Source organism: Pseudoalteromonas sp. AS71, assembly GCF_038900275.1.
Lineage (GTDB): Bacteria > Pseudomonadota > Gammaproteobacteria > Enterobacterales > Alteromonadaceae > Pseudoalteromonas.
On the sequence record NZ_JBBMQZ010000004.1, the window covers coordinates 1 to 57,671 of the forward strand.

Below are 57,671 nucleotides of genomic sequence, written 5' to 3' on the forward strand. Positions count from 1 at the left end.
AAACAGCGCCGATGATAGTGTAGCATTTGCTATGTGAAAGTAGGACATTACCAGGCTTCAAATTGTAGAAAGCCCGATTCGAAAGAGTCGGGCTTTTTTACGTCTGCAGAAAAGTAAAATGCGCGCAGTTAACACTCACATCAACATCCATCACGTAGGGCGAGCGAAGCGACTTCCGACGCTAGAATCACACCAAAAGCCCTCAATATCTCTGCACGCCGATAAGTATGTAGCATTTCACAGTGACTTTTTACCGCTGTGGGCACTCCGACATTCTACTGTGTAGGGCACCGACTTCACATTGTAGAAAGCCCGAGTCTAACGATTTTGGTTTTTTTACGTCTGCAGAAAAGTGAAAACGCGCAATTAACACACACTCACAGCAACACCCATCACGTAGGTCGGGCGGGCGTAGTGACTCTTGACGCTAAAATTATGTTTAATCACTCAATATCTCTGCACGCCGATAAGTATGTAGCATTTCACTGTTGTCCTTTACCGTTGTGTATAATAGCTTCTATTGCGTAGCGCACCGACTTCACATTGTAGAAAGTCTGTATCTAACAATTTGGGCTTTTTTGCGTCTATAGAAAGGAAAATATGAGTGAATAATATCGATATAAAATATATAAGCAGATTGGTATTACATAAAAAGTATGAGATCCTCATAAATTAAAGTTATTTTTAAATTAATGGTATGAGTTAATGACTAGCCATTAACAAACTACTGACTTAACTTGTTTATGAAGGCAATGAATACTAATATAATTTCATGACTATATAACTAAAATGTTTTGAGTTAGTTGTTTTAAAATTATCACCAATAATGATTGTGAGCTGTAACTAAATGCACTATGAAACATTTTTAGATGACTCTACTTCGCTAGTTGAATTTACACGTATTTACTTAGCTATTTTTTATACTTTTGTTGCGGGGTTTTATACATTTAGAATTATTTATAAAAATAGAAACACACCATCTGGCGTTGTTTATCCAGGAGATAAGTTTTGTTCTAGTTGGTGGAACCATATGGTTTTTAAGTTTTTCAGAGCTGCTATTTGGTTTGTATGTGTAGTGAGAGTGTTTGTACCTGAGTTAGATAGTTATTTGGGTCTGTTTTCGATATTTAATGGCTGGCCAGGAGTATTGTTTGGCGATATTTTATTAAGTGCGGGTTTTATTTTGACGATGTTTGTACATTTCCATATGTCTGAGCTTTGGCGATCAGGAATTGATCCTAAAGGACCGCATGAGCTTAAAACCTCTGGGTTATATGAATATTCTAGAAATCCGATGTATTTAGGTATCGTAGCAGCACAAGTAGGTTTCTTTTTAGCCTTACCTAGTATATTTAGTTTGATCTGCTTAGTGGTTGGTTTAATTGCTATATATAGACAAACTTTAGTTGAGGAAGCTCATTTGACCCATCGTTTTTCTACACAATATAAAGAGTATAAATTACTTGTCCCTCGCTGGTTATAGCTTGAGGTAAGGCTATAAGTATATTGAATGTAAATTAAGAGTTATGGGGTTTTCTATGTTGAATTGTAAAAGGTTCACACGATAGACAAAAATTAGATCACTTCTTTTTGTTCTATGTATTTTCCCATAAACTCTTTTTTAGAAATAGCCTTTGAAAAGAAGTAGCCCTGAATATAATCACAAGCAAGATGCTTTAATAGGTTGTATTGTTTTTGTGTCTCAACGCCTTCAGCAACAACCATAACATCTAGGTTGTGCGCCATGGTAATAATAGCTTTAACTAGAGCAATACTATTATCATTTGATTCAATATCTTTAATGAATGAACGATCTATTTTTAATATATCTATGTCTAAGCGCTGTAAATATGCAAGCGAAGAGTATCCAACACCAAAGTCGTCAATGGCTATGTCTATATTAATTGTACTTAAGCGTTTTAACTGTTGTTGTATTGACGAGTCTGGGTCCATTAATGTATTTTCTGTAACTTCAATTAAAATAGTATTTGCGGGAAGTTGGTATTTTTTGCTTGCGGTAATCCAATCATCCACCCAGCAACCAGCACGATCAATTTCAAGAGGTGATGTGTTCACACTTATTTGAATCGTTTTCTCACTCAAAATATTAAATTGGACGGTATCTTGAATTGCTTGAGATTTAACCCATTGCCCTATTCCGTTTATTAATCCATTTTTTTCTGCTACAGGTATAAACTCATTTGGTCCTATTAGACCCCGCGTAGGGTGATTCCAACGTATAAGGGCTTCAGCTTTTGGTACTGATTTTCCATCAATTGAAAAAATAGGTTGGTAATATAATTCAAATTGATTTTGAATGATTGCAATACGTATCTCTTCTATTAAACGACGCTTTTCTGTAGCTTTTTCTTCAATGGCATAAGAAAAGAACTCATAGCGATTACGCCCTTTATTCTTAGACAAGTACATTGCTTGATCAGCACGTTTAACGAGCTCTTCTACTGTTAAGCCATCAGCTGGGAAAAACGTTAAACCTATACTTGCTGTAACATACACTGTTTCTTTTTTTATTTTTATACTTTGCATTAAGCTGTTTTTTACAACTTCGGCAATTTTTGATGCCTCATCTGAACTACTTACGCCCTCTAAAATCAACGTAAATTCGTCTCCGCCTAAACGAGCTACTGTATCTTTACTTGTTATACAGCTTTGAAGTCTGGTTCCTACTTGGTGTAATAGTAAATCGCCGTAGTCATGGCCAAGGCTATCGTTTACCTCTTTAAAACCATCTAAATCGATAAATATAAGGGCGAATTTCATTCCTTCAACACTTACTAAGCTTTGTAGTTTCTCGTAAAAATACCGTCTATTTGGTAAATCGGTTAACCCGTCTTGGTAAGCATACTGTTGCAGCTGAGAATTTGCATTTTCAAGTTCGTTAGTGCGAAGCCTTACTTGATTTTCTAACGAATTTTCCCTTTGCTCAATATTGTGCAGCATATCGTTAAAACAAGAAGTAAGTTGACCCACTTCATCTTGAGATAATAGCTTGGCACGTAAGCTGTAATCATGTGATGTTGTTATTTTATTAGCCGTTTGCGCTAAATACAGTATTGGATTTAAAAATCGGCGCCTGAGTAATAAAGACAAAAGTAAACTTACTGCAAACGTAAAAGCCATTAAAATTAAAATAAACTTAATATAAAAAGTAATTCTATCTCTAATATAGCTGTCATTTGCACGTATTTGTAGGTCTCCATAATGGTTAGTGTCGAGCGTTAGAGGGGTATTTACTTCAATACTATGTTCAACTTCCATTGCTTCTGATTTAGCTATTGCTAATTGTTTTCCAGCCTTATTATTTACAGCTACGCTAATAACATCAGATCGAATCAGTATTGGATTAATAAGCTCCTGAATAGCTTCTATATCATCAAACATAAGTGCTGTTGTTATATTTGGGGAGAGCATCTTTGAGAGAGAATCTAAGCTTTCTATTTGGTCTTCTTTGGCACTTGTAATTTCATAAGCACTGAATACAAGAGTAACAGTTGCAGTAGAAACAAGTGCCACGCTCATTAGGATGAATAACAATTTTTTGCTTATTGTATTTAGTGCAAATAATTTCTTCATTGCATTATCTATCTACAACGCGGGCAAGGCGTAGTACTTTTGAACTAATAGTAATGCCTGCATCTTTAAGTTGCTTTGGCGCAATTTCGAAGCGAATTTTTCCACTCGATAGAAAAAATCGGATATGACCACCGTTTTGAATAAATACATCGGTTTCACCTACTACCATTATATTATTTTGCATTAAAGGTTTTGCAATGTTCCAAGCCTCTACAGTATCGGATGTAATGAATAGCATGTTGCATTTTGTACTAGCTAATTCCTCGAATGAAATAAATTTACTACGAAGTGGTAAGTCCTGAATTGTTCTGTTTTTCAAAGCAACGTTTGCTATATCAATGAAGTTTTGGTCTGGGCTACATAAAATAAATGCTTTTTGTTCACTTAACGAAGTATGCCATTGCCCAAATCTAGCGAAGTTATATAAAAAGCCTGCTTTTAACATATATTCTTTTTCCATAGCATAACTGTTCGTACTAAGTGAAAGTACAAAAAGTATTATAAGGCTATGAAATGATCGTTTAAATTTCAGCATTTATTAACTTAAAATGTCGCTTTAATAGTAAAGGTAATACATTCATCAATATAGTTAGGTATTGTGTAAGTTTCGCGAGTATTTCCATATTCTATATGAGAACCTGCAAATAAATTTTTACCTGAAAGCGCCGTTGACCACTTTGGATTGATTTGATAGTTCCAAGTAAGATCTAGAGTTGTGTAGCTATCGGTATTGTAAGCATCTGAATTTTCTACGCGCAATGTCGCAAATATATTATGGTTCTTAAGTGGTGTGTAATTGGCTTTAGCAAATAGCTGCCTATTCGTTGAATCAAACCCAATGGAGGGGGTTGTGCCTACTGGTAAGTCGTAATCAATCCTTGTGTAGCTGTAACCAAGTTCTGTACTTAGTGTATTTAAAGGGTGCCATGAAATAACAGCATCAAGGCCATTAGTCGTTGTTGCCCCTACAGATACTAAATCTAAATCAATTTGTGTTGTTGTGAGTGCTAAGGCCGCTTGCTGAAATTGCCCAGCTTGAAAAAAAGCGAGAGCGGGCAAAAACTGATCTGCGTGCGTATTTAAATTAATGACTGCAACGTGCTTAGCATCAGTATGAAAAGTCGAGAAGTCCACTGACCATTTTTCATCTGTAAATCGGTAACCTAATTCGTAGGATGTATAATTTTCTGATTTAACGTCATCGTTACCATTTAAAAATGTAGCAATACGATACTCGTCAATTGCTGTTACGCCAGTGCTTGAGCCTAACGCTTCGATAACTTTAGTACCGTTTACTGTAAAGTTATCATTAAACTCGATAAGGGTGGGTGTTCGTACACTTCTTGATAGAGCGCTCCATACTAAATGGTTTTCAATTGGTTTATACACGAGTCTTGCAGATGGTTGGTTTTCCCATCCAGTTAAATCATTATGATCGAATTTAGTGCCAATTATAAAGTCTAGTGTATTTGGAATGAAGTTATATTGAGCCTGAATAAGCCCGCCATATTGCTGTAAGCTATCAAGGTCTTTATCGCTGTCTAAAAACACGCTTTTTTCAAAAGAAATACTATTGTATCGATAACTCAACCCCCAATCTAATTGTAGGGACTGATAAATAAAGTTCATTTGATAATCTATATCAATAGATTCAAAATCTTCCTTTATATATTTTTGAGAACCGTTTTGTTTAAGCCAAGAGACTTGTAACATTTGATTGGCATCAGGCGAGATTCGATTTTCTAAGCGAGCCATAACGCGAGAGTCTGTTCGTTTTAAATCATCCGAAAATGCAATGTTTGCGTTGGTTTCATCTATAACGCCTCGATAGTTTTGGCCAAGTTTTGAGTGAGTTATATCGCCTTGAAGTAGTGCTGACCACTCATCACTAGGGGTAAAGTCAGCCCTAAAACCTAAAGAGTGTTGTTTGGAAGTATCGTTTGGAGTGAGTGAAATTCCTTTTTTTGACTCATTGGCATCTTTTAAGTGGCCGTAAACTCGGTAACTTCCTTTGTTACTTATATCACCACCATAGCGAAGGTTTGCATCAGCATTTATTTGGTTACCTGTGGTTATATTTGCGTATCCACCGCGAGTATCAATACTATTTTTAGTGATAATATTAATAACGCCATTATTTGCATTACTACCCCAAAGTAGTCCGCCTTGCCCGCGTATTACTTCAATGCGTTCAATATCGTATAAAGGAACATTTAGCGTTTCCCAATAGACTGCGGCAAATTTAGGTGTATATAAACTTTGCCCGTCAATCATTACTAACAGTTTGCTTGAAAAACGAGAAGCAATACCTCTTGAAGAAATAGCCCATTGATTGTTATCAAGCTGACGTACAATTAAACCAGGTACCATTTTAAGGGCTTCGGGAACTGAGGTTGCTCCAGACTTTGTTATTTGCTCTTTGCTAAGCACATAAATTGATGAGGCTGTATCGAAAGCTGACTGTGCTCTTTTCATCGCGGAAGTTACTTGCACATCCATACCCATTAAGGCATCAAGATCGAGGTCTTCATCTTCAAACGGCTCAGCCGTTACAAGAGGGCACACAAAAAGTAATGGCCAAAATAAACGTTGTGATATTTTCACCCGAAAGTCTCCTGCGCAATCAAAAAATCAAAAACAATGACTGTTTTTGTAATACATGTGATATCACACAATATTAACATACATTAACAGCGTAAAAGTATAAATGCGATTAAATCAAAATAACTAATGTTGTAGTAGTTAAAAATTTAACTACGGCCAATAAAACAATAAAAAATACAGTAGATACATTTTATACAAGTACATTTATTAAAGAGTAAAAAAATAGAAGTTACTGAGAGCTATATGGTTATTTACAATTTAAAATTTAGGCTATTTTTGAAGGACTTCAAAGTATTTTGCGGTTATTGATTATTTAACTTTGCATATCATGCTTTTGCAGGGCGATATTAATTATACGTGCACGATTAATCTAACTTTGTATTAATTATTAGTGTAGTTTCAATTACCTTTGCTTTTATTAAAGGTATATAGAATACTTAAATTCGCTTGGTTTTGCTTTAAAGGCACCAGAGTATGATGAAAAATGAATTGATTAATGTAGAAGAAGTACTCGATTTAATGCTTGATGCCGTGTGTGTGGTAGATAAACAAGGCACATTTGTTTTTGTAAGTGCTGCATTTGAGCAAATTTTTGGTTATACAGCCGATGAAGTTGTTGGCAAAAAAATGATTAACTATGTTTATGCCGGCGATCATCATAAAACCCATAATGCCGTAACTTCGCTATTGTCTGGCGAAACGGTAAACCCTCGCTTCGAAAACCGCTGGATGAGAAAAGATGGTCAAGTAGTCCATATATTATGGTCTGTTCGCTGGTCAGAGCAACATCAAGTAAGAATTGCTGTAGCGCACGACATAACCGAGCGTAAAGTAATGGAAGAACAACTACATTACATGGCACGGCACGATGTATTAACAGGTCTGCCTAATCGATCTTTATTGATGGACCAGTTAGAAAAGGTAATTATTAGTGCAACTACAAACAACACATTTTTTTCTTTACTGTTTATAGACATAAATGGCTTTAAAGCAGTAAACGACACCCACGGACACGAAACTGGCGATAAGCTTTTATGCGCCATTGCAAAAAGGCTCTCAGCATCGGTTAGACACTACGATACAGTAGGGCGTTTAGGCGGAGATGAATTTTTGATTATTTTAGATAATTTAAGTTCTGGCCACGAAACTGTCAGAATCAAAAATAAAGTCCTCACTGAGTTTAAGGACGTCTTTAAGTTAGGTGACGTACTACTAAATATTTCCCCCAGTATTGGCATTGCAAACTACCCAGAGCACGGCCAGACAGATCACGAACTTATAAAATATGCCGACCAAGCGATGTATAAAAATAAACAACGAGGGTTAGATAACGTAACCTACTTACCTCAATAACTAAGCTGAACTACCACCTTATATTAAACAATAGTCAAAACGCCCTTAACTATAATACCTTACTTGCCGCCATATTTTTAATATCGGTTTGCCAGTGCTGCGCTAAAAAGTCGATGAAAGCACGCACTGCCGTTTGCTGATAATTACGTGATAAATAAACTGTCCACAAATTATGTCCAGATGATAATGCAGGCGATTACCGTGTTGGCAGCAATACATATTTTACTAATGACGCAGGCGAGAGCAAAGTTTCGGTCACTGATTACGCAACAGCAATGGTTGATGAAGCGCAAAAAGCAGTGTACGTAAATCAGCATATTAGTATTGCCTACTAACATGATTACTACTCAAAAACGTTTGATTATTTAGATATAACAATACTGGCTCATAAGGCTAAAATAATTTAATCTGAGCGTATTAATTCTTATTAAATTACTGGCCTTATGAGTCTTCTTTTTTCTCTTGCGTTAGCAAGCCTTCCCGCTTTACCTGAGCCAGTTGCGAATAATGCTGTTGCTAAAGTTATAGTACAAAACCAAACCTATTTTTTAAGCTTTATGGGATTAGGCAGCGATAAGCTTCACTCGTCAGTGCATAACAAAGTGTGGGCGCTTAAAGTTGGCGATTCACAGTGGCAACCCAAAACTGGTGTGCCTTCAAGCTTGCCATTAAAAGGGCGCTTAGCTAGCACCGCAGTCGGTTTAGGCGAGTACGTCTATGTATTTGGCGGCTATACGGTAGCAGAGGATCATACTGAAGTTTCTAGCCCAGACGTTTATAAGTACGACGTAATAAAAGATACTTACACTCATCTTGCGAGCATGCCAGTACCCGTAGACGATAGCGTAGCGCTGAGCTACAAAGCGCGTTACATTTATCTAATTAGCGGTTGGCATAACGATGGCAACGTAAACTTAGTGCAAGTATACGACACGCAAAATAATACATGGCAACAAGCCTCGCCATTTTTAGGTGAACCCGTGTTTGGTCAGGCAGCTGCAATTAGTGGGAATACCATTGTTATTTGTGATGGCGTTAAAACACAAGCTAACCCTGATTCGCGTCGCTCGTTTGCAGGTGTAGCACAGTGCTTAAAAGGCACAATAGATTCAACTAATCCACAAAAAATAGATTGGCGTACGTTGCCTCATCCAACTGGCACCGCTCACTATCGAATGGCAGCTAGCAGCTATAATGGCAATATTTATATGATGGCAGGCTCTAATAACCCATATAACTACAGCGCAATAGGTTACGACGGTAAACCTGCACCAGCAAGTGATCATGTTTGGCGTTTTAGTGTGGATAAAAACGAATGGCAGGTTTTATCACCGGCTAAAGTAAAAAGTATGGATCACCGTGGCCTACTAGAGCACAAAGGTGTTTTATACCGAGTTGGCGGCATTGATAATAACCAGCAAGTAAGTGCTAACGTACTCAGTTATAAGGCTGAAAAATGAACACCCTTTACATTACCGGCGCAGGAGTAAGTGCAGCCAGTGGCATTCCCACTTTTAGAGGTGAGGACGGTTATTGGACCATAGGCAGTAAAAATTATACGCCTTTGGAAATGGCAACACGCGCAATGTATCAAAATGCCCCTAAAGAGTTTTTAGCATGGTATTACCATCGCTTTGCAACGTATCGCAACCACGGCCCAAATGACGTGCATCATTGGCTGAGTAACAAAAATCTAATTACTCAAAACATAGATGGGCTTGATGGCAAAGCAGGTAATAAAAACTACATTGCTATTCATGGCAGGCTTGATCAAATGACCTTATTTCACCATCAAGGCGATGACGTAACCCCTTTTACCGCTCCGTGGGAAAAGGTCGATGAAAGCTGCTTGCACAACTCTTTATTTGATGTGTTTAATATTCAAAACCAAGCACCTGAGCTTAATTACTCTTTTAAACCCTTTGTTTTATTGTTTGATGAGTACTACACCGAGCTTTATAGAATTAGCGAAGCGCAAAAGCGTATGAGCAACGCCGATAAAATCGTATTTATAGGTACCTCGTTTAGCGTTAACATTACGCAAATGGCGATTGAAATAGCCCGCGATTACAATATTCCCATTGAAGTTGTAGACCCCGAGCCAGCTCATATTTTACACCCCAATGTGAGCTATAAAAAAATGACGGCACTGGAATACATTCAAAACAATTAAAGTAAGCATTTTATGAGCATTTAACGTGCAATATTTAATGTTATTTACAATTCTGCAAAGTTTTTATCTCTCCAGTTATACATGTTGTTCTATAATGAAAGTAATCTCCTTTAAAAACATAATAATATATAAGAGACATAAATGAGTGATTTAACCGCAATAGCCAATTTATCAATATTATTAGTAGAACCTTCGGACGTTCAACAAAAAATAATTATAAAATCGTTATTAGATAGTGGCGTTAAACAAGTAGAAACGGCAACCACACAAGAGCAAACATTAGCACTTCTTATTAAATATCAACCAGATTTAGTCATAAGCGCAATGTATTTGGCCGATGGAACAGCCGACACCTTATTGCAAAAAATCAGATCAAACCCAAGCACCGAACATCAACCGTTTATGCTCGTATCAAGCGAGCGAAATAAAAAGTATTTAGAGCAACTACGTCAATCGGGTGTATTAGCCATTTTACCAAAGCCTTTTAGTGCAACCGCTATTACACGCGCTCTTAAAGCCACGCTAGATATAATTAGTGAAGAAGAAGTAGACCTTGAACATTTTGATGTAACATTGCTAAGAGTGCTGGTTGTAGATGACAGCCGCTTTGCGCGTAAACACATTATTCGTGTACTTGCGGGTATGGGAATACCTGCCCCAGTAGAAGCCGAAAATGGTAAAGAAGCTATTGAGCACTTAAACAACCAATCATTCGACTTAATAGTAACCGACTACAACATGCCAGAAATGGACGGGCGAGAACTAACCGAAACCGTTAGAAGCTCAAATAGCTACTCGCATATTCCTATTTTAATGGTGAGCTCAGAAGCCAACGAAACACATTTAGCAAATATAGCCCAAGCAGGGGTAGATGCAATTTGTGATAAACCGTTTGAGCCAGCAACCGTAAAAGATTTACTGTTTAAAATAATGTCTTAAATTATTAACCCAAAGGCTAACGTTAAAACACATTAGCCTAAGTGAATATAATAAAAGCAGCGCTTGTTAAAAGTCGCTGCTTTTATTTTATTGGCTAGGTACGTTATAAAGGCTAAACGCCACAAAACATAATATAACTGCAATTGCGGTATCAAATACTCGCCATCTAAATGGTGAACTTAATATGCTTTTAAGTTTAGGTGCAAAAAGTACTAAGCTGCTAAACCAAATTATTGAGCCAACACAAGCGCCAAGTGCAAAATGCATTGGGTCTGGTTGTAAAGCGCCAATATTGCCAAGTAATAACACGGTATCTAAATACACATGTGGATTTAACAAACTAATTGCAAAGGCCGAAAGAGCAGTACTCCACCAGCTTACTTTTTCTACTTGGCTTACCTTTAAACCCGAAGTCCCTTTAACTGCTCGCATTGCAGATCCATACGCTAAGTACAAGAGCATCGCAATACCGCCCCACGTTAACCAAGGTAGTAAGCCCGGTAATAATTGCTGTAATTCATTTGCTGCAAATACACCTATTAAAATAAGAGTCGCGTCGCAAATAATGCATACCGAGGCTAAAACAAACCGATTAGCGCCAGCCATACATTGGCTTAAAATCCAGATGTTTTGCGCGCCAATAGCAATAATTAAACTTAGTCCCAGAATCACACCCGATAAAAACGACATACTTTAAATCCACTCAATTATTCAATGCCTTGCAGGGTAGGGGGTATTCTGTTACAAATCCAATGAATATATTTAGGGTTATATGCGTAAAACTCATGATTGATTATCAACTACTCAATGCACTGTCGGCGGTTATTAGTGAAGGCGGGTTTGAAAAAGCCTCTAAAAAACTATTTATTACGCAATCGGCAGTAAGTCGGCGAATTCATCAACTCGAAGCCAAACTTGGAGAGCCTGTAATTATTAGAACGCAGCCACCGCGTCCGACTGCTCTTGGCAAGCGTTTACTTAATCATTTACAACAAGTGCTGCAGTTAGAAGTTGCTTTAAACGTAGATGCACTTAACGAACACTCCAGCTTAAATACACCTCTTAGTGTAAAGTTGGCTGCCAATGCTGACTCACTAGCTACATGGTTGCCAGAAGCCCTTGCCATACTAGATACAGAATCTGATTGTAAATTTAGATTTGAAGTGATCTCAGAAGATCAATCCATCGCTCATAAAAGAATGAAAGATGGCGAGGTAATGGTGTGTATCAGCTCATCTCCTGAGCCTGTAAATGGCGGGTTAGCAAGCCCATTAGGCGCTATACGCTACAAGGCAATTGCGAGTCCTGACTTTATTAAACAGCATAATCTCACTTCGCTTTCGCAATTGGCGCAGCTGCCCTGTTTAGTTTTTAGTGAATACGACAAGCTACAGCACCAGTTTTTAGCCGATATTAACGGCTCAACGCCAGAGTATATGCATATATATCCTTCATCAGAGGGATTTAAACAAGCCATGATAGCAGGCCTAGGCTATGGTTTATTGCCGACTTTGCAGCTTGGCGATTCCTTGCAAAAAGGGGAGTTAGTTGACTTATTTCCAGAGTATTATATTGATACGCCCTTGTACTGGCATTATTGGCAAAGTGAAAGCCCGCAACTTAAAGCACTGCGTAAGTTTGCAACGCAAGTTGCGGCTAACCGATTAGAACCAATTTAAAGGTGTTTATAACTGCCCTAATCTATAAATAAGTAATGCGGTTTTTTTAATGTTTTTATCAAGGCTGGTTAAATCGGCCGTTTCGTTTTTAGTGTGCGCACCGCTACCCATTAAGCCCAAACCATCAAGTGCCATATCAACATGGTTTGCCGCAAACGAAATATCTGCCGCACCTGCATTGCGAGGGTTGGCGGCTACTACTTTGTTGAAGCCTAAATCGTGGCTTGCGTCGCTATATAATTCTAATAGCTTTTTATTACCATCAGTTAATGCCATTGGCGGGTAACCGTCTTCAAAAATAAGCTCTGCTTTACTGCCATTTAGACTGTTGCTAGCAATAAGTTGCATTGATCTTTTTGCGTTTTCTAATTGTTTTGGTGAAAGTGCGCGTAAATCACCTGCTACATGCACGGTTTGAGCTATTACATTACTTTTACCAAACGCCGTTGCTGACGAATTAGCACTGTCGTAATCGGCATTTGTACCGCCCACAATAAGCCCCGGGTTAAATGTTAAATTAGGTTGCGTGGCAAGTTGCTCTCTAAAATCATTTAAAATGCGTGATGCTTCGTAAATAGCGCCATAACCAACGCTTTCGCTAAATATTTGTGACGAATGCGCTGCATTTGCCGTTACGTTTAGCGTCCAGCCGGTATAACCACGGCGCGCCGCCATAGCTGTTTTTATATTGTTATCGCCATTTTCATAACCAAGCGCTACGTCAGCCCAAATTGCCGCATCAACAATAGCTTGTTTAGATAAGCTAAGCGGGCGACCGCTGCTTTCTTCATCGCCGGTTAGTAACACTTTTATGCTTACATTTTCGAGTAAATTAAGGGCTTGTAAGCTTTTAAGTGCAGTAATTATTACCGTGTTACCGCCTTTCATATCGGCTACACCTGGGCCACTGGCCGTATCGGCATCAAGCTGTTTGTAGGTAGTAAAGTTATCGTTTTTGGCAAATACCGTATCTAGATGGCCGATCATCAGTATTTTTATTGCATCGGGGTTTTTACTTTCATGCGTTGCCAGTACATGCCCTGCGCGGTTAAACGCACTGCCATCAAGCCATTCTACTTTAAAACCTATGGCTTTAAGCTGCTCGCTTGTCAGCGCACCTACTTTTTTTACACCTTCAATATTAAGCGAACCGCTATTAATATTTACGGCTTGCTCTATTTCTTTAAGTGCTTGGGGAATGTTTTTATCGACCTGTTTTACTATTTCACGCTCGTTTTTATCAAGCGCCGCATGGCTTGTAAGCGGTAAGGTACTAGCAAGTGTGAGAATAAGTGCATAGCTAAATTTTAAAAATGACATAACAGCATAATAAGTGAGAAATAAGAGTATTTAATATGAAGTAAAAATACACAGTATTCAATAGAAGGTGATTGTGATTTTTAACTAATTTTATAAGCAATAACGAGTTACAAGTTTAAGGGTTAAAGGGTGAACGTGTTATTAGTTTAAACACAGGTACTTAAAATATAATCTTTTAATTAATAATCAAGCTGCATAACTAAACAGTAATTTGTCTGATATTACTGATCTCCACCATTTTGGGGTTTTGCTGCATTTAGAAAAGGTAAGGCGAATCTAACTAACTGTTTACAGTTGTTTATTTTATAGCTAGGATAAAATCATTGTAATATAAAGACATTTGTCGGTTTGTAAAACGACAAATGTCGTAGACTAAATTGTTAGGGTTTACGGAGAAACTGGTGCAAATCAAATCTATTATTTTTATTCTTTCCTTATTTTCATTTTCATCATTTGCCAATGACATTAATGAATTCTGGGCTGCGGAACCTGAATATCTTAAAGTTGTTAAAATCAATGTGTCACAACTTTATAATGAAAACCCTGATCTACATGTCATTGAGTTTTCGATTAAACGTGACCCTACGAAAATTGAATCAGAAAATGAGTATTTCATTTATCTTAAAGCACTCGATAAAGCAGATATAACTTTAGATCCAGATCCTGCTGTTCAAGCTTGGGCAAAATCAGAAGGTATTGAGGCAAATGAAATCGCAGTCTATAGTGCAATTTTTAAGTTGCCCAAAGGTGAGTTTAAGCCTTATATGCTATCAGTTATTCAATCTCGTACTTTTTTACAAAATAAATGGGCGGAGTTGGTAAAACCCTAACAAGGCAAATAAAACGGGACTGCTAACAGTTTGCTCGGTTTCGCTCCGCTTCACATTTTAGCAAACTATTAATCAGCCCCTTATTGTGGGCGTTAGTGTTCAGGAGAGTTCGGTGTACACGGAAGATGATAAAGTTCTTTTAAAGTATTTAGCAGAACACTTTATTAATAAAGGGAACAGCATGATGACTTCTGATTTAGAAGCCCTCGATTGCTATTCTGAAGTATCAATAAATAAGCTACGTACTCTGAAGCTTGTTAAATATGATACAGACATATCATTACAAATTAATTCGAGTATAGTTTCTGAGAAAGATAAACTTGAAGCTCTCCCAGACCATTTTCAGGATCTTAAAAAGTGGTGGTTTAGTAAAAAATGGGCTGTAATTTTTACAGTGATATTTTTAATTTTACCTGCTCTAAAAACATACATTGATGTAGTTGGGCTTCTCTTAAAATGAACACTAACAAGTCACTGCAAAGGACTAAAAACAGCTGGCTATTGCTCGTGCCTCGCTATTTTAGCCATCAATTTTTAGCCTCTGAGTGAGGCGTTAGCTTTCAAATGAACATCGTCGAAATTAATGCAATGATATTAGCCTTAGAATGTGGGGCTTTAAAAATAAATAACGTCACAGAGTGGGCGGATTCATTGATCTTAAAAGCCGATGAACCTGATATCCGATTATTTGATGTATCGGTTTCAAAAAATACTAATGATGCCGTGTTAGCGCTCCAAGAATTTGGATTATCAACTGACTCGAAATTAGTCGCAAAAAAGGCCTTTTCGATATTCGTAAAAGCATTAGAAAACAACACTACTACCTACGAGAAAGTATCACAGAAAATTTATGAGATGGCTTTTGAACCAAACATCTTCATACCAGATGAACAAGCCGAAAATCAAATGATGAGTTTTTGGGACTCGCTAGATATTGCCAATGATGGTATTTACGGAAATCCTGTGGAGATAAAAATGGAGATGTTGGCTTTTTTGAAGCAGTATGAAAGCTAACAAGCGCATAAACACTCGCTTCGCTCGCGTGGGACAAATATATGTAGGCCCCCTGCGCTTCGCTTGGTATTTTAGCCTACATATAATTGCCCGTTATGCGGGAAGTTATATGTACTGAGCTCCAGATGTGGAATTGTCTAAACTGCAAAACTGATAATGTTGATTCTTCAATGTATTGCATAAAGTGCGATGCTCCATCAACTGTGTATGTGAACAAAGATAATGATTCTCATGAGTTCAAAGAAAACGTATATAGTTTTGCTCTGTTATTGCGAGCCTCTCCAATTATTCTATTAGTTTTTGTTTTAGCTTGGCTAGCAGTGGAAAACTTTTAAATTAGTACGGTGGTAAGCACATATAACAAGTCACTCAAAAGGACAAATAACAGTTGGTTTTTGCTCCTTCGTCGCTTATTTTAACCAACTATTATTTGCCTCTTAGTGAGGCGTTATGTTTCAATCATGGAAGGTGCAAATAAATATGTTTGGTTTTATATTTAAATATATATTCTTTAGTATTATTAACGTCGTTTTATTCCTTCTAGCAAGTTTTGCTTTAATGGCGTTGCTACCTGAAACTATCGTAAATGGAGATACATTCGAGTTGGTCTATGGAATAGTTTTTATTTCTTTTTTAGTTCTAACTGGCTTTGTAGTAAACCATCAAATCACCCCAAAAGTTGGCTTTATCGAAGGCTGGAAACTTGGGTTTCTAAGTATAAAAATGTATATTAAGCCCTGAGTAACTGAAACATAAAAAGAATTTCAAGCAGGACAAAATATAGTTGGCTTTTGTTCACTCCGTTCACCTATTTTAGCCAACTATATTTTGCCTCTTAAATGGGCGTTATACGCACAAAGGACATGTAGTTGAATAACGAAGCTGTTAAACCAAAATACTTAAATTACACTGAGATATTGGGTTTTAAAATTCCTTTAGTGTGGTGTTCGTTAGCTATGTTAATTGGCCTAATATTTCATGAAGTTGTAGAAGCTATTTTAGTACCGCCGCTAACGTTATTGATGGTTTATATTTGTCATAAAATAACCAGTTTTTTCCTGAGCTTTCAGGAACACAGTGGGATTTTGAGTGAGAAAGTTTATGGTGTGATAATTAGATTCATTTGGTTTAGTGCTGTACTTGGATTTTTCATATCTCTTTTTAGTGCCGCTTTTGAATCTGTAAACAACGAAGTAAATTTTGAATTTTTCAATGGTGTTTTTAGTATTGTCTATTTTGGTTTTGCTTTGGCAGCGGCTAATAAGTGGGGTAAAACCTATGTTCCCAAACATTAGCGTAATATGTGCGTATAACAAAAACATCAACTGGGAAACTACTCGCTGTAAAGCGCTCGTATTTTCCAGTTATATTAAGCGTTATGTGGCATGGAGTCAGCATTGAGTCAATTTGAACTAATTATAGGGTTGATAATCTGGGTATGGATATTCGTAAGCTCATTTCTGTTTAATTATTTGGAAAATAGTTGCATTGATAACATGCAAAAACATTCAGACTCAGAAATAGAGAACCCAAGTAAAAATTCTTGGATAAACCCTTTTGGTGGTTTTAAAAATTTATTGTTTTTTATTACCTATAAGCCTAAAACTTCTGACTCTACAGGTTTTGTTGTAGCGGCTAAAAATGGGAAAGTATTACAAGCGGTGTACTTCATTCAACTTATTTGTGTTGTTGGTGTATTTATAGCTTTTAAAGCTTAATAAAATTTACAGTACACTGCCACATAACAAGACGATCCAATAAGGACAAAAAACAGTTAGTTTTGCTCCAGCGTGAATTACAGTGACACCCAATCTAAATCTTGTAATGCTTTAAAAACGCTTAGGGTTAATTAAAGGAGATCATTTTTTAATTGAATTTGGCTGTTGGAGTTATTTTACAGTCTCGTTAGTTGCCAAGGATAATAATGAGAACATTTCAGCTTTTAGGTTTTATACTTGCGATTGTTGGGTTTATTTTAGGCTACGTGATGCTAGCCCCAATTGATGGTGAAGCATCCGACGCTTCAGCAGGAGGTACAGGCATAGGCATTATGTTTATGGTGTTACCTATACTTGGTTGGTCTGCGTTAATATTAGTGCCCTCTTCAGTAGCATTGTTCAACCATGAAGTAAGAGAACGCACTTATTTCAGAGGCAATTTTTGGCTAAACCTTTGGAAAGTAAACCTAATTATTTCTTTTGGATATATTGCCGTTGTCTTATATTTTGCTTACATATGGTTTAAGGGCAGCATTGGCAATTAATAAGACTTTAAATGCGTAATACCTTTAATTCATTCTTACCTACTAACACCTAACCCAAACTAAGTACTAATAACCATCAGGTTTAATACCATTAGCATTAAACCTGACAGCTCAAACTCAACCAATCAACGTTAATTAGTCGGCATTAAATAAATCTCACGTACGCTGTTGCGCTGGTTTGCTTCAATAGCAAACAGTACAGCGTCGGCTACATCTTGTGGGTCGAGTTTATCGGGTTTTGCCTCATCAAAAAACGGGGTATTTACCATGCCTGGGGCTATGGTGGTACAGCGGCCATTCCACTCACTCATTTCCTCAGCTAAGTTTTGTCCAAAGCCATAAGCAAACCATTTAGTTGCACCGTAAATAGAGCCGCCAATTGGCTTACGGCCAGCGGCAGAGCTGGTTAATATAAAGTGACCTTTATTTTGGCGTAAATGCGGCAGGGTTAGTTTTGCAGTCCATAGCAGCGCTTTAATGTTTATGTCGATCATGGTTGACCACTCATCCGGATCGCCTTTTTCGGTGCCAGCGGTTGAAACACCCATGCCTGCGTTAGCAAAGGCTACATCCAATCGGCCAAACTTTTCAATGCCTTTTGTTACTACGTTTTCAAGTGCGGTAAAGTCTGTGGCATCTGCAGCTACGCTCAGTGCGTTATTTGAGCCTAATGACTCAACTAATTTAGTTAATTTGTCTTCGCTTCTGGCGGTTAAAATGACTTTGTGGCCATTGTTAACCAGCGTTTTTGCGGTTGCTTCGCCAATACCGCTTGAAGCACCTGTAATGAGGACTATTTTTTCTTTCGCCATGATTATTTCTCCTATGTTTACATATTCAAAATTATGAGAATAGTTTTACTAATGAGTCGGTCTTAAATGTATTTCTCTGATGCTATTTCGCTGATTTGCCTCAATGGCAAATAACACAGCATCGGCAACATCTTGCGGGTATAACTTGTCAGGTCTTGCTTCATCAGTAAAAGGGGTATTTACAGCGCCAGGGGTGATGGTTGTACAACGCCCATCCCATTCACTAATTTCTTGTGCTAGGTTTTGAGAAAAACCGTAAGTAAACCATTTGCTTGCACCGTATATAGAGCCTTTAACAGCTCTGCGACCAGTTGCTGAGCTAGTAATAATAAAGTGTCCTTTGCTTTGGCGTAAATGCGCAAGCGTTAGTTTTGCAGTCCACAGTAGGGCTTTAATGTTTATGTCGATCATGGTGGACCACTCATCGGGGTCGCCTTCTTCAACCCCTAAAGTGTCTAGCCCTTTACCTGCATTAGCAAAGGCAACATCTAAACGACCAAATTTTTCAATGCCTTTAGCAACTACGTTTTCAAGCGCGGTAAAGTCTGTTGCATCTGCGGCTACGCTAATGGCGTTATCTGAGCCCAACGACTCTACTAATTCAGTTAATTTATCTTCGCGTCTAGCGGTAAGTATTACTTTATGACCATTGTTAACCAGCATTTTTGCGGTTGCTTCGCCAATACCACTTGAAGCGCCGGTTATGAGTACTATTTTCTCTTTTCCCATAGATAACCTCTTTTGTGAACATTGAAAGCTTAAAATAACCATACCAATAAACGATTAACCTATATTGAATAGGCGCTATAAATTAGCCGTAAATAGGCGGGCTTTACGTATCAAGAACCATAGTTTTAACGGTATTTTTAAAGTTGAAATAAGTGATTAAAAAAGATAGGTTTAAATTTTTTATTCTATATACTCGCGCCACTTCTTTTGAAGTCGGTTTTTATTAGATTTAACCATTATTTTGCTGAGTTTCAGCCACATTTATCGGAACAAACATGAAAGATAAACTTTTAGCGTTTTGGCAAAGCCATTCAGAAACAATCATCACTTTAGGGTACAAAGTGATTTTAGCGTTGGTGATTTTAATTGCGAGTGCCTTAATTGCACGCTCAGTTAAAAAAGCGATTAAAAACTCTAAATCGCCATTAAAAAAAGTGGATAGTACGCTGCTTCCTCTTTTATCGAGTATTGCTGGTTATTTAATTTATATAATTGGCGGGCTATTTATTTTAGATATTTTTGGCGTTAATACGGCAAGCTTAATTGCGCTAATGGGCGCTGCAGGTTTAGCGATTGGTTTAGCCCTTAAAAATACGCTGAGTAATATTGCTGCGGGTATTATGCTGCTAATACTCAGACCTTTTAAAATAGGCGACTTTGTTGATGCCAGTGGCACGCTTGGTACTGTGAGTGAAATAAACCTATTTACCACTATTTTTAAAACCACCGACGGCCTTTATATAGCATCGCCTAACGGCAAAGTGTGGGGGGGCAATATTAAAAACTTTACTCGTAATGGCAAAAGACGAATGGATATAGTGGTGGGTATTTCGTATGCCGACTCTATTGATGTTGGCTTAAATGTACTTAAAGAATTAGCCGCATCAGAGAGCCGATTGCTCGCAGAGCCTGCTCCTAAAGTAATGGTGACTTCAATAGGTGAAAGCGCAGTAAACATTCAATTACGTGCGTGGGCTATTAATGGTGATTATTGGCAAACCGTGTGGGATTTAAATAAACGTGTTAAAGAAGCAATTGAAGGCGCTGGGCTGAGTATTCCGTTTCCGCAGCGTACGCTGCATATATCCGAGTCGATGGCGTCGGCAATAACTGTTAACAAAGATGCTTAAATATGTATTAACATAAACATAAACACGAATAAAAATAGCGAGCCTTTGCTCGCTATTTTTGTATTTGCCTTTGTGTTGACTGAGGTATTAACGCTCTAATTGAAAGTCGTACACTGAGCCTAAATTAAGTAGCTGCGTTAGCTCATCAAGTGCTTGGTAGCTTTCAGTGAGCAGGGCTGAGTCTGCAAAGTCACTTGCGCCTAATTTGTCGCGGTAGTTACGTTTTGCCCAGTCACACAGTTGTGTGTATTTAGTATCAGTTAAAATAACCTCAGGGTTTACCGCAGCAAGTTCTTGCTCGTTAAGGGCTACACGTAAACGCAAGCACGCAGGGCCTCCGCCATTTTGCATACTTTGGCGCAGGTCAAAAAACTGCACTTGGTTTACTGGGTTATCAGCCATAATCATTTCTTCAATGTAGGCGTTAACCGCGCTGTTGCGTTTACACTCTTGTGGTGCCACTAACAGCATTGAACCATCTTCAAGGCTCACTAACTGGCTATTAAATAAGTAACTACTTACAGCATCGGTAATACTTACTTTGTCGGTAGGTACTTCAATAATGTAAAATTCTTTATTGCCTACATACGCTTCGCGAATATCTTGCAGTGCCAGAGCTTGGTTTAAAAATGCTTGCTGGTGGCACAGTAATACATTGGCGTTACCTACTGCAATTACATCATTATGAAACACACCTTGGTCTATTACGTCTGGGTTTTGCTGTAGTAAAATTTGGCTTGAATCTTTTAAGTTATGTAAACGACAAATTGCTTCTGAGGCTTCGAGTGTTTGCCTTGCAGGAAACTTAGCGGGTTTTGGTAATTGGCTGTTAAACGCGCTGGCACCAAATACAAACATTTCAAGGCCTTGTTCGCCGTGGCTGTCACAAAAACGAGTATGGTTTGCTGCACCTTCGTCGCCAAAAAAGCCTTGGTCTGGCAAATGGGTATGGTGCGCAAAGTATTTGTCGTTATTAAACATAGCCTTTAATAAGCGCGTAGTGGTTGCAGGCTCTAATGAACGATGAAACTTATTATTTAAATTAGCTGAAGTAAAATGTACTTTGCCGTCGGTTGTATCAGGAGATGGCGATACCGTAGCAGCATTGGCTGTCCACATTGCTGACGCTGAATAACATGCGCGTAATAAAATAGGGTCAGCTTTAAACGCTTTATGAATTACTTGTGCATCGTTACCGTTAAAGCCTAAGCGGCGCAGTACGTTTAAGTCGGGGCGCGCATGAGGGGCAAATACACCTTGAGTTAGGCCTTTGTCATGCATGGCTTTCATTTTTTCAAGGCCTTGAAGTACTGCCTCTTGAGGATTTGAAAAGCTTGCTGCGTTATTTAACGAAGCAACATTACCATACGATAAACCAGCGTAGTTGTGAGTAGGACCCACTAAGCCATCAAAATTAACTTCCAAAGCGTTCATACACGTTCCAACTAAAAATTTTCAATAGGGTGCAACAATACAACGCAATAGGGTTGCTTGCAAAGTTATAAACGCAGTGTTTTTACTAATTTTTGATGTTTTTAAATGGGGAATTTATTACAAGGGAGTTGTTTTGATATTGAACGATTAATTTGAAGTTTAACTAAAATGTACATATAAATTTCATAGTGTGTAAAAGCTTAGCCTAAAGTAGGTTTATACATTTAAGCATTATGCCAAGCCTTTACACAATACGATGTTACTTAACATAGGCGCGTTCTTTATCAGCGGTTGTATGGGTATTTGTTGGATCATTAACTTGCCAAACGCTAATGTCTAAACGCCATAAAAGATAAAGGGTATGGTATAAATTGAACATGGTTTTTCCTTAGTATTTTCACTGAACACATCAGTTTATAGGAAGAAGTATGCCAACATTAACTTGAATATTTTATGAATAAAAATCAGGTATTTAGTATTTAAGTGTAAATACATACTTAAGGATTAGCACCAAAGAGGTGAAGTATTACTAAAAGATGCACCAGTGTGGTGTGTTTTTAGCAAAAAGCCCTGCAACTATTGGGTCACTTAAATGTGCAAGGCTTTTTAAAAATGTAGTCACTTAAAAAGTAAATTAACGGCCTACTTTTCCTTTTACTAAAGGCTCGAACGACATTACTTTAAACTTGCCGTGGCTTTGATTTTTGCCATTATTAAGCACCGGAGAATTATGTAAATCGTCAACGGTAAAGTATATTTTATGATCGGCTCCGTAACTAAAGCCATCAGGCCAGCTCAAACGTTCGTCTTTAAATAATACTTCGTAGTCGCCAGTGGGTTTAACTACGCCAATTGCGCCATTGGTTATGTCGGTTACATATACGTTACCGCCGCCATCAACAATAATACCGTCTGAAATTGGCTTAGTGCCGTAACGCGTAACTTTGTCTTCAAGCGCTTTAGCCAAAAGGCTCTCGTTATTTATATCGCTGGTGGCAATGCGGTAAACCGAAGTGCCCGACATTGAGCCAAAGTAAAGCCAGTCTTCGTTAGGGTCAAGCGTAATAGGATTAACACCTAAACGGGCAGGTTGGCCGCCAAGGCTCATTGTGCGCCCATCAATAACCATATCGATATTTTCGGCTGTGGTGTAATGGCTATTTTGTAACACTCTGCGTGCTACACCTGTTTTAAGGTTTACCGTAATAATAGCGGCTTGGCTGCCTTGTGCTGTGTCGGCAATGTATACAACGCCATGCTTATTATCGATGACTAAATCGTTTAAAAACGAGGTGTCGGTAATGGTCGGTTTAGCCAGATAAATAATTTTGTGCAGTTGCTCTTTGTTTGTATCCCAGCCTACTAAGCGCCCAGCGTGATCGGGCCCTGAAGTATCAAGCATCCATAAAACGCCATCGCTTGATACGTTTATACCAAGTACGTCGTAAAAACCTTTACCGTTTTTGTACGCGTATGCCCATTCTTCATTAGGGTAGGGCTTAGTTGTACCATCGCTTAAAAGTTCCATAATTTTTTGCTTTTGGCCAAAAAAGCCATGCACAGATAAAAACTTTCTGCCCGATGGGGTAATAGCAATGTTGCCCGGTGGGTGCTGCGCATCAAATGTGGCTACTGTTTTTAAATCAGCATTTTGGCCAGCGGTGTTAGCAGTTACAGCGTTGCTGCCTAAAAGTGCCGTGCTACACGCCGCTGCTAATAGTAATTTTTTAATATGAGTCATTTTTAAAACCTTTTAAAACACGTTTATTGTTTAAAAATTAAGAGCCTAATCGGCTAAGTCGTTTACTACTAAATCGAGCAGCTGCATTAACTGCTTCGCTTGTGTTGCATCTACACTATCAAATTTACATAAAATATTTTTAGGAATATCGGCTGCTTTTAACTTGAGCGATTGGCCATGCTGGGTTAGCTGCACTAGGCGTTTGCGTTTGTCGTGCTCATCTTTAATAACAGCCAGTAATGATTTGTCGCTCATTTTTTTGAGTATTTGGGTCATTGCACCGCCATCTATCGCGGTTTTATCTATTAGCTCTGCAATTGTTATTTCGTCTTGCTCCCACAGCGCCATCATTACTACGTATTGCGGGTAAGTTAAATTTAGCTCGTTTAAAGGCTCGCGATACGCACGCGCAATGCTGTTAGATGCCATATATAACCGGTGGCATAACTGATTTTTTAACTTTAATTGCTCAAACGGCATAACGTTATCCTTTATTTCGATACATGGTATTTTAATTTGCATGCAAAGTATTTGCAATCTCTAATTACTTGTTCTATTATTTTGCACACAAACTAAATAAATTACTAAACTTTGGAGTTCATTATGAATGTATTACAAAACGTAGCTTACACTGCAAAAGCAACTGCAACTGGCGGCCGCGAAGGCGTAGCTAAATCTGATGATGGTCGTTTAGATGTAAAACTATCAACACCTAAAGGCTTAGGCGGAGACGACGGTCAAGGCACTAACCCAGAGCAATTGTTTGCCGCAGGTTATGCTGCGTGCTTTATTGGCGCACTTAAATTTGTAGCAGGTAGCGAAAAAATAGATTTACCAAGCGACACGCATATTAACTCACAAGTGTCTATTGGCGCGATTGAAGGCGGTTTTGGTATTGCAGTAAAACTTGCTGTGTCACTAGGTGATATGGATAAAGCTGCAGCGCAGGAGCTTGTAGATAAAGCGCACCAAGTATGTCCATATTCAAACGCAACACGTGGCAATATTGAAGTAGAGCTTTCAGTTATTTAATTAATTGCTAAGTTAACTAATACTGTAATAGCCCAGTGGTTTTCCCACTGGGCTTTTTTGTGCGTGGAGTTTAATAAATGAGTCGTTAAATAAATATACAAAAAATCATATATTCACTATTCCATATATTCTGTTTTTGTTTTATTGTATGTGCAATAAAACTGCGAGGACAATATGGAACAATTCAACCCACTTCAATTTTATAAATGCCTAGCGGACGATACGCGTTTAAAAGCAATGCTGCTCATTAGCCATCAAGAAGAGCTATGTGTATGCGAACTGGTTGCTGCACTTGAGCTAAGCCAACCTAAAGTGTCTCGACATTTAGCGCAGTTAAGACAATGCGGATTGTTGAGCGACCGTAAACAAAATCAATGGGTTTACTACAGTATTAATAAAGCCCTGCCAGAGTGGGCTAAAAATGTATTAATGCAAACGCTTACTGCTAACCCTTCATTTTATGAAAACGATTTAACGCGCTTAAACGCTATGGGTAATCGCCCTGAACGTATTACTAGCTGCTGTAACTAACTTATTAAAGGTATTTAATTATGACTATTAAAGTAGGTATTAACGGTTTTGGCCGTATGGGACGTTTAACTCTGCGTGCAGCAGTTGATTGGCCAGAAATAGAGTTTATTAAAGTAAATGATGTACCGGGCGATGCTAAAACCCACGCACATTTAATTGAGTTTGACTCAGTACATGGGCGCTTAGCACAACAGGTTTCTAGTGATGATAATAGCTTTAGTGTGGGTAAGCATACGATTGCAGTTACCAACAACAAAACCATAAACGAAACTGATTGGTCAGATTGCGATGTAGTAATAGAAGCCAGCGGTAAAATGAAAACCACTGAGCTGTTAAATCAATATTTAGCACAAGGCGTTAAGCGTGTTGTGGTAACCGCACCTGTAAAAGAAGACGGTATTTTAAATGTAGTAATGGGTGTAAACGATGATCTTTATAACCCAAGTGAGCATAAAGTTGTTACTGCGGCTTCTTGCACAACTAACTGTTTAGCGCCAATAGTAAAGGTTTTGCAAGAAAAAGTGGGCATTAAGCACGGCTCAATGACCACTATTCACGACATTACTAATACTCAAACGATTATTGATGCCCCTCATAAAGATTTACGCCGTGCGCGTTCGTGCGGTACAAGTTTAATACCTACTTCAACCGGTAGTGCAACTGCTATTACGCATATTTTTCCTGAGCTTAAAGGTAAATTAAACGGCCATGCCGTGCGCGTACCTCTTACTAACGCATCAATTACTGATTGTGTTTTTGAACTCGAGCGAGGTGTTACACAAGACGAAGTAAACACGTGGTTTAAAGACGCTGCAAATAACGAGCTACAAGGTATTTTAGGCTACGAAGAAAAGCCGCTTGTATCTATAGATTACAAAACAGATCCGCGCAGCTGCACTATTGATGCGCTTTCAACCATGGTAATTAACAACACTCAACTTAAACTATATGCTTGGTACGATAACGAGTGGGGTTATGCAAACCGTACTGCTGAGCTAATGCTTAAAGTTGCACAAAGTGATTTGGTTTAATCTCGTTTAAAAAGGTTTAACGCTATGTTTGCGCAGTTGGCTAACTTACCGAGCTCTATAAAACAATATTTAATAATTACTGGTAACTATTGGGCATTTACTTTAACTGATGGTGCGCTACGCATGTTGGTGGTGCTGTATTTTCATCAGTTAGGTTATGGCGCATTTGCGATAGCCATGTTGTTTTTGTTTTATGAAATATTTGGGGTGATCACCAATTTAGTAGGTGGTTGGCTTGGTGCGCATTTAGGGTTGAACAAAACCATGAATGTAGGGCTTGGGCTACAACTTGTCGCTTTAGCCATGCTTTGCGTGCCAGGGGATTGGCTAACCGTTGCCTATGTTATGGCAGCGCAAGCACTGAGTGGCATAGCAAAAGACTTAAATAAAATGAGTGCAAAGAGCGCCATTAAGTATTTAGTACCACAAAACGATGCAGGGCAAAGCCAATTATATAAATGGATTGCCATACTTACCGGCTCTAAAAATGCTTTAAAAGGGGTGGGCTTTTTTTTAGGCGGCTTATTACTAACTGTATTTGGTTTTGTGGGAGCATTAATAAGTCTAATTATTTTACTTAGTGTTGCGTGGGTTATTAGTTTAATTTTTTTAAAAGGCGATATTGGTAAAGCTAAAAACAAACCTAAGTTTAAAGAATTATTTTCTAAATCGCGGGCAATCAACTTACTTAGTGCAGCGCGTTTATGTTTGTTTGCAGCGCGTGATGTGTGGTTTGTAGTTGCACTACCTGTTTACTTAGCCGCTCAGTTTAACTGGGATCACTGGTGGGTCAGCGGTTTTATGGCTTTGTGGGTTATTGCTTATGGGCTGGTGCAATCGCAAGCACCGCGAATAACTGGGCAAGGTGATTCAACTTCACATTCGGTCAAAAAAGCATATTGGTGGGTTGCTTTATTAAGTGGCGTAACTGGCATTTTGGCGTTGTTGATGCAATTGGATATAGCGGTACATTTTACGCTTGTAATAGGCTTACTTATTTTTGGTGGAGTATTTGCTGTAAATTCATCGCTGCATAGTTACTTAATAGTAAGTTTTGCTAAAAATGACGGGGTGTCCCTCGACGTTGGTTTTTACTATATGGCTAATGCAATAGGGCGCTTGCTTGGTACGGTGCTTTCTGGCTGGGTTTTTCAAGTGTATGGGCTTAGTGCATGTTTATGGGTGAGTGTGTGTTTATTAATTGCAGCCTCAATTACAACGGCACGCTTAGCTAAACTTTAAAAAACTCAACATATTGTATTAAATTCAGTTTCTTTAACGATATTCATAGCTTCGTTGGTTAGATCTACTAAACTATATCAGTAGTTTTAATTTAAGGGTGAGATGAATGCGGGAAATATCGCTAGCAAAAAAATTACTGTGGCTTACTGTCGGAAGTATATTCATCACTGTATTAGTGCTTTCGAGCATTTTATGGTGGCAGCTATCTGCGAGTAATACCGAACTAGCAAGCAAGTCAGAAGATTATATTGTTGCTGAAGTTGAAGAAAAGTTGAATGCGAATGCAGCAATATATGGTGAAAAAATAGCGGGCTTTATTAACGAAGCTTACCGAGTGCCATACTCTTTAGCTGCGTTATTAGGTGATGCTGCTAAAAGCGAAAGTCTTAATCGCGATACAGTAGTGAGTATTAATCGCTCTATTTTAGAACAAAATACATTACTATCATCTATTTACTCTCAGTTTGAACCAAATGCGTTTGATGGACAAGATTCAAGTTTTACAACCGGCTATAAGCACTCGGTTAATGGCGATGGTACGCTAGAAGTTTATATAACACGCGATCAGAATAACGTGATTGAGCAGCAAAAAGTAGCTAATGCCGCTGATAAATATATTACCTCACTTAATGAGTTCGGCATTCGTGAAGCACATTGGTACTTGTGTGCAAAAGACACACTTAAGCCTTGTATTATGGAACCGTATTTATACGAAATCCCATCTGGCGATTCAGTAATGCTTACCTCATTAACAGTGCCTATTTTAAAATCGGGTCAGTTTATTGGTTTAGCGGGTGTTGATTTAACACTGCCGACCTTTCAGGCCATGACTGAGGAACTTTCTAAACAGCTTTATAATGGCCAAGCTAAAGTAACCGTGCTTAGCGATATTGGTTTAGTCGTGGGAAGTAGCCATTATAAATCTAAATTAGGGCGCCCATTTAAAGAGGCTGTTAGTTCTAACTTGTTTAAAGAGCTTGAAAAATTTAAGGGCCAAAAAGGCATATTTAAAACATCGTCTGAGTACTTAGTTAATTACCCTATAAATATAAAGCTAGCTAATAGACAGTGGTCTTTACTTATTGAAGTACCTAGTAACTTAGCTTTAGCGGGCCCTGATGCACTGTCACAAGATATGGCCGATACTGCAAACGATTTAGGCGCGATGATTTTAATTACAGGTGCTGTTATTGGCGTTATTGCATTTTTAATAATGAAATTTGTTATTGGTAGCGTGGTTGCGCCTCTTCAGCAAATTCAACAACGTGTAGATAACTTAGCAAGTTCTGAAGGCGATTTAACGCATACACTTCATGTTGAAACTCATGCAGAGCTCATTGCTTTAGCTGGTGGCTTTAATGCCTTTTTATCTAAGTTACGTATTTTAATTACAGAACTTAAAGATGTGTCTGATCAAACCAAGCAACAAGGTGAAATAGCGCAGCATATAGCTATTGATACTAAGCATAATGTTCAATCTCAATTTCAAGAAATTGAAAGTGTGGTAACGGCTATGAACGAAATGAGCGCAACAGCACTCGAAGTCGCCAGAGCATCAGAGCAATCAGCCCAACAAGCCGATGAAATAAACAGCTTGGTAGTAAGCAGTGAATCGAGTTTATCGTCAGCAATGACACAAGTTAAAACAATGTCTGAAGAAATTAAAGAAGCTAATCAAGCCGTTGAAAAAGTAGCTTCGCGCAGTAAAGACATTACGCAAATATTAGATGTAATTCGTACTATTTCAGAACAAACAAACTTACTTGCTCTTAATGCAGCTATTGAAGCTGCGCGCGCTGGTGAACATGGCCGAGGCTTTGCCGTTGTTGCTGATGAAGTACGTGCACTTGCTTCTAAAACGCGTTCATCAACAGATGACATAAGCCAGTTAATTGATAGCTTATTATCTGAAGTGGGTAATGCGTCTACCGTTATTGAAAAAGGCGTAGTACGTGCGCAAAATGCTGTTGATGAAACATCAGTAGCTTTTGATGCTCTGCACAGTGTTGTCGTTAAAGTTGATGAAATAACCAATCAAATTACACATATTGCAACCGCGGCTGAAGAACAAAGCTTAGTGACCGAAGAAATTAACCGTAATTTAACGCTTATATCTGATGCCGCCTCGCAACTTGCTGACTTATCTACACAAGCGGGGGATAGTAGCGAAGCGCTTAACAAACTTGTTGCGCAGCAAGACTCAGAGCTAAATAAATTAAAAACGTAATACTTATTAAGTATTCGGATAAAATAAAAACGGCAGTAATTTAATTACTGCCGTTTTTTATTCAAATTATTGATTGGAAGGTGTTTATAGGCTTTTTATGATCTTGAACATTTGATTGATCATAGGCTGAGCAAGAGACTCTACACCTGGGCGGTTAAAGTAACCACGTAACCCAGTAAATTGAACTTCAAAAAAACGTGCATATTCTTGCGCTGATATATTATTACTCAACTCATTGTTTTCAATTGCTTGCTCAAAAAGAATCGAAAGATAGTTTTCAAACTTATCAGCTAAATCTAAACTTAGTTGATATAAATTGCTATCTTTATCGGCAAACTCGCAATTAGCTTTTACCAACATGCAAATAGCACTCGGTGTACTTTCTTTCTTTGTGACGACATCCTCAACAAAAGCACGTAAACCACCAAGAATGCTGTCTGATGTAGATAGGCATTCTTTAATCTGGCTTTCCATTTGCACTGTGTAGTCTTTTAACGATTCAATATAGAGGCCTTCTTTTGAACCAAAAGCAGAATAGATACTTCCTGGGCGCATGTTTACAACATCTTGTAAATCACGCGTCGAAGTTGCATGAAAACCCTTTTCCCAGAATAGCTGACTTGCAAGGCGGACAACTGTCTCGCGCTCAAACTTCACCTTATTAACCATGTTGTTTCTCAATTAATTTGAACATTTGCTCAATTTTAACTTGAACAGTCGCTCAAAATCAAATATTATGTGTCTCGAAGTTACTTAAACCTAATTATTTATTGGAGCTAAACATGGCAGAATTTACTTTATACACAGCAGATAACGCACCTGAAGAATCAAAATCTCTAATGGCTGATTCAGTAGCTGCATTTGGTATGGTACCTAACTTACACGCAGTAATGGCTGAAGCACCAACATTACTTAAAGGTTACCAAGTACTGCATGAGCTGTTTCAAAAAACATCGTTCAATGCAGAAGAGCTTACAGTGGTATGGCAATCAATTAATGTTGAGCACGCGTGCCATTACTGTGTACCAGCACACAGCGCCATTGCTGCGTCAATGAAAGTTGACCAAGGTATTGTTGATGCACTTGTAAATAAAACACCACTTGAAAATCCTAAGCTAGAAACTCTTCGTGAAACTACACTAGCAATGACACGTGAACGTGGCGTGATCAGTGATGAGCAAATCGAAAAGTTCTTTGCAGCAGGTTACGGCAAGCAGCAACTACTTGAAATTATTGTTGGCTTATCTCAAAAAGTAATGAGCAACTACACTAATCATCTTGCAGATACACCTGTAGATGCACCATTTAAAAAATTCGTAAAATAATTTACGACTTTTAAAGAATGAAATAACAAAAAGGCAGCCTAGGCTGTCTTTTGTATTTATAAATCGCGGCTATTTAAATTTAACCACTTTTGTACTGCGTGTATAAGTACGGCTTTCAGGTTTAGTCCACTCACCCTTTTTAAGATAAGAGGTCGATACAATAAATTTATCGTCTTTCAAATCACTAGTCGATTTAACCTTTGTGATCCCATCTTTGCTGCCTGTTACATCTTCATAAGCGACAAACTGAGTAGGGCTTAATACCTTCATAATCCCTTTTGTATAAAATCCTGCGGTGGTAAAGTAGTAAAATACGAGTGACTGCTTTTTAGTATCGTAAAAAATCATCGACTCGCCACCATACTCACCTTCATTAATTGAGTGCATAGTGCGTATAGCCTTACCATTTAGCGCGCGTTCCCATTTACCCACATCTTGCACAGGTTTTGCACCTTCAGGTACTTTAAAGTCTGCTTGCCACGTTCCTAAGTAAGGTTTAAACACTTCTAGCTCTTTATCAAGGTTACTGGCAGTTTCATTAGCAAAGCTACTAAATGTGCACAAACATAATACTAAGAATAGAGATTTAAAATATGTCATAATTTGACTCTTGTTGTTAGGTTTTTATAAGCCCAGTATAGGTGATAATTAATTGATAAAGAAAATATTAATAACGTTCTCATTACTTTACTTAGCTGCCATTTGGCTGACTTACCCACTGCAATACTTACCCGTTTATATACCAATATATGTACCTGGTTATATAAGTGTATTAAGTGCTATAACCTTTTTTATGTACGCGTGGGATAAGCGACAAGCTAAGCGCTCTCCACATAAAAAAGTAAACCGCACACTAGAGCGCACACTACAGCTTCTTGCATTAATTGGAGGATGGCCAGGGGCATTAATTGCTCAACAATTACTTCGTCATAAATCGCAAAAGCGACGTTTTATTATTGTGTTGTGGTTATGTGTTTTAGTGAATGTTGCGGCTATGGGGGGGTTATATTTTTTTGTGTAGTTTAAAATTATGCCTTTAATACATGTGAAATGTTCAAAGGCATAATTAAAGTTTAGATATTGGACTAGTTAGCCGCTTCAGTTGCTGCTACTTCATCTAAATTTACTGTTAAAATTGTCTTTTTATCGACTACAACCCACTTGCGGTAAGTTAAGTAACCTGGCTTGCTTACTTCAACGTCATACTTACCTTCTTTAAGTTCAATAGCATCTTGGTACACAGGCGCAATGTTCATAATGCGTACGCGTGCATCACTAGGGTTAGTGATTACAGTTAATGAAATAGGTGCTACAGCTTCAACAATTTCTTCTTGTACTTGAACTGCTTCTTCTTTTGCAAGTTGCTGCGTTTCATCTACAGACGATGTAGTTGAACAACCACTTAGTATTAGTAATGCCGCTAGTGCGCTTATCTTTTTCATAGGTACTCCATAAACTCATTTAAATAGTGATAATTACGAAAAATCTTGGAGGAGTTTATGCAAAATGATCGCTCAACCCGTCGTCCTTGACCTTCGTTTGTTAAAACAAAACGTTTGTTAGTTTAATATATTTTTAGTTATTTGGTGATGCTCACGAAATAAAATAGTTGTTTAAAGCATTACATTATCAAGAGATTGAGTAATAGCTTCACTTCTTTCAACTAGTTGCTCTGCTGTACGGTACATCTTTCTTTTCATTAACGTATTTGCCATAGTGATATAACGTCTAGATAATTCTTGTTTTAAAGAAACGAGTAATGAAAAGTCTTTAGGTAATGTTGCAGACTCGGTATTGATTAATTCTTCAAAATCTAATAAATCTTTGTACTCTTCAATCTTCTCTAGTTTTTGTGTGTATCTATCAAATCTAGGACCGTAAAATACGATGGCATCTTCAGTAGGAAAATCAGCTGGCTCACCTAGGTTTACTTTCTTTTGGTAAAGCGTTAAAGCATCTATCGCCGACTCTCTTTTTAGCAGATTGGCAAAGCCAAGTTCGTTTTTTTGATTATTGGTGAAAATAGCTTTACCAACATTAAGTAAAGATTTTTGCGTGATAACATCATCTTCTTCAATCGCTTTATCTAAGGCAAGTTTATAGTTATCAAAATGTACTTCAGACGGGCGATAAACGTAGGTGCTATCGACTACACTTAAATCATTGATTAATTGTGGAATACTATTATTGTCCAGTTCACTATAGCGAGATTGCTCAAGTAACAAATCAATACGAGAAGTAATATCTGAAATTATTGATTGGCGCTCTCTTAAAATGCTTTCCAGTTGTACCGATAGCTTTTCTGAATCTGGGTAATACTCCAAGGCCTTACTATAAACATTAATTGTTTCATCAAAGTCTTTAAACTTGTTAGCGCTTGTATTGATTTGATTCGCTCTGTAATCAAAACGTTGTAGAATATTAGCTTGATTAGATCTTAATAAGCCTTGTTTTAATACCTCGTATTGAGGTGGGATTTCTGCAAGCTTGTTTAGAATCTCCGGTCCATCCCAAGACATCCATGTTTCTACTTGTTGGTTTATTGCTTTTGCATTATCTAATTTAGCTTCAAGCTGCTTTATATTATTTGTATTTGATAGATAGTACTGACCAGCCAAAAGGGCTAACACAACAGTACTGGCTGCAAGTGCTATTGCCGGTTTAAAGTTACTCTGAAGCTTATCTAAAACAGGCTTTAACGAATCAGTTCTTTTTGCTGCATCTAAAGAAATTGCTTTATTAAGCGTGCCCCACAACCATAAAGGGCAGTTACTAGGACGTTTTGCCGATGTATCTTTAGGGAGTGTGTCTGCTGCAACACGATTATATGGATGTTTGCTACTTAATAACTCTAGGGCAATACACGCATAAGAAAAAACGTCATCTTTAACGGATGCTGCAGCACCTTTTAATTGTTCAGGACTTGCATAGGTTGGCGTATAACCTCCTACAGTGCCTAGGCTTGATTCACTATTAACTGCATAGGCATCTTCAATGGTTTTGTGTTTAGCAATACCAAAGTCAAGTACCTTGAGGCTACCATTTGAATCGAAGATTATATTCGATGGCTTTAAATCGTTATGAATAACGCCACGAGAATGGGCATAAATTAATGCATCAGCAAGTTGGTTGAGAATTACATTCGCTTTTTTGAAAACCATTCCAGAGGGTTTATTGCGCTTGATTATTTGCTCAAGCGTTTCGCCTTCTACTAATTCCATGGTTACATAATGTAAACCATTATCAGAGCCTGCAGAATATACTTTTACAATATTAGGGTGAGAGAGCTGTTGTGTTTTAGTTGTTTCATCTTTAAGAAGTGAAATAGCTTCTTCAGAATGAGAAAACTCTTCTAACAATACTTTAATCGCTACAAAAACTTCAGGACGACTCGCACTTTCTAAAAATAAATCTCTGGCTCGGTATATGTAACACATACCACCTTGGCCGATAAGTTCTTCAACTAAGTAGCGATCCGATACTTTTTTACCAATAAGGTTTAATTTATTTATTGCTTTTGACGTGCGAAGTTTTGAGTCAAGTGAAGCTATCTGCGTTTTATCATTAGAACTGTTGACACCGCTCATTATAAATCCTTTTATTGTGCATATTAAAATAATCGCAAAGGTGAGTTTTTTATTATTTATCAATTCTCCCTTTGATAAGGGCCGTATTTTTACAAAAATTAGCTAACTTAGCAATGTTTCTATAGCAGAACTTTCGTACAAAACTTTAAAAAATTTAGGGCTTTTATATTAATTTTTGAAATATCGTTTAATTGCTATTTGTTTTTATAAACAGTGTAGGCCTACAGGCATTGTTTTGTAACACTTCTAGGTGCTTAAAATGAATAAAATGTAATGCTAATTATTAAATAGCAATTTTTTAAATGGGAACATACAAAATATCTTTTGTAAGCTTTGGAAGGGCTTTTTTATAGAGGTTTTGTTTAATTTAATTTATTTAAATTTGAGCTTTTGTATGGTTGAGTATATTTTTATATATTAATTTCAATGTTGACAATAGTTTCTCTTCTACTTTATCCTAATGAGAATGTAGATTTATGGGACTAACTTATCAAATGGAACTGATACTAAACATCACTAGTTATCATAGACTCTCTCCAGAAATTGAAGCAACTAAAACAGTAAAAGACTCTCTAATATTTGGCCGTTCAGAAGTATGTGATTGGCATTTTCCGGATCCTGAAAAAATCATTTCTAGTAAGCACGGACGCATAGTAAAAGAGGGTGATTCCTTTTATGTTTACGACACATCTACAAATGGTACTTTTGTAAATTTTGGCGTAGCTCCATTAGGTCAAGGTAATAAACAACGCTTGTCGGATAGTGATACGATCACCGTGGGTGATTTTCAAATAGAGGTGAAATTAGCTACTAATGAAAAAACACCTGATACCGATTATGGTAATTTAAGTGCAGCAGCTAGTATTAGCAAAGAGCCAGCAAGATCTTATCAGCATCCTACTGAGCATTTTTCTGATCCAGAACAGTACTTTAATGAATCAATAATGGATGAGTCTATGCCTGCGGTTTCTATGACTCAGGCAGCTGACGATAATTCAGCAAACCAAATACCTGAGAACTGGGATGAGCTTGCTCACTTAATGAACCCTGGCGCTGTAACTCAACAAGCACCCGTTGCAAGTAAACCACAACAAAAACCAGCTGTTGAACAGCAAATTTCAGTTAATACACCAGTACTAGATACGCCTGTAACTAAACCTCAAGCAGCAAAGCCTGCTCATAAACCAGTAGTGCAAAAAAATCCAACATCACATAATGAAGACACCGCTTTAACTGATGCTTTTTTAAACGGGTTGGGGGTTAAAGCTGAGTTACAAAATTCATTAAACTCACAAGAACTTTGGTTTGAAATGGGCCAAGGGTTAAATCTATTACTGACCGAGTTGATGGAGTCTCTTCGCCAAAGAGCGCTTGTAAAAAACCAATTGCGTTTAAACCAAACGATGTTTCAAACTCAACAAAATAACCCAATTAAGTTTTCGGCAGATATTGATGACGTTATTCAGAATTTATTCATCAGAAATAGTGCAAGCTTCCTGTCGTCTCAAGAATCAATCAAAGAAAGCTTTGTTGATACGCGAAGACATGAACATGCTTTATTAGCAGGAGCTGACGGCGTATTAAAAGGGATGTTAGAGCAAGTTTCTCCCCAACATATAAATCAACAAATAAATGATAATTCTAACGTATTAAAAATCATCCCTGGCCAAACAGAGTCTAAGTGCTGGAAGTTATACCAAAATTTATATGATGAGTTATCTCATGATGTAAATAGTAAGGGAGCTATGGCATTGTCGGATGATTTCTTAAAAGCATACAACGATAGAATTAAAGAATCGTTCTAGAAAGGAAAGTAGATAATGAACAAATTTAAGCTCTTTTTAATGAGTTTCAGTTTACTGTTTTTAGCCATGGGTTGTTCAACTGTTAATAAGTTTGTGCCTCCTTCTACGGATCTAAAAATTAATGTGTCTAAAAATGTAAACCCAGACACGTCGGATAGACCTTCACCGGTAGTAATGAAAATTTTTGAGTTGAGCTCGAGGACAATTTTTGATACTCAGGATTTCTTTAGCTTGTATGAAACACCTGAAAAACAATTAGGCCCAGACTTATTAAAGAAAGATGAATTAGAATTACAGCCAAACTCTGTTCAAGAATATAAAATGACCTTAAACCGCAATACACGATATGTTGGTGTTGTTGTAGCGTACAGAAATATAGATCAAGCACGATGGAGAGCTGTAATCGAAGTTGACCCAACTGGCTATGACGATATAGATGTAAATGTTGAAGCAATTGCTACATACATGAGAGAGCAATAAAAAGGATTTGTATAATGAGTGATAACACTCGTGTTGCCTGGACCGAAGGGATGTTCTTAAGGCCGCAACACTTTCAGCAGTCAGATAAGCACTTTTCGCATTTAATTAAGCAAATTTGTAATGGGAACTTAGCAGATCCTTGGGGCATACTTGATATAAGTATTGACACTCAACTATTAAGTTCAGGCCAGTTTGCTATTGAGTCATTGTCAGCTATTACTCCTGATTTGTTACCTATCGATATGCCTCAATCAACCTCTTTGCCTGAGCCTTTAGTGGTTGGCAAAGATGTTTATGACGAAATAATTTATTTAGCGGTTCCTGCTCTAAAAGCCAGTGGTATTAATATTTCATCGTTGGATGAGGATATTGTTACGCGTTATAAACTTAATGACTTATCAGTAAGCGATGACTCTTTAGGTGCGCAAGCTCAAGAAATTATTCAAGTAGCTAAGGTATTTAGTAAGCTAGTATTGTCATCAGACGATCACGCTGGCTATATATTATTGCCATTAGCACGCATTGTTGAAGTAAGTAGCGAAGGGCAAATTAAGCTCGATTCAAAGTATATTCCAGCTTCATTAAAAGTAGGTCAGTGTAAGCCATTACTTGGTCTAGTGAGAGAAATTGGCTCAATGATAAAGCAGCGCTCAGAAAGTATTGCTGTTAGGTTGTGCCAAGGCTATGCGGGGAGCACATCTGTAGCTGATTTTATTATGCTGCAAACGCTAAATAAGTATGACGCTGTTTTTGAAAACCTGTTATCAGTTAATAACCTTCACCCAAATATTCTTTATACACGTTTAATAGAGCTTGCAGGTGAGCTATCTACTTTTAGTACAGTAAACAAAAGAGTACCTAAATTACCTAAGTACGATCATAAAAATTTAGGTCCGGTATTTAGTGAAGTCGTAAACTTTTTATATCAATCTTTAAGTCATGTAATCGAGCAAACTGCAACAGAAATAAAGCTAGAGCAGAGCAAGTTTGGTATTTCTTTTGGTGCGCTCAAAGACAAATCTGTACTTAGCTCAGGTCAATTTATATTGGCTATTAAGGCGAGTGTTCCTCACGAAGAGCTTCGTAAGATATTACCTTCTCAAATAAAAATAGGTAGCGTTGAGACGATCCGAGATTTAGTAAACAATCAGATCCCAGGTATTACAATCAGTAACTTACCAACTGCACCGCGTCAAATTCCTTACCATGCAGGTTTTCATTATTTTGAATTAAATAAACATGGTGAGCATTGGGCAAAACTTCATTCAAGTGGTGGTATTGCTATTCACTTGTCAGGAAGTTACCCCGAGTTACAACTAAGCCTATGGGCAATAAGAACTTAACTTTTAAAAGGAAGAGTTTCAATGGACGAAACCATTATAAAACCACGTCCTGGTCGATTAGGGCGTGATGCCTCAAATAATAATCAAGTAGATAATGATCCAGACAAAACAGTCATGTCTGTTGAGCCTGTTGCAAGTAGTATTCCTAGTAATGCAAAGGTATCTATATTTAAAAACCCATTAATGGAAGCAGCAACAGACTGCTTTTCATTGGTTATTTCAATTAGAAAATCAGTTGAGATGACTAACTTGGCTGCTTTAAAGCATCGATGTGTAGAGGCTATTAAACGCTTTGAAGTCGAAGTTCGTAATCAAAACCTATCAAAAGATGTAATCAAAAACTCCCGTTATTGCTTATGTGCAATTTTAGATGAGTCTGTTTTAAATTCTAAATGGAGCTCTATGGAATGGGCTGACGAAAGCTTGCTTTCAACATTTCATAAAGAGACCTTTGGCGGAGAGTACTTTTATACTTTACTAGACAATGCATTGTCTCAGCCAGAGCAACACAAAGCCTTTTTAGAGCTTCAGTACCACTGTTTAAATTTAGGTTTTAAAGGTAAGTACAGGTTAGATACTGTGGGTGATAATAAAGTAGAAGAATACCGCTCACAAATGTACCACCTATTAAATCAATTAGATGGGCCAATCAATAATAAGCTTTCTCCTAACTGGAAACAAAGAGTAGCCGCTGGTGTAGAATTAAGAAATCAGGTGCCGTTGTGGGTTATTTTTTCTGTTCTGGGCTTACTTTTACTTACTGTTTATTTATTTATAAATATGAAGCTAAATGATGATGTTACGGCTGTTAATGACAAGCTTGCTATCATTCATCCTCTAGCTGAAGACCAAGCAATAGACAAAAAGGATCAGCAGCTACTTGTATTAGAGCAGCTATTACAAACTGAGATTCAAATGGGGATTGTAACGATAAAGAAAAATATCGATAGAATTAGAATCTCTATTAATAGTGAGAGCCTTTTTAACCAAGGTGACTCTAAATTATTACCTTCATTTCAACCTATTTTAGAAAAGCTAGCATTGAGCCTTGAAGGAACTAAAGGACGTATTTTAATAACTGGCCACACAGACGATACACCAATTAGAACTGATAAGTATCCTTCAAATTGGCACCTTTCTTTAGCGCGCGCAACGCAAGTTGCAAACTCTATGGCTAAAAGTACAAACCTCAGTGGGCGTTTATGGCCCGAAGGTAAGGGCGCAGCAGAGCCTATTGCCAGTAATTCAGATTCAGCTTCTCGGTCACTTAACCGACGAATTGAAATCGATTTATTATTTTAAGAGGCTGAAATGAGTTTTTCACAAAAAATAAAAAAAGTGACCTACGCACTTACATCTCGTACGGCAATGCTAGTTATTGGCTTTTTGGCTTTATCATTACTAATTTGGTTTGGCGGCCCATTAATAGCGATAGCTGACTATGTACCACTACAAAGTATTGCAGCAAGACTGTTTACTATTATATTGGTTTTATTGGTTTTTTCTGTGTCTAAAATTTATCGTCTTATGCAACAAAGCAAACGAGACGAAAAAATGGCTGATGAGTTAATTGATAGTAATAGCGATACAAATAGCTCTGAAGTAAATGAAGAAATTACCACGCTTAAAACGCGAATGAACGAAGCTATCGATCTTTTAAAAGATGTAAAGCTGTTCAAAGGTAAAAACATTTACCAGCTGCCTTGGTACATAATGATAGGACCGCCAGGGGCTGGCAAAACTACCGTTATTCATAACTCAGGGCTTGATTACCCACTAAAAGATAAGCTGGGTGTTGATTTAGTTCATGGTGTTGGCGGTACGCGTAATTGTGATTGGTGGTTTACCAATAAAGCTGTTTTAATTGACACTGCAGGGCGCTACACAACGCAAAGCAGCCACGCAAAGCATGATTCACGTGCATGGGAAGGCTTTTTAGGATTACTTCGTAAGTACCGTCCTCTTAGGCCGATTAATGGTGTAATGATCAGTATGGGTATTTCTGAGCTTATGAGCCAGACCAAAACTGAGAGAAACCTACATGCTCGCGCTATTAAACAACGATTACAAGAGCTACAAAGCCAATTAGGCATGACTTTTCCTGTTTACGTTATTTTTTCTAAAGTTGATTTAATAGAAGGCTTTAGAGAGTTTTTTGGCGAATTAACTGAAGAAGAATGTGAGCAGGTCTGGGGCGTAACCTTTGAACTTGATTTAGATAAAGACACGCAAGTAGATGCATTTAATAAAGAATTTCACACATTAATTTCTAAATTAACCGAGATGTTAAATCGTAGATTAATTAATGAAAGAAACGAAGAAATTCGCGCTAAAATATTCGAATTCCCAAGGCAGCTTCGTGTGCTACAAGGTGTAGGAGATGCTTTTTTAAAAGAAATATTCACTCCTAATGCATACGAAGAACTACCAATGTTTCGTGGTGTTTATCTTACAAGTGCAACGCAAGAAGGTACGCCATCAAGCTTTTTAAACGAAGCAAACGCAGGCGAATCTGGATACATTAACCAATCTAAAAGCTTTTTTATAAAGAATGTATTAGAAGGTGTAATTTTTCCAGAGCAAAACTTAGCAAGCACTAACAAACATCATGACAAACAAAATAAATGGCTTCGTGTTGGTAGCATATCGCTTGCATGCATAGCTTTATTTGGTTTTTCAACATCGTGGTACTTTAGTTTTGCTTGGAATAGTAACTTAATTTCAGAGACTGAGGATGCGATTGCAACGTACCAAGAGCTTGATACCGCCTCATTTGATCGTAATAACTTATTGGTATTAAACGACAGATTAAAAGCTCTTAGAAACTTACCTGCAAGCAACCCTGAACTTGTTAATACACAAGAGTCTAAATCAATTGGGTTTAACAAACTAAATGAAATAAAAATGGCTTCTACACAAGCCTACGACCGTTCATTGCAAACGTATTTAGAACCGTTTATTGCAAGTACCTTAATTAAAGAAATGGAAGCTCATCCTGAGCACTTGAGTTATTTATACGAAACACTGAAGTGTTACCTCATGTTGTTTCAGCCTGAATACTTTGAAGGCGAAGATATAACGGTATGGTTTAACGCGTATTTAGAACGTAATTTACCAGGCGATAAAAATATGCAAACCAGAGTAGAGCTGATGGAGCATGTTGCTACATTACTTGAAAACGGTGTTAGCCAAATTGAAATTGATAATCAAGCAGTGCGTGTTGCACGAGCTGAGCTAACTAAGCTACCAATTGCAGAGCGAGCATACCAACGACTTCAAGCCGACTTCTTAGATAGCAGTATCCCGCCATTTAGGCTTACAGATATTATTAGTTTCGAAAGTGCGCAAAAATTTACTTTTAGAAATGACGGTGAGCTTACGCGAAGTATCCCAGGCTTATATACATTTAATGGTTTCCACGGCATTTTTAATGTTGAGAAAAGTAAAATGCTTGGTAATTTAATGGCAAGTAGCTGGGTTTATGGTGAAGAGGCCACGGGTACCTACGATATTTCTAAAGATGAAATAGAGAAAAAGCTAGAGCAGCGATATTTTCAAGATTATATCTATTATTGGCAATCATTTATTGATGATTTGAGCCTTAATCAATATAGCTCTCCTGCTGAGGGGGTTAATATCACTGATGCTCTAGCGGGTTCTGAAGCTCCTATTAAAAATATTATCACTGCTGTTCAAAAAAATGTGCAGCTAACTAAATTACCAGTATCTGATAATCAAAAGGCTGCAGGTAAAGTGGCAGCAAATGCTGCTGAAATTGCTATGAAAACAAAGGCTAATCGTATCAAACGATTTTTACCTGACGAAGCCCCTAAATTTGATATTAAATTACCGGGTCATCAAGTTGAAGAAGCTTTTGAAGATGTAATAAATATTGATGCTCAACAATTAGATAATATTCAGAAAAACCTAAGAGAGTTAAACGTTTACTTAACCAAACTTGATAGAGGCGATCAGTTAAAGTCGTCAATTAAAGATCAAATTAGCGGTAAAAGTAAGCCAAGCTTTATTCGTCAACTTGAGTTCCAAAGCCGAGACTTACCTTATCCGTTTAATAGTTGGTTGTTAGATATCAGTCGTGATACTAGCAATATAACTAAAAATAGTGCCAACAGACACTTAAACGAGATGTGGAAAAGTAAGGTGTTACGCGAATATAACGCTGCAATTGTTGGCCGTTATCCGTTCTCTCCATACGCAGATAAAGAAGTGAATATGAAAGATTTCACTCGATTTTTCGGCCCAGGTGGAACAATTGATAGCTTTTTCACAAACTATATTGCGCCTAGTGTAGATATGAGCTCAACGCCATGGAAATTTGAAAAAGATATAGGCATTAGCCGAGATACATTAGCGATGTTTGAGCTTGCTAATCAAATTCAAACTGTCTTTTTTGATGGCGGTAGTGCAACACCAAGAATTGAGTTTGGTTTAAGGACTGTAGAATTAGATCAATCAGTATCAAAGTTCAGGGTCGAAATTGATGGGCAATCTATGTCATATCGTCATGGGCCAATCAAAATAACTAACTTTGTATGGCCAGGATCAACAGGGCAAAGTAATACTCGGATTGAATTTACTCCTCCAAGTGGTGGTCGCCCCATTAATACAACTTACCAAGGTGAATGGTCGCTATACCGTATGTTAGACGAGTTAAGTGCTAAAAGAGCAAAAACACGTGAAGACTTAGAGTTACATTTTTCACTCATGGGGAACAATGCGAAAGTCGAGTTATTGCCTAAATCAATCAGGCATCCATTTTGGAACAAAAGTGTAGAGAAGTTTTCATGTCCGACCCGATTATAAATATTGGTTATCTTGGCAAAGTGCCTAGTTTAGGTGACTTTGTACAAGATAACGTATCGAAAGAGTTTTCAGAGCATTGGGAGCAATGGCTACAAGCTGCTATTGCAGTGAGTAAAGAGCAACTAGGTGAAGTATGGCAAGATAACTACTTAACCGGACCAGTATGGCACTTTGCATTATCGCCAAATATTGTTGGTGACAAAGGGGTTATGGGTACGTTGTTTCCGAGTATGGATGCAGTAGGGCGACACTACCCTTTTACTGTTGCAAGTACACTAGAGCATGCACCGATTGATGTTTTAAACTCGGGTGTGTTCTCTTTAGAGTATGAAGATACTGTATTAAAAGTTCTAGATAGTTCCGTTGATTTGTTTTCTTGGCGTAAAGAGGTTGCTAAGTCTCTAAGTGCTATATCTGGAGTTAAAAAGCAGGTTAGCTTTTTAAATTCAGCAGATAAAAATAAAAGTGCAGAAGCATTTGAGTTTTCAGGTGATGAGTTATCGAATGAAGTTCTTCAAGATGCAATGCATGCTCTTTTATTAAAAAGACATGGCGATTACAGTGTTTGGTGGACGCATGGCTCTTGCAACATAAAACCAATGGTACTTATAACTCCTGGCTTGCCTGCGGTAAATCAAGTTGCGGCAATGTTAGATGGAAGGTGGAAACACTGGGAATGGAATTTTACACAGGTAAGAAATAGTGATTAGCAAGTTTAGTACAAGTTATGCAATTACCCATCGTGGTGCTGTCAGGCAGCTTAACGAGGATGCGCATGTAGAAATAAACAGCCATAACTTATGGGTTGTCGCAGATGGGATGGGTGGTCACGAGGCTGGTGAAGTTGCCAGCCAACTTGTTGTAGATGTATTAAGAGCAAAAATTGAAGAGCTTCCACTTGAAAAACTAGAAGTATCACACATAGTTGAAGCCATTGAAGATGCTAATAGGCAATTAAACGAATACAGTGCCCAATATCTAGGTAGTAAAACCGCGGGCAGTACAGTTACCGCATTATTTTTAAAAAATAATAAGTACTATGTTTTGTGGGTTGGCGATAGCAGAGCTTACATGCTGCGAGATGGTCAACTTAGGCAAATATCAAGAGATCACAGCCAAGTAAATGATTTAATCGATGAAGGGATTATCTCAGTAGAAGAAGCTAAGACGCATCCATTATCAAATGTAATCACAAGGGCTGTAGGTGTAACCGAAGAAGTAAAAGTGGACGTTATTCAAAATGAAGTGAAAACAGGCGATATATTTTTACTTTGTTCAGATGGGCTCACCGGTGAATTGTCAGATGAAGACATATGTTTGTCATTAGAGCCAAGTAGTATTATTGATTCAGGAATGGCGTTAATGCACTCATCATTAGTGAGAGGTGCAAGAGACAACGTAACGTGTATTTTAATAAAGTACGATGAAAGTTATGCTGGCAATAATTCAGAAACATTCAACATTCAAGATGAAGCTACAATTCCATTGTTTTCAAGGTAGCTCTATTTTAAAATGAAATTGTTTTAGTTTACTTTATTTGAGTTTTTACTTTAATTACATTTATTAATTTAAAGTATATTAATATTCTAATTGTTTATGTAAAAGCAATAATTAAGGTTTAAACTCAATTGTAACTAGGCTTGTAATTTATTATAAAGAATGTAATATAAAATCCGCTCAGCTTTATTAGAGTTTTATGGATAATTATTAGGACGACGGAATGTTTTTATTTGAAGAGTATATTTCCCCTATTTCAGACACCGAGATTGCAGGTATTGATCCCCGTTCTGATGTTTCTCCTACGTCGACTTATTACGCCTTAAAAGATTTAAGAAACCAGCTTCGTGCCGCAGAAAGAAATGCGTTGGTTGATGAAGAAGGTATTTCTTCATTAGCAAGAGATTGGCTTCCTTTATTAGAACAATGCAGTAAAGCAATTAAAAACGAAAGCAAAGATATTGAATATTTAGCTTGGTTTATAGAAGGCCTTTGCCGTATTCACGGTTTTAAAGGCTTAGCTTTTGGTTTTAAGGTTGCTCATAATCTGCTCGATAGTTATTTTGATAAGCTGTATCCGTCATTGGATGACGATGATGAGTTATCCGATAAAATTTCAGCTTTAGTTGGTCTTAATGGCTCTGCTGGTGAAGGTACTTTAATAATTCCTATTAAAAGCATCTACTTGACAGACAGTTCCAGTATGGAATCGTACTCTTTTTGGGAGTATCAACAAGGCTACGACATTTCTCGTTTAAGTGATGAAAAAAGAGAGAAAAAGCTTAATCTAGGTGCGGTTGACTATGAACTCATAGAAAGAAGTGCATCAGAAACCAGTACTGAATTTTTTGTGACTTTGAAGCATGATATCGAAAGTGCTATTGAACAGTTTGCTTTATTAAGCGAAGTTATGGATAGAGTGACAGGTCAACCTCAGCCAACGTCTAACATAAAGCAAGCGTTAGAAGTTAGCCTTGGAGCTGTTGAACATGTTGCGGCTGATAAACTTGAAGCGGCAGAAAAAGCTAAAGCAGCTCTCAATGCGGTACAAGAAGTTGTTCACAGTGATGACGAAGAAGGTCAAACTACTGTAAATCAAACTGTAAAAGCTAATAACGAAATTAACTCAAGAGAAAGTGCGATAGATAAACTCAAAGAAATTGCATCTTTTTTTAGAAAAACAGAACCACACTCGCCTATGTCTTACACCATAGAGCAAGTAATTCGATGGAGCGAGTTGTCGCTACCTGAATTGTTAAATGAATTAATTACAGATAGTGATGCTAGGACTGGGTACTTTAAGTTGTCTGGCATTAAAATCAGCGAAACTGAAACATAAGTAAAAGGAGTTCTCTATGAGTATCCATGATAAATTAAAACGAGTTCGTAAGCCTCGCGTACACATCACTTATGATGTGGAAACTGAAGGCACTGCAGTAAAAAAAGAATTACCATTTGTTGTTGGTGTTATGGGCGACTTCTCTGGTGATAACACTGAAGCATTAAAACCACTTAAAGATAGACGATTTGTGCAAATAGATCGTGAAAACTTTAATGACGTTTTAAAGCGTATGAGCCCTTCACTAAAATTATTAGTTGATAATACGCTTAATGATGATGGTTCTGAATTTGAAGTAAAACTTAACTTTAAATCGATTGACGATTTTGAGCCAGCAGCTGTTGTGAATCAAGTTGAGCCATTACGTAAATTAATGGAAACACGCAACAAGTTACGCGATTTAATGACTAAGATTGATCGCTCAGAAGAATTAGAAAACGTACTTGAAGAAGTATTAAGCAATACAGCAAGCTTAGACTCTATCGCAAAAGAACTAAAAATAGAGGAGACTGAAAAATGAGTACAGAGCAACTAAGTACTGAATTAGAGTCTACTTCAGAAGCAACGTCTTCACTTTTAGAGCAAGCAATTGGCGCAACTAAACAAACAGATGCAAGCCGTGCAGAAGAGTTACTTAAAACACTGACAGAAGAAGCCTTAAAAGGGACTGTTCAGTGGAACAAAAACATGACAGTGACGTTTAATGAAGCAATTCAATTAATCGATCAAAAAATCTCAAAACAGCTAAGTGTAGTAATGCACAGCGAAGAGTTTCAAAAGTTAGAAGGCTCTTGGCGTGGATTGCACCATTTAGTAATGAACTCTGAGACAAGCTCTACACTTAAAATCCGTATGCTAAATATGAAGAAAAAAGAACTTCATAAAGATTTAAGTAAAGCTGTTGAGTTTGACCAAAGCCAAACATTCAAGAAAATTTATGAGTCTGAGTTTGGTACTCCAGGTGGCGAACCTTACGGTACTATCGTAGGTGACTTTGAGTTTACTAACCATCCTGAAGATGTTGAAACATTAAGCCTAATGTCTAATGTAGCAGCCGCTGGTTTCTGTCCGTTTATTGCCGCTTCATCGCCATCATTATTTGGCTTTGATAACTGGGAAGAGCTAACTAAGCCTCGCGATTTAGAAAAAGTATTCGAATCTTTAGAATACACTAAGTGGCGCTCATTTAGAGACAGTGATGATTCACGTTTTGTATCATTAACTATGCCTCGTTTCTTATCTCGCCTACCTTATGGCGCTGCTTCTAAACCTGTTGAAGAATTCAACTATGAAGAGTTTGAAGTTGAACCAAAAGATGGTCGCTCTGTAAGTACTGATAACAGTGATTACTGTTGGAGTAATGCAGCTTATGCAATGGCAACTAATATGACCAAAGCATTTGCTCAATACGGTTTCTGTACTGCAATACGTGGTGCTGAAGGTGGCGGTAAAGTAGAAGGTCTTCCTACGCATATTTTCACTAGCGATGATGGCGATCCAGATCTTAAATGTCCGACTGAAATTGGCATTACAGACCGTCGCGAAGCGGAATTAAGTAAGTTAGGTTTCTTACCTCTTTGTCATTACAAAAATACAGATTATGCCGTATTTTTTGGTGGCCAAAGCTGTCAAAAACCACAAATTTATTCTACTCCAGATGCAACGGCTAATGCGGCTATATCTGCACGTCTACCTTACCTTATGGCAACGTCTCGTTTTGCTCATTACTTAAAAGTAATGGCGCGTGATAAAATTGGTAGCTTTATGGAAGCTGAAGACGTTGAGTCTTGGTTAAACCGTTGGATCTTATCGTACGTAAATGCGACTGAGGGTGGTGGTCAAGATATCAGAGCACGTTATCCTCTAGCTGATGCAAAAGTATCGGTTAAGGAGATTCCAGGTCAACCAGGTGCATACAATGCAGTTGCATGGTTACGACCTTGGCTACAAATGGAAGAGCTTACTTCTTCTTTACGCCTTGTAGCTAAAATTCCAGAGATCGGTTAATAAACTGATCTTTAGCGTTAAGGATAATGCAGTAGAATGAATCACGAAGAGTTTTCATTTATAAATCAAGACTTCGCTTTTGTACAAAAAGCACAGTCTAGAATAAGTGATAATGAGGCTTTACTCGATAGGTTTTTAAACGAAAAAAACCTAGATAAAGCCTTGTTATTATGGCTTGAAGGCTCTTCAGACTCACCTATCTCATGGACTAAAGAATCACTGGGTCCTTATTTACAGCGCGTAATTGTTGAGCTCGATCAGCTCATTTCAGAACAATTAAACCTGATAATTCATAATGATAGATTTCAAAAGTTAGAAGCCAGTTGGCGTAATCTTTGGTGGCTAATACTTCAAAGCGAACAATACGACAAAGAAAATAAAGTAAAAATAAAAGTATTGAACTGCGATTGGGCAACACTTTCTAAAGATGTAAACAAAGCCATTGATTTTGACCAAAGTTTATTTTTTCAGCTGCTTTATCAAAGTGAATTTGATAGCGCAGGTGGAGAGCCATTTGGTGTTGTTATAGGTGATTACGAAATTAGTAACATGTGCTCAGCGGGCACAATTTATAATGACATAGACACAATAAAAGAAATATCTAGAACCGCGGCAGCGGCTTTTTCCCCATTTATTTGCTCCGCTTCTCCTAACTTATTTGGTGCAGATAACTTTTCTGATTTAGGCTATTACGCCGATTTGTTTAATCAGTTTGAACAGCCTGAATACGCTAAATGGCAAGGCTTTAGAGCGATGGAAGAATCTCGCTTTATTGGGCTTACGCTTCCTCATGTATTAATTAGACCGCCATATAGCAATGATGGTAAACGCCATCAAGATTTTTACTTTAAAGAACAAATTAAAGACCCTGAAAGCGATATGCTTTGGGGCAATGCAGCATATCAATTCGTATCTACCATAATAAGAGCATATTGCGACAGTGGCTGGTTTGGACATATTCGCGGTATTGAGCCGGGTAAAATTTCAAAGGGATTGGTAACTGGGCTGGCTAGAGATAGTTTTGCAAACGACACTTATCAAAAAGAAGCAAAGCCACCTCTAAACTTGTTAGTAACAAGCAAATTTGAAAAGCAATTTTCTGAGCTTGGCTTTATCCCAACATCGTCAGTAACCAATACAGAACACATTGTTTTTTATAGTAATGCGTCGGTTCAAAAAACTAAAAACTATGAATCAAGCGCTGCTAATATAAATGCGCGCTTATCTTCAATGCTGCAATATATTTTATGTGTATCTCGCTTTGCTCACTATTTAAAGTTATTAGCTCGCGACCGTGTTGGGTCTTACAACACAGCACAAGCTTGTGAGCGAGACTTACAAGCATGGATAAATAATTATACCACTGCTTCAGATTCTGCCTCAGAGCATATAAGAAGTAAGTACCCTTTAAGTAATGCCAGAATAAAAGTCAGTGAAAATAAAGCTAATCCAGGGCATTACTTTTCTGTTTTACAATTACAGCCACATTTTCAATTAGATCAGATGATCTCCAGTATTAAATTAATTACTGAGCTCAGTCCTCATCATAAAATAAAGGAATAGTCATGAAAAAAATACATAGCTTAATTCGCGAGGGGAAACTTACTGATGCATTATCTTGTTGTGCTACAGAGCTTCAAGATGAGCCACTAAATTTTGATATCAGAAGTATTTACGCCGAACTACTTTGCATCAATGGTGAGCTTGAAAAAGCTGATAAACAACTAGATTTTATGGTACAAAAAAATCCAGAGTTTGCAGTAGGTGCAGTAAATTTAAGACACCTAATTCGTGCTCAGCAATCTCGTGTAGATTTTTATCAAGGTAAAGGCATTCCTAAGTTATTTCATGATGCAAACGAATTAGACACACTATTTTTGAAAATGCATGTGGCTCTGTTAGAAGGTTCAACCGACGAAGCAGCTCAGTTAGCTCAGGAAATGGAATCTATAAGAGTTAGCACAGACGAGTCATCAGCAAGAGATCTCGATGATTGCTTAAACCCATACCTAGAAGTTCTAGGGACTAATGGTGAGTTTTATTTAGCTAACTTTAACGAAATTGAATCGTTAAAAATGGAGCCAGTAGAGTCTTTATTAGAAAGCATTTGGTTACGTGTTGAAATTACGATCAAAGATGGCCCATCAGGTACAGCTCATTTGCCACTTGTTTATATTAACTCTGAATCTGAGCTTGAAAAGCTAGGTCAAGTATCTGACTGGGTAGAGCTAAAAGATGAATTTATTATAGGCAAGGGAATGAAAATGCTGTTTGTTGATGATGAGGCGATCACCATTCCAAATTTAAAAATCAACTCACTTGAAACAGCTTAATTTAAGTTTTAGCAACCATGATAGAGCATAAGCAACAGCTTCAAGCATCCATTATAGATAAGCTCATTGATGATGAGCCAGATTTTCAGGATGCGCCATCACGTACCGAAGGGATCACTATTAGTGAGCTTAGAAAAAACGTGCGCAGAGATATTGAAGCTTTGTTAAATGCCCGAATTCAGTGGCATACGTGGCCAACTCAATATACTGAGCTGGCTACTTCGTGTTTATCTTATGGTTTACCTGACTTTTCGAGTATGTCTGTAAGCTCTCATGAAGGTCGCGCATTACTGTGTGAAACCGTCAGAAAAACAATTTTAAAATTTGAGCCACGGTTTCTTGAAGTGGAAGTGTTCACTGACGAAGAAGTACCTTTAAATAGAGTATTAAATTTAAGAATAAATGCACTTTTATACGCCGATCCTGAGCCAGAATTTATTAGTTTTGATTCAGAAGTTGAGCCCGTTAACTTGGGTATGAAGATTATTGAGGCATCATTATGAACGATGAGTTATTAAAGTATTACAATCGTGAATTAGCATTTGTGCGTCATTTAGGTAAAGACTTTGCTGAAAAATACCCAAAAGTTGCAGGGCGTTTAAAGTTAAGTGAAGATCATATTGAAGACCCTCATGTATCAAGACTAATTGAGTCTTTTGCATTTTTAACCGCCAATATAAGACAAAAGCTCGACGATAGCTTCCCGGAGTTAACAGATGCTTTGCTCGGGCAAATGTTGCCAGATTACCAAGCACCAATTCCGTCAATGTCGGTTGTTAAACTTGAAGCCGAAAACTTATCAACGGCGGGCGTAGTAATCCCCAAAGCCAGCGAAGTAGAAACAAACGTTGACTCAATGAAGCAGTGTAAATTTCAAACATGTTATGAAACTTACCTTTGGCCCGTTGAAATTACAAATGTGCAATTTGATAATAGCCCATTTGTAGCGCCTAAGCCCCGCTGGCACGAAAAAGCAAAATCTATTTTTAAAATAGAATTAACGGGTGAGTATAAAGGGGTTTCGCTTGCAGAAACAGGCCTTGAAAAACTTCGTATTTTTATAAATGGTCAGTGGCATCATACGCTTAAAGTGTACGAGTTACTGTTTAAGCATAGTATCGGTATTGCTATAGATAATGGCGATGAAGGTATTAGGTACCTGTCAAAAAACCAATTAAAAGCCGTAGGTTTTGATTCTAACGAAGCCGTAGTCCCTTATTCGCAGCGCTCATCTGCCGGATACCGTTTGCTTGTTGAGAATTTTACTTTTCCTGAGAAGTTTAGGTTTTTTGAGCTTGAAGGCATTCTCTCATCACTGCCTAAGCAATCGAATAAATGTAGTATTTACATTTACCTAGATACTGAATCTGCTGAGCTTGAAAAGCAAGTAGATAAAGATATGTTCTTATTAGGCTGTACCCCAATAATAAACTTATTTGAACAAGAGCTTGAGCCAATAAGACCTGAGATCAGTGAATATGAATACCAATTAACACCGCGTTATATGGATTCGGAGATATCAGAAGTAATTGGTATTTTTGAAGTTATTGCATTTGATCATAAAGGCAACAAGCAAATTGTTTCGCCTTTTTATGGTCAAACACATCCTAAATATCATGGGCATGATGATTTGTTTTGGCATATTCGTCGAGAAACCGCTTCGTGGGCTGGCGGTTATGTAGAGTCAGGAACCGAAACATTTTTATCGTTAGTTGATGCTACTTTTGAAAATAGTGCGATGGAGTATGGTGACGGAAACTCTGTACTTACTGTGCGCGCAAATTGTAGTAATCGTAACCTACCAGCAAGTATGCCCTTTGGTGATGACGAACTTGGTTTATTAATGCCTGAGCGCGGCGATGTAATAAAAAAAATTAGATGTTTAACGCCATTTACTCATGCAGTAAGACCAATATTAGCTGATGCAACACGGTGGCAGTTAGTTAATCATTTAACGCTTGATACGTTTAGTGGTGAAGATGCATGCAATAAGCTTAAAGAAGTTTTACGTTTATACGATTTTAGAGCATCGCCACAAACTAAGGGCATGATAGATAACATTTATAGAGTGATAATCGAGCCCTCAACAGCACGTGTTATTCAAAAAGGCAAAGTAAGCTTTGCAACAGGCAGTGAAATAGAAATTACATTTGCTAACGATGACTTTTCTGGCAGCGGCATGTTTTTCTTTGCATCAATACTTGATCACTTTTTTGCTCAATTTGCAGCAATAAATAGTTACACGCGTTTAAGTTTAAGGCTTAAAGAGCAAGAACAAATATATTATCAATGGCCTGCAAGAGTGGGTGACAGTCCATTATTATGATTAAGCAAATAATCTCACAAGCTTCTCAAATTGACTTTTATAAAGCTGTTTTCATAATTGAAAATCAGCTCAAAAAGCATGGCTTAGATTATCGACACGTCGGTTACGACAGTAGTCCAAAGCAAGAGTTGATTAAATTTACTGCTACCCAAAAGTTTGGCTATCCAGGTAATGCAATTACTAAACTAGAAGAAACAGGTTTTGAAGACGGTATGCATAAAGTAAATATGCAGGTTTCTTTTATGGGATTAACGGGTTGTTCAGGCGCTTTACCCCAGTTTTATAGTGAACTTGTGATGCAGCGTTTACGCTATAAAGATACAACGATGCGTGACTTTTACGACATGTTTAACCATCGCTTGATCTCACTTTATTACCGCGCTTGGAAAAAATATAAGCCTTCGCTTAATCACGTTAATAATGAAAAAAACAAAGACCCATACACACAAATACTCGGTTTATTAAGTGGTGGCTATAACGAGCACCAACTGCATTTTTCGGGTTTATACAGCCGTAAAATTAGAAATGCCTTTGATTTAAAAAACGTACTTTCGTCATACTTAGGTTGTGATGTATCAATTAAACAAATGGTTGGCCAATGGCACGAGCTAAAAGCGCAAGAACAAACCCGTTTAGCCAGCCAAGCATTATATGAAGGCCAGCATGCCCGATTAGGTGTTGATACCATGATTGGAAATAAAGTATGGGATGTCTCTTCTAATATCGAAATCCACATAAAATCAGATGATCCAGATAAAGCAAAACAACTTTTGCCCAAAGGTCCGCTTTTCGAAATCGCGAATAAAATAACAAAAGACTATGTTGGCAATGCCATTAACTTTCGCTTAGTCATTGAGTCAAATTTTCAAAATTTAGGCGCCGCTAAACTTTCAAAAAATGAGTGTCAGTTAGGTGCCAATAGCTTCTTATCTGTACAAGATAAAAAATTAAAATCTAACCCTACTAAGTTATCGTTTAAGGGATAATTAAAATTAAAAGGAACAAAGTATGTCTTCGATGACACTGAATAAACTAGTTGAAAAACTGAGTCCCGATTGCAGAAAAAGCCTAGAAGGTGCCGTTGCTATATGTAATAGCCGCAGTCATTTTACGGTTGAACTTGAACATTGGCTACTAGCTATGATTGAGCAGCAATTAGATGACGTTAGACTAATTTTTGGCTCGTTCGATATAGATATTGATAAAGTTCAGCAGGATTTAAATCAATCACTAGAGTCGTTTAAAACGGGTAGTGAGTCATCACCTAGTTTGTCAGTACATGTAACGAGTCTGCTTAAGCAGTCTTGGTTAAGTACCAGCATTGAGTTTACAGATAATCAAATTCGTAGTGCATACGTTATTTATACCCTTACTAAAGACGATACTTTATCAAGTTTAGTTACACGTTGTAGTAAGTTATTTAATAAAATAGAACCTGGTCAATTGCTTCATGCATGGCCTGAAATAGTTGCGCAATCTCAAGAGCGTAACCATTCAGTACAAAATGCATCAACTCAGGCAAATGCTGGCTCTAAAACCCCAAGCTTAGATCAATTCACTGTTGATTTAACAGCCCAGGCACTCGCTGGAAAAATAGACCCTATTCTTGGTCGTGATTTCGAAATACGTCAAATGGTAGATATTTTGACAAGGCGTCGTCAAAACAACCCAATTTTAACGGGTGAAGCCGGTGTAGGTAAAACAGCAGTCGTTGAAGGGCTTGCGTTAAGAATCGCTCAAAAAGACGTACCGGCTGTATTACAAAATGTAAAAATTCACAGCTTAGATTTAGCTCTACTACAAGCTGGTGCGGGTATGAAAGGTGAATTTGAAAATCGCCTTAAATCACTTATCAATGAAGTAAAGAATGCGGTAAATCCGGTAGTTTTATTTATTGATGAAGCACATACCATGATTGGTAGCGGTGGTGCTGCTGGTCAAAATGACGCGGCCAACCTATTAAAGCCCGCTTTAGCGCGTGGTGAATTACGTACAATAGCGGCAACTACTTGGGCTGAATACAAAAAGTTTTTTGAAAAAGACGCTGCATTAACACGCCGATTCCAAGTTGTAAAAGTTGAAGAGCCAACCCCTGAAAAAGCGGTAGCAATGTTACGCGGCTTAGTGCCGGTAATGGAAAAGCACCACAAGGTATTTATATCTGAACAAGCACTTGAAGGCGCGGTGCATTTATCACATCGTTATATTACTGCAAGGCAGCTACCAGACAAAGCCGTAGCATTACTAGATACAGCGTGTGCACGTGTAGCAATGAGCCAAGCATCAACTCCAAATACTATTGAGCAGCTTGTAAATCGCTTAAGCGAAATAGAAACACAAGTAAAAATGCTTAACAGAGAGCAAAAAACGGGTTTAGATCATTCACAGCAGCTAGACACATTAAAAGCAGAGCTAATTACAATTGAAGAGCAATTAGCCCCTTTAAATGAACAATTTAGTACTGAAAAAGAAATTGTAACTGAGCTTAATCAAGCTCTAGAGCTTATTAACTCTCAAGACGATGAGTCATCACAAGAGATACTCGATAAGCTAAGACTTAGCAAAGAGAAGCTAGCCTCTTTTGAACATAATATGGTTCATTGGCAGGTTAACGAAGAGCTTATAGCGCAAGTTATTTCAGATTGGACAGGCATACCTGTTGGTAAAATGCACGAAGATGAAATTCATGGCATTTTAAATTTAGCACAACAAATGAAGCAACGAGTTGTAGGACAAGACCATGCTCTTGATTTAATAGCTAAAGTTGTTCAAACATCGCGTGCTCAACTAGCTGATGAAAGCCGCCCTAACGGTATATTTATGTTAGCAGGGCCAAGCGGTGTAGGTAAAACAGAAACAGCGCTTTCTTTAGCCCAAGAAGTATATGGTAGTGAAGAAAACGTCACTGTAATTAATATGTCTGAGTTTAAAGAAGAGCATAAAGTATCTTTACTGCTTGGCTCACCTCCAGGGTATGTAGGTTACGGCGAGGGAGGCATACTAACCGAAGCCGTAAGAAGAAAGCCATACAGTGTTGTACTTTTAGATGAGATGGAAAAAGCACATCCTGGCGTGCAAGATATTTTTTATCAAGTTTTTGATAAAGGTACAATAAAAGACGGTGAAGGCCGCGATATCGACTTTAAAAACACCATTATAATTATGACCTCAAACGTGGGCACAGACACCACAATGAGCTTATTTGAAGACGAAGAAAGTAAACCAAGTATCAAAGGTTTATTAAAGGCACTACAAGATGATTTACTTGCTTCATTTAAACCCGCATTTTTAGGTCGTATTAATGTAATACCTTACATCCCACTAAGTGACGATATTCTTACAGAAATTGCCGCTATTCAAATAAATAAAATAATTAAACGTGTTAAAAAACATTACAATGCCGAGTTGATTTATAATAAAGATGTAATTGAATATATTATTGCTAATTGCCAGAACGCAGGCTCAGGTGCACGTAATATTCACACTATACTGCAAAACAGAGTGCTACCATTATTGTCTGAAGTTTTACTTTCTAGCATGGTTGATGACAAAGAAATTAATAGTATATCGCTATTAATAAAAGATAATGAATTTGAACTGGAGCTGAATTAAAGGTTAATTAAAGTTAATTTGAAATAACTTGTTATTAAGGTTGTTTCTTTAGTTTGAGGGCATTATAATTTTGGTGCCTGATATCACTACATGGAATTTTTGAGACATTGTCTTCATCTAAGGAAAGGAATCAGAAGGCCTTTTCATTGCTGTATTAAAGATAATGGTTTCAAAGGAATTTTGGTATATACCAAAGTAAAGAATCCAGTATTAATGGATAACATTGTTTAATAAAAAGGAGCATTATCAAATGCAAGCAAATACATATTTAAAATACGGTTCAATCAAAGGCGAAACTACTGCTGAGTCTTTCAAAGATTTAATTACAGTTTTATCTCTTGATTGGAATGTAAGTCGTGAAATTAGCTCAGCTACTGGTACAGCGATGGACCGTGAGTCAAGCTCTACTCGCCTTGGCGACGTAACAATCACTAAACTTCAAGATAAAGCATCTCCGGATCTTTTCAAAGAAGCGACAATCGGTAAAGGTTTACCAGCTGTTTTCCATATCACTAAGCAAGGTGATAAGGTTGAAGAAATCATGAAAATCGAACTTACAGATGCAATGATTTCTAGCTACTCAGTATCAGTACAAAACGATCGTCCAATCGAAACAATCACTATCAGCTACACAGAAATGATGATGACTGTTACTCCAACAGACGACAAAAATAACATTACTGCTCCTCTTGTATACGGTTACAGCGGTGTTAAAGGTCAACAAATGTAATATTTGTTACCTTATAATGGCTCTGGGCATTGCTCAGAGCTTTTTTTGATCTTTAGGACGGGAAAAGCAAGGAATGCAAAAAGCAACACAAGATAAAAACGTAATTCAAATTAGCACCCCTGCTGGTAAAGATGCCCTCTATTTAACTCGTTTTGTTGCCCAAGAGGCAATGTCTGATTTGTTTGTTATGTCTGCCAATATGTACACGATTGGAAAACAAATCGCACACGAAGATTTAGTGGGTAAACCTGTATCTATTAAAGTAAAAAATGCAGAAGGCGGTGGTGAGCGTTACTACCACGGTATAGTTAGTCATTTGGTTTCAAACGGAAGCCGTACGGCAGATGTTGATGAGCAAAAAAATTATATAGATTATCAAGCGACGATAGTTCCATTCGCAGCTTCAATGCGCAATCGTAAAAATAGCCGCATTTTTCAAAAGAAAACAATTAAAGAAATATTTGCTGATTTATTTGGCCAACACAATGTTGCCTTTAGCGATAAAACCAGTAAAACCTACCCTAAGTACGAATATTGTGTTCAGTATCAAGAGTCTGATTTTGATTTCATTCAGCGCTTATTTCAACAAGAAGGTATATTTTACTTTTTTGAACACTCAAACAGTAACCATACGCTTGTTTTAGCTGACGATATTACAGCTTATGAAGTATGTGGCGAAGGTAAAGTTGTATTTTCAACTGGTCATTTAAGTGAATCACACGTATCGCGCTGGCAAGGCGGTTTAAGCATTGCCCCTGGTAGTTTTAAACGTGTTGGTTACGACT

The 57,671-nt window shown here is 37.6% G+C and carries 52 protein-coding genes and 1 pseudogene (1 of these 53 running past the window's edge); 38 read left to right on the forward strand and 15 right to left on the reverse strand.

From position 1 onward, the window contains the following. The first annotated feature begins 847 nt into the window (after window positions 1-847). On the forward strand, window positions 848-1,483 hold the full coding sequence (locus WNY98_RS03870) for an isoprenylcysteine carboxylmethyltransferase family protein (protein WP_024598455.1): 636 nt from the start codon (window positions 848-850) through the stop codon (window positions 1,481-1,483). A gap of 92 nt (window positions 1,484-1,575) precedes the next feature. On the opposite strand, the gene WNY98_RS03875 is transcribed toward WNY98_RS03870, so the two are convergent. The 3 genes from WNY98_RS03875 to WNY98_RS03885 form a co-directional block, all read right to left on the reverse strand. Then, window positions 1,576-3,594, reverse strand: a complete 2,019-nt coding sequence (locus WNY98_RS03875; protein ID WP_170071185.1) for an EAL domain-containing protein — start codon at window positions 3,592-3,594, stop codon at window positions 1,576-1,578. A 4-nt stretch (window positions 3,595-3,598) separates the two neighbouring features. Beyond that, window positions 3,599-4,054, reverse strand: coding sequence for a YfiR family protein (locus WNY98_RS03880; protein ID WP_342877177.1), 456 nt, complete (start codon window positions 4,052-4,054; stop codon window positions 3,599-3,601). 83 nt (window positions 4,055-4,137) lie between these two features. Next, the gene (locus tag WNY98_RS03885; protein ID WP_342877178.1) at window positions 4,138-6,198 is read right to left on the reverse strand and encodes a TonB-dependent receptor; all 2,061 of its coding nucleotides are present in this window, start codon (window positions 6,196-6,198) and stop codon (window positions 4,138-4,140) included. 474 nt (window positions 6,199-6,672) lie between these two features. Here WNY98_RS03885 and WNY98_RS03890 point away from each other — a divergent pair, with 474 nt between their 5' ends. Next, window positions 6,673-7,551 carry a sensor domain-containing diguanylate cyclase gene (locus WNY98_RS03890; protein ID WP_342877179.1) on the forward strand — a complete coding sequence of 293 codons (879 nt, stop codon included), beginning with the start codon at window positions 6,673-6,675 and terminating at the stop codon, window positions 7,549-7,551. Between the two features lie 49 nt (window positions 7,552-7,600). On the opposite strand, the pseudogene WNY98_RS03895 reads toward WNY98_RS03890, so the two are convergent. Further along, window positions 7,601-7,720 (reverse strand): annotated as a pseudogene (locus WNY98_RS03895) (LysR family transcriptional regulator); the annotation flags it as partial. A gap of 274 nt (window positions 7,721-7,994) precedes the next feature. Here WNY98_RS03895 and WNY98_RS03900 point away from each other — a divergent pair. The 3 genes from WNY98_RS03900 (at window position 7,995) to WNY98_RS03910 (ending at window position 10,663) form a co-directional block, all read left to right on the forward strand. After that, window positions 7,995-9,011: a galactose oxidase gene (locus WNY98_RS03900; RefSeq protein WP_342877180.1), complete on the forward strand. Its 1,017-nt coding sequence runs from the start codon at window positions 7,995-7,997 to the stop codon at window positions 9,009-9,011. Then, entirely contained in the window at window positions 9,008-9,724 is a 717-nt protein-coding gene (locus tag WNY98_RS03905; protein WP_342877181.1) for a Sir2 family NAD-dependent protein deacetylase, read from the forward strand. The genes WNY98_RS03900 and WNY98_RS03905 overlap by 4 nt, the downstream gene beginning before the upstream one ends. A 141-nt stretch (window positions 9,725-9,865) precedes the next feature. Then, on the forward strand, window positions 9,866-10,663 hold the full coding sequence (locus tag WNY98_RS03910; RefSeq protein WP_076924360.1) for a response regulator: 798 nt from the start codon (window positions 9,866-9,868) through the stop codon (window positions 10,661-10,663). Window positions 10,664-10,750: 87 nt separating this feature from the next. On the opposite strand, the gene WNY98_RS03915 is transcribed toward WNY98_RS03910, so the two are convergent. Continuing rightward, complete coding sequence (locus WNY98_RS03915; RefSeq protein ID WP_342877182.1) at window positions 10,751-11,353, reverse strand: LysE family transporter; 603 nt, start codon at window positions 11,351-11,353, stop codon at window positions 10,751-10,753. Window positions 11,354-11,448: 95 nt separating this feature from the next. Between WNY98_RS03915 and WNY98_RS03920 the strand changes: the two genes are divergently transcribed. Further along, on the forward strand, window positions 11,449-12,342 hold the full coding sequence (locus WNY98_RS03920) for a LysR family transcriptional regulator ArgP (RefSeq protein WP_342877183.1): 894 nt from the start codon (window positions 11,449-11,451) through the stop codon (window positions 12,340-12,342). A 6-nt stretch (window positions 12,343-12,348) separates the two neighbouring features. Here the strand turns inward: WNY98_RS03920 and WNY98_RS03925 are convergent, their stop codons facing one another. Then, window positions 12,349-13,662: a M20/M25/M40 family metallo-hydrolase gene (locus WNY98_RS03925; protein ID WP_342877184.1), complete on the reverse strand. Its 1,314-nt coding sequence runs from the start codon at window positions 13,660-13,662 to the stop codon at window positions 12,349-12,351. A gap of 401 nt (window positions 13,663-14,063) precedes the next feature. On the opposite strand from WNY98_RS03925, the gene WNY98_RS03930 reads away from it, so the two are divergent. The 6 genes from WNY98_RS03930 (at window position 14,064) to WNY98_RS03955 (ending at window position 17,769) form a co-directional block, all read left to right on the forward strand. Beyond that, window positions 14,064-14,492, forward strand: a complete 429-nt coding sequence (locus WNY98_RS03930) for a hypothetical protein (protein ID WP_342877185.1) — start codon at window positions 14,064-14,066, stop codon at window positions 14,490-14,492. Window positions 14,493-14,604: 112 nt separating this feature from the next. Continuing rightward, window positions 14,605-14,952 carry a hypothetical protein gene (locus WNY98_RS03935; protein ID WP_342877186.1) on the forward strand — a complete coding sequence of 116 codons (348 nt, stop codon included), beginning with the start codon at window positions 14,605-14,607 and terminating at the stop codon, window positions 14,950-14,952. A 104-nt stretch (window positions 14,953-15,056) separates the two neighbouring features. Continuing rightward, window positions 15,057-15,506, forward strand: a complete 450-nt coding sequence (locus WNY98_RS03940) for a hypothetical protein (RefSeq protein WP_342877187.1) — start codon at window positions 15,057-15,059, stop codon at window positions 15,504-15,506. Between the two features lie 869 nt (window positions 15,507-16,375). Beyond that, window positions 16,376-16,801, forward strand: a complete 426-nt coding sequence (locus tag WNY98_RS03945; RefSeq protein WP_076926134.1) for a hypothetical protein — start codon at window positions 16,376-16,378, stop codon at window positions 16,799-16,801. 102 nt (window positions 16,802-16,903) lie between these two features. Next, a complete protein-coding gene (locus WNY98_RS03950; RefSeq protein WP_145990803.1) occupies window positions 16,904-17,224 on the forward strand; it encodes a hypothetical protein in 321 nt (106 codons plus the stop codon). 206 nt (window positions 17,225-17,430) lie between these two features. After that, window positions 17,431-17,769 (forward strand): hypothetical protein, encoded by a 339-nt coding sequence (locus WNY98_RS03955; protein WP_007586232.1) that lies wholly within the window; start codon window positions 17,431-17,433, stop codon window positions 17,767-17,769. Between the two features lie 131 nt (window positions 17,770-17,900). On the opposite strand, the gene WNY98_RS03960 is transcribed toward WNY98_RS03955, so the two are convergent. Next, window positions 17,901-18,581, reverse strand: coding sequence for an SDR family oxidoreductase (locus tag WNY98_RS03960; RefSeq protein WP_024597443.1), 681 nt, complete (start codon window positions 18,579-18,581; stop codon window positions 17,901-17,903). Between the two features lie 48 nt (window positions 18,582-18,629). Further along, on the reverse strand, window positions 18,630-19,310 hold the full coding sequence (locus WNY98_RS03965) for an SDR family oxidoreductase (RefSeq protein ID WP_342877188.1): 681 nt from the start codon (window positions 19,308-19,310) through the stop codon (window positions 18,630-18,632). Window positions 19,311-19,585: 275 nt separating this feature from the next. Between WNY98_RS03965 and WNY98_RS03970 the strand changes: the two genes are divergently transcribed. Next, window positions 19,586-20,440, forward strand: coding sequence for a mechanosensitive ion channel domain-containing protein (locus WNY98_RS03970; RefSeq protein WP_342877189.1), 855 nt, complete (start codon window positions 19,586-19,588; stop codon window positions 20,438-20,440). Between the two features lie 87 nt (window positions 20,441-20,527). Here the strand turns inward: WNY98_RS03970 and astB are convergent, their stop codons facing one another. The 3 genes from astB to WNY98_RS03985 form a co-directional block, all read right to left on the reverse strand. After that, entirely contained in the window at window positions 20,528-21,874 is a 1,347-nt protein-coding gene (gene astB, locus WNY98_RS03975; RefSeq protein WP_342877190.1) for an N-succinylarginine dihydrolase, read from the reverse strand. Between the two features lie 634 nt (window positions 21,875-22,508). Further along, window positions 22,509-23,615: an L-dopachrome tautomerase-related protein gene (locus WNY98_RS03980; protein WP_342877191.1), complete on the reverse strand. Its 1,107-nt coding sequence runs from the start codon at window positions 23,613-23,615 to the stop codon at window positions 22,509-22,511. A 45-nt stretch (window positions 23,616-23,660) separates the two neighbouring features. Beyond that, window positions 23,661-24,095, reverse strand: coding sequence for a MarR family transcriptional regulator (locus tag WNY98_RS03985; RefSeq protein WP_039486559.1), 435 nt, complete (start codon window positions 24,093-24,095; stop codon window positions 23,661-23,663). Window positions 24,096-24,218: 123 nt separating this feature from the next. Here WNY98_RS03985 and WNY98_RS03990 point away from each other — a divergent pair, with 123 nt between their 5' ends. The 5 genes from WNY98_RS03990 to WNY98_RS04010 all read left to right on the forward strand — a co-directional run bounded on the left by WNY98_RS03990 (window position 24,219) and on the right by WNY98_RS04010 (window position 29,678). Continuing rightward, entirely contained in the window at window positions 24,219-24,647 is a 429-nt protein-coding gene (locus WNY98_RS03990; RefSeq protein ID WP_039486563.1) for an organic hydroperoxide resistance protein, read from the forward strand. A gap of 174 nt (window positions 24,648-24,821) precedes the next feature. Then, window positions 24,822-25,178 carry a metalloregulator ArsR/SmtB family transcription factor gene (locus WNY98_RS03995; protein WP_342877192.1) on the forward strand — a complete coding sequence of 119 codons (357 nt, stop codon included), beginning with the start codon at window positions 24,822-24,824 and terminating at the stop codon, window positions 25,176-25,178. A 20-nt stretch (window positions 25,179-25,198) separates the two neighbouring features. Then, window positions 25,199-26,209, forward strand: a complete 1,011-nt coding sequence (locus WNY98_RS04000; protein WP_342877193.1) for an ArsJ-associated glyceraldehyde-3-phosphate dehydrogenase — start codon at window positions 25,199-25,201, stop codon at window positions 26,207-26,209. Window positions 26,210-26,233: 24 nt separating this feature from the next. Then, complete coding sequence (arsJ, locus tag WNY98_RS04005; protein ID WP_342877194.1) at window positions 26,234-27,451, forward strand: organoarsenical effux MFS transporter ArsJ; 1,218 nt, start codon at window positions 26,234-26,236, stop codon at window positions 27,449-27,451. Window positions 27,452-27,557: 106 nt separating this feature from the next. Continuing rightward, window positions 27,558-29,678 carry a methyl-accepting chemotaxis protein gene (locus WNY98_RS04010; RefSeq protein WP_342877195.1) on the forward strand — a complete coding sequence of 707 codons (2,121 nt, stop codon included), beginning with the start codon at window positions 27,558-27,560 and terminating at the stop codon, window positions 29,676-29,678. 84 nt (window positions 29,679-29,762) lie between these two features. On the opposite strand, the gene WNY98_RS04015 is transcribed toward WNY98_RS04010, so the two are convergent. Next, window positions 29,763-30,347 carry a TetR/AcrR family transcriptional regulator gene (locus tag WNY98_RS04015; protein WP_197184737.1) on the reverse strand — a complete coding sequence of 195 codons (585 nt, stop codon included), beginning with the start codon at window positions 30,345-30,347 and terminating at the stop codon, window positions 29,763-29,765. Window positions 30,348-30,460: 113 nt separating this feature from the next. On the opposite strand from WNY98_RS04015, the gene WNY98_RS04020 reads away from it, so the two are divergent. After that, window positions 30,461-31,003, forward strand: a complete 543-nt coding sequence (locus WNY98_RS04020) for a carboxymuconolactone decarboxylase family protein (RefSeq protein WP_024598479.1) — start codon at window positions 30,461-30,463, stop codon at window positions 31,001-31,003. A 69-nt stretch (window positions 31,004-31,072) separates the two neighbouring features. Here WNY98_RS04020 and WNY98_RS04025 read toward each other — a convergent pair whose 3' ends face one another. Further along, window positions 31,073-31,603 (reverse strand): hypothetical protein, encoded by a 531-nt coding sequence (locus WNY98_RS04025; RefSeq protein WP_024598480.1) that lies wholly within the window; start codon window positions 31,601-31,603, stop codon window positions 31,073-31,075. Between the two features lie 52 nt (window positions 31,604-31,655). On the opposite strand from WNY98_RS04025, the gene WNY98_RS04030 reads away from it, so the two are divergent. Next, window positions 31,656-32,024 (forward strand): DUF1294 domain-containing protein, encoded by a 369-nt coding sequence (locus WNY98_RS04030; RefSeq protein ID WP_342877196.1) that lies wholly within the window; start codon window positions 31,656-31,658, stop codon window positions 32,022-32,024. A gap of 64 nt (window positions 32,025-32,088) precedes the next feature. On the opposite strand, the gene WNY98_RS04035 is transcribed toward WNY98_RS04030, so the two are convergent. Both WNY98_RS04035 and WNY98_RS04040 read right to left on the reverse strand, forming a co-directional pair. Then, window positions 32,089-32,445 carry a PEGA domain-containing protein gene (locus WNY98_RS04035; protein WP_024595403.1) on the reverse strand — a complete coding sequence of 119 codons (357 nt, stop codon included), beginning with the start codon at window positions 32,443-32,445 and terminating at the stop codon, window positions 32,089-32,091. Between the two features lie 171 nt (window positions 32,446-32,616). Further along, window positions 32,617-34,590 (reverse strand): serine/threonine-protein kinase, encoded by a 1,974-nt coding sequence (locus tag WNY98_RS04040; protein WP_342877197.1) that lies wholly within the window; start codon window positions 34,588-34,590, stop codon window positions 32,617-32,619. A gap of 494 nt (window positions 34,591-35,084) precedes the next feature. On the opposite strand from WNY98_RS04040, the gene tagH reads away from it, so the two are divergent. From tagH to tssI, 18 genes are all read left to right on the forward strand, one after another. Then, a complete protein-coding gene (gene tagH, locus WNY98_RS04045) occupies window positions 35,085-36,395 on the forward strand; it encodes a type VI secretion system-associated FHA domain protein TagH (protein ID WP_342877198.1) in 1,311 nt (436 codons plus the stop codon). A gap of 15 nt (window positions 36,396-36,410) precedes the next feature. After that, entirely contained in the window at window positions 36,411-36,875 is a 465-nt protein-coding gene (gene tssJ, locus WNY98_RS04050) for a type VI secretion system lipoprotein TssJ (RefSeq protein WP_024598484.1), read from the forward strand. Window positions 36,876-36,889: 14 nt separating this feature from the next. Beyond that, window positions 36,890-38,218: a type VI secretion system baseplate subunit TssK gene (gene tssK, locus WNY98_RS04055; RefSeq protein WP_076924340.1), complete on the forward strand. Its 1,329-nt coding sequence runs from the start codon at window positions 36,890-36,892 to the stop codon at window positions 38,216-38,218. Window positions 38,219-38,239: 21 nt separating this feature from the next. Further along, on the forward strand, window positions 38,240-39,520 hold the full coding sequence (tssL, locus tag WNY98_RS04060) for a type VI secretion system protein TssL, long form (RefSeq protein WP_076924339.1): 1,281 nt from the start codon (window positions 38,240-38,242) through the stop codon (window positions 39,518-39,520). Between the two features lie 9 nt (window positions 39,521-39,529). Beyond that, complete coding sequence (tssM, locus tag WNY98_RS04065) at window positions 39,530-43,042, forward strand: type VI secretion system membrane subunit TssM (RefSeq protein WP_342877199.1); 3,513 nt, start codon at window positions 39,530-39,532, stop codon at window positions 43,040-43,042. Then, window positions 43,024-43,752 (forward strand): type VI secretion system-associated protein TagF, encoded by a 729-nt coding sequence (gene tagF / locus WNY98_RS04070; RefSeq protein ID WP_342877200.1) that lies wholly within the window; start codon window positions 43,024-43,026, stop codon window positions 43,750-43,752. Before tssM ends, tagF begins: the two co-directional genes overlap by 19 nt. Continuing rightward, window positions 43,745-44,542 (forward strand): protein phosphatase 2C domain-containing protein, encoded by a 798-nt coding sequence (locus WNY98_RS04075; protein ID WP_076924336.1) that lies wholly within the window; start codon window positions 43,745-43,747, stop codon window positions 44,540-44,542. The genes tagF and WNY98_RS04075 overlap by 8 nt, the downstream gene beginning before the upstream one ends. Before the next feature lie 220 nt (window positions 44,543-44,762). Beyond that, window positions 44,763-45,878: a type VI secretion system protein TssA gene (gene tssA / locus WNY98_RS04080; RefSeq protein WP_024598490.1), complete on the forward strand. Its 1,116-nt coding sequence runs from the start codon at window positions 44,763-44,765 to the stop codon at window positions 45,876-45,878. Between the two features lie 16 nt (window positions 45,879-45,894). Beyond that, window positions 45,895-46,398 carry a type VI secretion system contractile sheath small subunit gene (gene tssB, locus WNY98_RS04085; RefSeq protein WP_024598491.1) on the forward strand — a complete coding sequence of 168 codons (504 nt, stop codon included), beginning with the start codon at window positions 45,895-45,897 and terminating at the stop codon, window positions 46,396-46,398. Beyond that, window positions 46,395-47,885 (forward strand): type VI secretion system contractile sheath large subunit, encoded by a 1,491-nt coding sequence (gene tssC / locus WNY98_RS04090; protein ID WP_058547845.1) that lies wholly within the window; start codon window positions 46,395-46,397, stop codon window positions 47,883-47,885. The genes tssB and tssC (WNY98_RS04090) overlap by 4 nt, the downstream gene beginning before the upstream one ends. A gap of 36 nt (window positions 47,886-47,921) precedes the next feature. After that, window positions 47,922-49,448 (forward strand): type VI secretion system contractile sheath large subunit, encoded by a 1,527-nt coding sequence (gene tssC, locus WNY98_RS04095; RefSeq protein WP_303428960.1) that lies wholly within the window; start codon window positions 47,922-47,924, stop codon window positions 49,446-49,448. 2 nt (window positions 49,449-49,450) lie between these two features. After that, entirely contained in the window at window positions 49,451-50,218 is a 768-nt protein-coding gene (locus tag WNY98_RS04100) for a type VI secretion system accessory protein TagJ (protein WP_058547843.1), read from the forward strand. A 17-nt stretch (window positions 50,219-50,235) separates the two neighbouring features. Beyond that, entirely contained in the window at window positions 50,236-50,721 is a 486-nt protein-coding gene (gene tssE / locus WNY98_RS04105) for a type VI secretion system baseplate subunit TssE (protein WP_058547842.1), read from the forward strand. Then, window positions 50,718-52,544 (forward strand): type VI secretion system baseplate subunit TssF, encoded by a 1,827-nt coding sequence (gene tssF / locus WNY98_RS04110; protein ID WP_342877201.1) that lies wholly within the window; start codon window positions 50,718-50,720, stop codon window positions 52,542-52,544. Before tssE ends, tssF begins: the two co-directional genes overlap by 4 nt. Next, a complete protein-coding gene (tssG, locus tag WNY98_RS04115) occupies window positions 52,541-53,530 on the forward strand; it encodes a type VI secretion system baseplate subunit TssG (protein ID WP_104643863.1) in 990 nt (329 codons plus the stop codon). Before tssF ends, tssG begins: the two co-directional genes overlap by 4 nt. 22 nt (window positions 53,531-53,552) lie before the next feature. Further along, entirely contained in the window at window positions 53,553-56,156 is a 2,604-nt protein-coding gene (gene tssH, locus WNY98_RS04120; RefSeq protein ID WP_342877202.1) for a type VI secretion system ATPase TssH, read from the forward strand. A gap of 250 nt (window positions 56,157-56,406) precedes the next feature. Next, window positions 56,407-56,886 carry a type VI secretion system tube protein Hcp gene (locus WNY98_RS04125; protein ID WP_024594574.1) on the forward strand — a complete coding sequence of 160 codons (480 nt, stop codon included), beginning with the start codon at window positions 56,407-56,409 and terminating at the stop codon, window positions 56,884-56,886. A 73-nt stretch (window positions 56,887-56,959) separates the two neighbouring features. Further along, a protein-coding gene (gene tssI, locus WNY98_RS04130) for a type VI secretion system tip protein TssI/VgrG (protein ID WP_342877203.1) crosses the window boundary here: on the forward strand, window positions 56,960-57,671 show its 5' portion. 1,166 nt of this gene lie beyond the right edge of the window; the window shows 712 of its 1,878 coding nt (coding positions 1-712); its start codon is at window positions 56,960-56,962; its stop codon lies off the right edge, out of view.

Coding starts and splice junctions, on each gene's coding strand:
- WNY98_RS03870 (WP_024598455.1), top strand. CDS start 848: ATGCACTATGAAACATTTTTAGATGACTCTACTTCGCTAGTTGAATTT.
- WNY98_RS03875 (WP_170071185.1), bottom strand. CDS start 3,594: ATGAAGAAATTATTTGCACTAAATACAATAAGCAAAAAATTGTTATTC.
- WNY98_RS03880 (WP_342877177.1), bottom strand. CDS start 4,054: ATGGAAAAAGAATATATGTTAAAAGCAGGCTTTTTATATAACTTCGCT.
- WNY98_RS03890 (WP_342877179.1), top strand. CDS start 6,673: ATGATGAAAAATGAATTGATTAATGTAGAAGAAGTACTCGATTTAATG.
- WNY98_RS03900 (WP_342877180.1), top strand. CDS start 7,995: ATGAGTCTTCTTTTTTCTCTTGCGTTAGCAAGCCTTCCCGCTTTACCT.
- WNY98_RS03905 (WP_342877181.1), top strand. CDS start 9,008: ATGAACACCCTTTACATTACCGGCGCAGGAGTAAGTGCAGCCAGTGGC.
- WNY98_RS03910 (WP_076924360.1), top strand. CDS start 9,866: ATGAGTGATTTAACCGCAATAGCCAATTTATCAATATTATTAGTAGAA.
- WNY98_RS03915 (WP_342877182.1), bottom strand. CDS start 11,353: ATGTCGTTTTTATCGGGTGTGATTCTGGGACTAAGTTTAATTATTGCT.
- WNY98_RS03920 (WP_342877183.1), top strand. CDS start 11,449: ATGATTGATTATCAACTACTCAATGCACTGTCGGCGGTTATTAGTGAA.
- WNY98_RS03925 (WP_342877184.1), bottom strand. CDS start 13,662: ATGTCATTTTTAAAATTTAGCTATGCACTTATTCTCACACTTGCTAGT.
- WNY98_RS03940 (WP_342877187.1), top strand. CDS start 15,057: ATGAACATCGTCGAAATTAATGCAATGATATTAGCCTTAGAATGTGGG.
- WNY98_RS03955 (WP_007586232.1), top strand. CDS start 17,431: ATGAGAACATTTCAGCTTTTAGGTTTTATACTTGCGATTGTTGGGTTT.
- WNY98_RS03960 (WP_024597443.1), bottom strand. CDS start 18,581: ATGGCGAAAGAAAAAATAGTCCTCATTACAGGTGCTTCAAGCGGTATT.
- WNY98_RS03965 (WP_342877188.1), bottom strand. CDS start 19,310: ATGGGAAAAGAGAAAATAGTACTCATAACCGGCGCTTCAAGTGGTATT.
- WNY98_RS03970 (WP_342877189.1), top strand. CDS start 19,586: ATGAAAGATAAACTTTTAGCGTTTTGGCAAAGCCATTCAGAAACAATC.
- astB (WP_342877190.1), bottom strand. CDS start 21,874: ATGAACGCTTTGGAAGTTAATTTTGATGGCTTAGTGGGTCCTACTCAC.
- WNY98_RS03980 (WP_342877191.1), bottom strand. CDS start 23,615: ATGACTCATATTAAAAAATTACTATTAGCAGCGGCGTGTAGCACGGCA.
- WNY98_RS03985 (WP_039486559.1), bottom strand. CDS start 24,095: ATGCCGTTTGAGCAATTAAAGTTAAAAAATCAGTTATGCCACCGGTTA.
- WNY98_RS03990 (WP_039486563.1), top strand. CDS start 24,219: ATGAATGTATTACAAAACGTAGCTTACACTGCAAAAGCAACTGCAACT.
- WNY98_RS03995 (WP_342877192.1), top strand. CDS start 24,822: ATGGAACAATTCAACCCACTTCAATTTTATAAATGCCTAGCGGACGAT.
- WNY98_RS04000 (WP_342877193.1), top strand. CDS start 25,199: ATGACTATTAAAGTAGGTATTAACGGTTTTGGCCGTATGGGACGTTTA.
- arsJ (WP_342877194.1), top strand. CDS start 26,234: ATGTTTGCGCAGTTGGCTAACTTACCGAGCTCTATAAAACAATATTTA.
- WNY98_RS04010 (WP_342877195.1), top strand. CDS start 27,558: ATGCGGGAAATATCGCTAGCAAAAAAATTACTGTGGCTTACTGTCGGA.
- WNY98_RS04015 (WP_197184737.1), bottom strand. CDS start 30,347: ATGGTTAATAAGGTGAAGTTTGAGCGCGAGACAGTTGTCCGCCTTGCA.
- WNY98_RS04020 (WP_024598479.1), top strand. CDS start 30,461: ATGGCAGAATTTACTTTATACACAGCAGATAACGCACCTGAAGAATCA.
- WNY98_RS04025 (WP_024598480.1), bottom strand. CDS start 31,603: ATGACATATTTTAAATCTCTATTCTTAGTATTATGTTTGTGCACATTT.
- WNY98_RS04035 (WP_024595403.1), bottom strand. CDS start 32,445: ATGAAAAAGATAAGCGCACTAGCGGCATTACTAATACTAAGTGGTTGT.
- WNY98_RS04040 (WP_342877197.1), bottom strand. CDS start 34,590: ATGAGCGGTGTCAACAGTTCTAATGATAAAACGCAGATAGCTTCACTT.
- tagH (WP_342877198.1), top strand. CDS start 35,085: ATGGAACTGATACTAAACATCACTAGTTATCATAGACTCTCTCCAGAA.
- tssJ (WP_024598484.1), top strand. CDS start 36,411: ATGAACAAATTTAAGCTCTTTTTAATGAGTTTCAGTTTACTGTTTTTA.
- tssK (WP_076924340.1), top strand. CDS start 36,890: ATGAGTGATAACACTCGTGTTGCCTGGACCGAAGGGATGTTCTTAAGG.
- tssL (WP_076924339.1), top strand. CDS start 38,240: ATGGACGAAACCATTATAAAACCACGTCCTGGTCGATTAGGGCGTGAT.
- tssM (WP_342877199.1), top strand. CDS start 39,530: ATGAGTTTTTCACAAAAAATAAAAAAAGTGACCTACGCACTTACATCT.
- tagF (WP_342877200.1), top strand. CDS start 43,024: ATGTCCGACCCGATTATAAATATTGGTTATCTTGGCAAAGTGCCTAGT.
- tssA (WP_024598490.1), top strand. CDS start 44,763: ATGTTTTTATTTGAAGAGTATATTTCCCCTATTTCAGACACCGAGATT.
- tssB (WP_024598491.1), top strand. CDS start 45,895: ATGAGTATCCATGATAAATTAAAACGAGTTCGTAAGCCTCGCGTACAC.
- tssC (WP_058547845.1), top strand. CDS start 46,395: ATGAGTACAGAGCAACTAAGTACTGAATTAGAGTCTACTTCAGAAGCA.
- tssC (WP_303428960.1), top strand. CDS start 47,922: ATGAATCACGAAGAGTTTTCATTTATAAATCAAGACTTCGCTTTTGTA.
- WNY98_RS04100 (WP_058547843.1), top strand. CDS start 49,451: ATGAAAAAAATACATAGCTTAATTCGCGAGGGGAAACTTACTGATGCA.
- tssE (WP_058547842.1), top strand. CDS start 50,236: ATGATAGAGCATAAGCAACAGCTTCAAGCATCCATTATAGATAAGCTC.
- tssF (WP_342877201.1), top strand. CDS start 50,718: ATGAACGATGAGTTATTAAAGTATTACAATCGTGAATTAGCATTTGTG.
- tssG (WP_104643863.1), top strand. CDS start 52,541: ATGATTAAGCAAATAATCTCACAAGCTTCTCAAATTGACTTTTATAAA.
- tssH (WP_342877202.1), top strand. CDS start 53,553: ATGTCTTCGATGACACTGAATAAACTAGTTGAAAAACTGAGTCCCGAT.
- WNY98_RS04125 (WP_024594574.1), top strand. CDS start 56,407: ATGCAAGCAAATACATATTTAAAATACGGTTCAATCAAAGGCGAAACT.